Here is a 57,671-nt window from a genome sequence, read left to right on the forward strand (position 1 = left end):
CCAGGAGTTCGGCTCCGACTTCGACACGCTCGCGCAGCTGCTTCGTCGGCATTAGCCGCGCGAGCAACGGTGCGGGTTCGACAGCCGTCAACACGCGCGTGCCCGAAGCCTGAATCGCCATCTGCTCATCGCTGAACAACAGGAAAATCAGATCGACGACCATGTCGGCCTGCTTCAATGCCTCTACCGCGTCGGGAATGGCCGCAAGCCCGGTCTTGCCGACAGCCCAAGCGCCGGTCTCAGGCATCGACGCGGGGAGACGCATATGATACATTTGGCAACCGAGCCTGCGGCCCGCAGCCAGAAACGCATCGGCGTAATCCAGGCGCTCATCGCCTTGGGACAATACGATGACTTTTTCGCCTTCATGCACGCCGCTGAGCGACAGCTGCACCAGGCACATTTCCGTCAAGACATTCACGTCCATGGTCTTATCTCCCTTCAGCGCTCTGCTATCCGTTTGTGATCGGTGTTAGCGAGTTATTTGTGCGGATTTGATCGCGGCGATCGCGTCAGCCTTGCTAACGACGTCGCCGTACTTGCTATCGATATCGAAAAGGTTGGCAGCGTGCGGTTCGGGATGACGATCCCCAACACAATCGCGAACGACAATCGTGCGGAAACCGTATTGAACTGCGTCGACGGCCGTGGCGCGAACACAGCCGCTAGTCGAGCAGCCTGCGATGACGACGGTGTCGACCTTTTGAGTATGAAGAAGCGATGCGAGGCTCGTGCCGAAGAAGGAACTCGCATATTGCTTGACGATGACTGGCTCGTCATTTTTGGGCTCAACACCCTTGCAGAACTCCGCCAGGACATTGCCTTCAACCATCGCCTTCATCACCGGGGCTTTTTTCACCCAAATGCCGCCGTCGGCGCAGTCCGGCGCGGTATACAGAATGCGCGTGTGGACGATAGGAATTCGGGCCTGACGCGCGGCGGCGAGAAGCTCCGGCGTATTAGCAACCGCTTCGACCACGCCCGGCGCAAAAAGCGGCGACTCTGTCCGCGTATAAGCCTTGAGAAAATCGACGACGAGCAGCGCAGGACGAACACCGAATCCAATACGCGCGCCCCAGACGCCTTGATAGTTTGCTGCTGCCGATTGCAGAGCCTCACCCATCAGTAAGCTCCAGATAGCAGCGCGCCGGCGCCCGGTACGACCGGCTCGATCTTGAGCGCCTTCAGCATGCAATAGGTTGTAGCAACGGCCGCGGTAATGACTGGCTTACCGGTAATCGCTTCCACCTTGGCGATGGCTGGAAGAGACGGCATCTGCACACACGCCGACAGCACGACGGCATCCACGCCGCTGAGGTCGAGCGTACGCACGATATCGGGCAATTTATCGGGGTTGTGGCGACCGACTTCGAGATTGTCGGGAATTTCCAGAGCGCGCCAATCCTGGACATCGAAGCCCTCGTCGCGAATATAATCTACGACAAGTTCGGTGAGGGATTTCATGTATGGCGCGACGATCGCGAGGCGCCTTGCCCGCATCGCCTTCAAGCCTGCGATGAGCGCGCCCGCACTTGTCACGACAGGAACGTCAGAACCGTTTTCAGAGGTACGGCCGCGCAGCCTCTGCTCGGAAACGCGATGATATCCTGAGCCCTGCGCCATGATCGCGACGAGGCAGGCGTAGCCCAGAACATCGACACGGGCGTCTGAAAGCTCGATGGCACAACGATCCGATTCCGAATCCATGGCCGTTAGTTCTTCCTTCTTTACCGTACGCATGCGCATACGGCTGGAATGGAAGGTGAAGCGTTCAGGGCGAATGCCCTGCCGCGCCAGGAGCATCGCCGGAATCTCCGTCTCCATCGTCGTGTTCGAACTCGGTACGATCTGACCGATGCGGTAATTCAAGGCTTGAGTTCCTTTGTTTCGATTTTTTAAGCGTTTTCTCGTTCTTCGGCTGTGGCGTTATCGAACGAGGAAATCTCCGAGCGCGTCAAAGAAGCCATCGAAGTCATCCCATGGGATCATGTGCCCGGCGTTCTCGACGCGGACAATTTCGAGATCCGGTTTGAGCGCCTTGAGCTCGTCGATGTCCTGCTGGGCGATCACCCCGCCGCGGCCTGCAACCATCAGCATTGCGGGCAGCGTGAGGCTCGGCACGCTCGGAAAGATATCGTCCTTATGGAAGTCTTCGAACGCCGTGACGATCGCGGGCTCGAAGCACGTATGAAGCCACTCGGCCCTGAGCGCACGCTGCGCATCCGTCCACGTCGGGCAGAAAGTGCGCATGGCCTCGGCATCCATGCCCTTCACGGCGAGACGAATGGAATCGACGTACCACTCAAGCTTGCTCGGATAAGGCCGTCTACCTGGACCCGACACCGGCGGATCGACCAAAACGGCACGTGAAAAAGCCAGTCCATCTGCAGCAATCGCGCACATCGCAACGCGGGCACCCATGGAATGACCGAGCAGTGCGGGCTGCTCTAACTTCAAAACCTTGGCGAGGTCGACGACATCCGCTGCCATCGCATCGAGACTGTAGTCGAGATCCGGTCCAGTCGACGACAGCCCGCGACCACGCGCATCTATGACGTAGACGTCATGAACTTTGGCCAAGCGCTCGGCAACGAACCCCCATGTGATCGCCGGGCTCGTGATGCCGGGAATGAGGATGACCGCGCGCCCGTTGCCGCCGTAACGCAAGTAATGCTGACGAATGCCGTTGGCGAAAACGTTCGCGCCATAGAGCGGGCCGGCCATCAGACAGCTGCCTCACTTTTCAAGGGCTCCGCATAAAGATCGTAGCCATAGACCCAGGCTGGGTCTTCCTGCGTCAACAGGAACGTGTTGGCGTTCGATACGGTCTGGACACGCGTCGCGCGGTCTCTACGATTGGCTTCATAAAGCTTGAACGCGGTCGAATGGCTTTCAATGCCCGTCTCGCCGAGACAACGGGCAAGCATCGCTCCGTCTTCGATCGCCATGGCGGCACCCTGCGCCATGTGCGGCTTCATCGGGTGGCACGCGTCGCCGAGCAAAACCAGCCGTCCGTTGCTCCAGAGCGGCAGCGGATTGCGATTAAAGAGCGGCCACTTCGTAACTTCGTCCGTCGCGTCGATGAGCGCTTCGATAACGGGATGATAGCCCTTGAAGGCATTCGCCATTTCTTCCCGGCTGCTTTGAACAAACGCATCCTGGAAGTTCCATGCATCGTGCGGCACGCCGGTCACGTAGTAGTATTCGCTGCGATCGCCAGTCGTGAAGTAAACCATCATATGACGGTCCGGCCCCCACCACTTCACGCATTCCTCGAAATCAAGGCTGTATTTTTTCAGCTTGTCCGCGGGGATGACAGCCCGGTGGCCAACCCATCCGCTGTAATTCGGCTTTTCGACGCCAAGCAGAATTTCGCGAACACGCGAGTTAATTCCATCGGCGCCAACGACGATATCCGCACGGGCGGAGGTGCCATCTTCGAATTCGAGATGAACATCACTGCCGCCGTCATCGATCTGCTTCAGACGTTTATCGAAATGCAGCGTACCTGACTGAAGCGCTGCAATCTGCAACTGATGAAGATCACCGCGATGAACGGTGCAGTAGGTCGCACCGTAACCCTCAAGCGGAATGCGCGACAGGTATTCACCGCTGATTCCATCGCGACTGAACCAGAATTTCGGTTTGCTGCTGATCTCGGCAAGTTTTTGATCGATGCCGATGCGCTGAAAAATCTTGAGGACGTTAGGCCCCATGTGAATGCCCGCGCCGAGGCGGGAAAAACCGGGGGCCTGCTCGTAGATCTGCACCTCAAAGCCGGCGTGCTGAAGCAGCGCAGCGGCTGCGGCGCCGCCGAGTCCGGCCCCGATAATCGCAATCGTCTTGTTGTGCTTTGGCATATCAATTCATTGCAGAGTAAGAGGATTTGCAAGCGCCGCCTGGACGCCTCAATCACGTCTTTTAAGTGTACACGCTATTACTGACAAGTGCTTTATGTGATCAACTATTAGCATTCGTGCACATAAACTCAGCAAATATGGCTTTAATTGACGCGTTTCCGGATGCGCCACATAATAAGATTGATGGCGTCTAGAGCGTATGCACTTGTTATTGCGCCGCTTGGATATTAGATGCTATCCGAGGCATTAAGGAGATTGAGAGACCTTGCGCATCGAAGCATGGCTCTCTGAGCGCAACGGAGACGCACGAATTTGTGCACGACCAAAGCTGGCACAGTCGAGCTTCACGTTAATAACAAGCAGGTCTCCGTCAGCGCGGACCCTCAAACACCGCTGCTCTACATCCTAAGGAACGACCTCGGGCTCAACGGCCCCAAGTACGGTTGCGGGCTCGGTGAGTGCGGCGCGTGCAGTGTCTTGATCGGCGGGCGAGCCGTACGATCTTGCACGATCGCACTCGGATCGGTTGGCGCGCGACAAATCGTTACGTTGGAAGGCCTCGGCGAGATTGATGCACTTCACCCGGTGCAGCAGGCTTTTATCGAACAGTCAGCCGCGCAGTGCGGGTATTGCCTCAACGGGATGATAATTGCGGCTGTTGCCCTTTTGGCGAGAAACGATGATCCGAGCGATCAGGACATCCGCACGGCTCTGAGACACAACCTATGCCGCTGCGGCACGCACGTCGAAATTCTTGCAGCAGTTCGGCGCGCCGCGTCCCTGGGCAAACAGTTGCCGAGATCGCCGAGCGAACAGCAGGGCATCAGCCCAACCACCGATAAAGACAAAAATGAGAGTGGCAATGCCAGCCAACATTGAAAGCACGTCGGCCGCCTACCTCGATCGAGCCGACATGTTGACCGTGGTTGCCGCTACGCAGCCGGACGGACCACTCGAACTTTTCATCGCCGTCGATGCAACGGGCCAGGTTACCGGGTTCAACGGTCACGTAGATCTAGGCACGGGGATCAGAACATCACTGGCGCAGATCATCGCGGAAGAACTCGACGTTCGGTTTGAGCACGTCACCATGGTGCTCGGCACCACGTCTGTTACTCCGGACCAGGGCGCGACGATCGCCAGCGAAACGATCCAGGTTTCAGCCAATCCGCTCCGGCGAGCGGCGGCAACCGCTAAACAATATCTTTTGCAGGCCGCCGCGCGGCATCTTGGCGTCGAACCGGGTGAGCTTGTTGCGGAAGACGGCGTCATCAGGACGACAGGACGCAACGAGAGCGTGACGTTCGGTGAACTCATCGCCGGACCTTCCATTCAATTGAAAATCGATACCAATGCGCCGCTTAAACCCGTCTCGCAGTATCGCATCGTCGGCGCGTCACAAGCACGGGTCGACATTCCAGAAAAGGCAACCGGGAAATGGACATATGTCCACGACGTCCGCGTCCCCGGAATGCTTCACGGCCGCGTCGTGCGCCCGCCTTATGCTGGCTTCGACCACGGAGAGCATGTCGGGCGGAGCTTGATTTCAGTCGATGAAAATTCGATCGCTCACATTTCGGGGATCGTCTCGGTTGTCGTCATCGATGATTTCGTCGGCATCGTCGCGACACGGGAAGAGAACGCGGCGCTGGCTGCCGCCCAGCTAACGACCGTATGGCACGCGCCGCCCAGCCAGCCGGATTTGAATTTTCCCGAGAACGCACTCCGCGAAAATCCCGGGAAGCCGCGCAAGTTGGCGGATCGAGGCAATGTAGATCAGGCCCTGGAAGGCGCGCCGGAACCGATAAATCGGACCTACGTCTGGCCCTATCAGATGCACGGTTCCATTGGCCCTTCCTGCGCCGTCGCCGATTGTCGCGATGATGCATTGATGGTCTGGTCTGGGACGCAAAACCCATTTCCGATGCGACGGGATCTGAGCATCCTGCTCGACATGCCCGAAGAGCGCATCACGGTCGAACGCCTTGAGGCCGCCGGTTGTTATGGTCGCAATTGCGCCGACGACGTGACCGCCGATGCGGCGCTCCTATCGCGTGCGGTCGGGAAGCCTGTTCGGGTGCAGCTAACACGCGAGCAAGAACACGCATGGGAGCCGAAAGGTGCCGCTCAGGTCATCGACGTCAGAGGTGGCCTTGATATCGATGGCGGTCCGGCGGCCTACGACTTCGAAACGCGCTATCCATCGAACCTGTCACCGACGCTGCCGCTGCTGCTGACAGGTAAAGTCGCGGCAGTCGCCGATACGTTGCAAATGGGTGATCGCACCGCGATCCCGCCATACGCTTACAGCAACCTGCGCGTCACCGTTCACGACATGCCGCCAATTGCTAGAGCATCGTGGTTTCGCGGCGTTTCAGCACTTCCGAATTCGTTTGCGCACGAATCCTTCATTGACGAACTCGCCACATCTGCTGGTGTCGATCCGATCGAATATCGGTTGCGCTATCTCACCGATCCTCGCGCAATCGACCTTGTTCGTGCCGTCGCGGAACGGGTAAAGTGGGCTCCACATTCCAAGCCGCAGATGCTGGGTGGAGAAGGCGATCTTCTTTACGGCCGCGGCTTTGCTTACGCCGTTTATGTCCACGGCAAATTTCCAGGTACCGCTGCAGCATGGGCGGCTTGGGTCGCGGATGTCGCCGTCAACCGCAAGACCGGAGAGATCGCGGTAACCCGTGTGACATGTGGGCAGGATTCCGGGATGATGATCAATCCCGCGGGCGTTCGTCACCAAATTCATGGCAACATCATACAATCAACGAGCCGCGTCTTGAAAGAGCAGGTCGAATTTTCCTCGACGGCGGTAAAAAGCAAGGAATGGGGCGGGTATCCGCTCATCACATTTCCTGAAGTGCCGGACATCGATGTGCTGATGATCCCGCGGCCAGATGAACCGCCGCTCGGCGTCGGTGAATTCGGCATCCGTTCCAAGCGCAGCGGCCATCTGTAATGCCGTATTCGACGCGACAGGCATTCGGTTTCGCGAACTGCCTCTCACGCCGGAGCGCGTTCTAGCGGCGCTTGGTGGGGCAAAACTTAAGCCGGAACCGCAACCCAAAAAGATCCGCAAATGGCTGGGTTGGGGACTTGGACTATCGAGTTTTCTTTCGGCGACCGCCGGTCTGCTCGCAGTCGGCTCGCCGTGGCGTCCGGCGATTGATCCTATTCCTCGCCCCGATTTGACGACATATAGCGCCGCAACCATCGAACGAGGTCGCCTCGCTGCCTCGGCGGGCGCGTGCAACGTATGTCACGTCGGGCCGAATGGCGAATTATTTGCCGGCGGCCGAAGGCTCGATACACCTTTCGGCGCGATCTACGCGACCAACATCACGCCGGATGAGAAAAACGGCATCGGAAGCTGGTCTTATCCGGCATTCGAGCGGGCAATGCGCGACGGCGTCAGTCGTGACGGCCATCATCTCTATCCGGCCCATCCCTACACATCATTCGCGAGCAGCAGCGAAGCGGACCTGCAGGCCCTCTACGCCTACTTGATGACGCGAGCGCCGGTGCAGAACCGCGCTCCCGAAACAAAGCTCCGCTTCCCATTCAACGTGCGCATGATGATGGCCGGGTGGAACGCGCTATTTCTTAATCCGAAGCCATTTCCCTACGACGCCGCGCAATCGGCGGAATGGAATCGCGGGGCGTATCTCGTCGAAACGCTCGGACATTGCTCGGCCTGCCATTCGCCAAGAAATATGCTTGGGGCCGAAGCGAGCGGAAAAGCGCATTTATCAGGTGGCTTTGCCGACGGTTGGGAAGCCCCGGCCCTCAACGCTGAATCGCGCTCCCCTGTTCGCTGGACGCAAGCCGCTTTCTACGACTATTTGCGCACCGGTCACGCTCGCCATCACGGCAGCGCCGCCGGTCCGATGGCGCACGTCGTCGCATCTCTTGCGCCGCTCCCCGACCAAGATATCCACGCAATGGCGCGTTATCTCGCGAACATGCAAAAGCCAGCCGACGATTTCGAGATCTCAGAGCAGATCGCAGCGGCATCAGATTCCAGCTCTGCGGCCGCAACCCATGCCACGCTCATTGTCCCGCGCGGGGAGCGTCTATTCAAGGGCGCCTGCGCATCCTGCCACACGCAGGAAGAGATGCTCTCCCCTTTGTACCTCAACAGCAATCTACACAGCGACAAACCGGACAATGTCCTGCAGGCGATATTGCATGGCATCGACGCGCCCGAGGTTCTTGCGCAAAAGGTTGGACGAGAGGGCACGGAAATCATGTCCATGCCATCCTTCAAAACAGTGCTCGATGACGAGCAACTTGCTGATCTATTGGCTTATTTGCGTGCGCGTTTTGCGCCTTCGCAAGCCGCATGGAGCGATTTGAACCACGCTGTCCGCACCGCGAGAGCTGTAACGACGCACTAGAGCCAAGCGCATCGCGGCAAGCATCTCCGGCGCTGCAGCACGACGGGTCCTCAGTTTAGCGTCTACGCTTTTTCTATTCGCTGCGGCGTGCTCATGGTCGCATCTAACGGATTCGTAAGATCTCAAGAAATTGCAATATTTAGGTGCACTGATGCATTTTATTTATGCAGATATCTATATTGCACGAAGTTTTGGCGTCGGATATAGAACTAAATAAATAGCGTACACTCTTTAAATCAGCCATCTAGCAAACAGAGAGATGGAAAGCTTGTTGGATCGCAAACCAGGTTGCGCATCGCATGTCTCGCCGGATGTTTCCGAATGCGGCTGACGATGAAAAATTTTCCCTCCAGCACGCCCAAGCCCATCCCAAATGCACATCGCGGCGCTTTCGAGCCGCGCTGAGCCGAAATCCCACATCTGACTAAACGGGAGCTTTTGTCATGACATCCTCGCCCCTTTCCGATCTATCTCCCGACCGTGAGATCATGACGGAGACGATCAGGTCTTCTTACGACTTCATCGTCTGCGGAGGTGGATCGGCTGGATGTGTCGTTGCACGACGTCTCGCTGAGAATCCGAACGTCAACGTTCTCTTGATCGAAGCGGGCGGCAGCGATCGGGTGCCGTCTGTGATCGATTCCACTCAATGGATGTGGAACATCGGCACCGAGCGCGATTGGGGGTTCAAAGCGCAGTCCTCGCCGACTGTCAATGGACGCACGCCACTACTTCCCATGGGCAAATTGTTGGGCGGTGGCTCGTCCATCAACGGCTCCGTTTGGGCACGCGGCCACAAGAACGACTTCGAGTTCTGGGCAGAGGAGGCGGGCGATCAAGCTTGGAATTATGAATCCATTCTCGCCATTTATCGCCGGATCGAAAAATGGAATGGCCCGGCAGACCCGAAGCGTCGCGGAACGGATGGCCTCCTCAACATTTTACGCCCCGAAGATCCTATTCCGTTGATCGCTGACCTCATCAAAGGGGCCGAAGCGATCGGCATCCCGTTCGTCGAGGATATCAACGGTGCAGCGATGGAGGGCGACGGCGGTTGCAGCCTGCCGAACGTTCTCGTGCAGAACGGCAATCAACGCGTATCGATGTCGGCAACGTATCTGCATCCATACATGGATCGCCCTAACCTCCACATCCTGTTGTGCGCGGAAATTACTGGTTTGGCGTTTTCAGGAAAGCGCGTCACTGGCGTCAACTTCGTTCGCCGTGGACAGAGCTTCACCGTTTCAGCGGATAAGGAAGTCATTCTATCTCTCGGCGCGATCAACACGCCGAAAATCCTGATGCTCTCCGGCATTGGCGACGAAGCCGAACTGAAACGACACAATATCGCCGTCCGTCAGCACCTGCCGGGCGTCGGCAAGAATTTCCAAGATCATATTCTCCTGGCGGGTTGCTGCTGGGAATACATCGTCCCCGAGCCCCCACGGAATAACGCCGCCGAATTCGTCTTCTACGCAAAGTCGCACCCGGGTCTGAAGACCCCTGACCTAATGCCGGTTCTGGAAGAGACACCGTTCGGAAGCGAAGTTACAGCGAAAGAATTTCACCTCCCTGTTGGGCCGGCATCGGCGTGGACGCTCGCCCCTGGCTTGGCACGCCCCGACAGCCGCGGCGAGGTGAAGCTTGCGAGTTCCAATCCATTCGACGCCCCACTGATCTTCGCGAACTTCCTGAGCACAGACACCGATATGAAGGCGATGGTTCGCTGCGTCGAGATGTGCCGCGATATCGGCAATTCGGAATTCTGCGCGCCGTACCGCAAGCGCGAATGCATGCCCGGCGATCTTAAGGGCGCCGACATGGAGAATTTCATCCGTAACGCTGCGGGCACCTACTTCCACGAAAGCTGCACGGCAAAGATGGGACGCGATGCCATGTCGGTCGTCGACGGCAATCTCAAAGTCTACGGCCTCGAAGGCCTGCGAATTGCGGATGCGTCGATCATGCCCGCGATCTCGACCGGAAATACCATGGCGCCGACGGTCATCATCGGCGAGCGCGCGGGAGAGATCATTGCCGCCGCGTACAATTTCTCCAACTCCACATCTGCCGCCGCAGCCTGAGGCGCATTCAAAGGAACGCCGCCATGAACATCAATGTCACGATACCGGCCACGACGCCCACGACGCAAAAATTCTTTGCGCGCAAACATAAGCTTTATATCGACGGTGCGTGGGAAGACGGCGTCTCCGGCGAGATGATCGATATTGTCGATCCGGGAACGGGAAGCGTCATCAGTAGCGTTGCTGCCGCTGTCGCTGCTGATGTCGACAAAGCAGTAGCCGCAGCGCGTAAGGCTTTCGAAGCGGGCCCGTGGGCAAAGATGCCGAGCCTCGAACGCGGCAAACTCATCAGCAAACTCGCGCGCAGGCTTGAAGAGCTCGGCGATGAACTCGCGGAAATCGAGGCTATCGACTGCGGCAAACCGCTTGCGTACGCGAAGTATGTCGACGTGGGGCTGACCGCCAATATCTATCACTATATGGCGGGTTGGGCAGGAAAGGCCTCGGGCGAGACCGTGTCGCTTTCGGCACCTGGTGAATATCACGCCTTCACTCAGCGGGAGCCCGTTGGCGTCGTCGCCGCCATAACGCCGTGGAACTTTCCACTGGTGCTGACCGCGTACAAACTCGCGCCCCTACTTGCCGTTGGCTGCACATGTGTCGTGAAGCCGTCGGAGTTGACGCCTCTGAGCACATTGCGGTTCGCCGAGATCGCTGAAGAAGTCGGCTTCCCGCCTGGGGTCATCAATGTCGTGACGGGATACGGTTCGCCTGCCGGCTCCGCTCTTGTCGAGCACGAAGGCGTCGACAAGGTTGCCTTCACCGGCTCCGTGACGACGGGTAGAAAAATCGCGCAAGCGGCAACGGGGAATCTTAAGCGTGTAACGCTGGAACTCGGCGGCAAGTCGCCCATGGTCGTCTTTCCGGATGCGGATCTCGATAAGGCTATACCGGGTTTGGCGAGTGCGATCTTCTTTCATCAAGGTCAAGTCTGCACCGCCGGCACCCGCCTCTATGTTCACAAGTCGATTCATGACCGTGTGCTCGAAGGCATCGCCGAAGAAAGCAAAAAGCTGAAAATCGGCCACGGGCTCGAGGCCGATACGACGATGGGGCCGCTGATTTCCTCCGCTCAGCTCCAAAAGGTGATGGGCTTCCTCGATCAAGGCAAGCAGGACGGCGCCGAAGTCGTCACCGGAGGTGAGCGTGTCGGTAGTGTCGGCTTCTTTATGCAGCCCACCATTCTCGCCAACACGACCGACAGCATGTCCGTCGTGCGCGAAGAGATCTTCGGACCGGTTCTTTGCGCTCAATCGTTCGACGATGAGGAACTCGATGCAATCGCCGCGAAGGCCAACAATTCGATCTTCGGCCTCGCAGCTAGCATTTGGACGCGGGACATCTCGGTCGCTCATAAAATGGCGAAGCGCATCAAGGCCGGCAGCGTCTGGATCAATGCGCACAATTTCTACGATCCCGCACTTCCGTTTGGAGGCTTCAAACAATCGGGTTGGGGTCGCGAAGAAGGCTCCGAGGCCATTCGTACATTCACTGAAGTGAAGTCTGTCTGCGCGGTGCTCTAAAGCGCACGCACAGTTCGAAACGAAAACGACCCGCCTGGGAACACGACCTGGGCGGGGACGATGGGGCACGCCTGAGATCTTCTCAAACTCAACAGGAGACACACGGAAAATGTCGTTCTTAGATGTCGTTCACCGCGCGCGCGGGAGCATGGCGGTCATCGCAATGGTCGCGGCCTGCTTCGCTGGAAGTAAAATAGCCTGTGCAGATCCTGAATCCACGGACCCGATCGTTTTTGGTCAGCAGGATTGGACGGGTAGCACGGTCACGAGCAACATCGCAAAGAAGCTGCTCGAGAAGATGGGCTACAACGTCAAGATCGTCCCCGTCGATGCGACCGCTGTTTTTACAGGTCTTCAAACGGGCGACGTAACATTTGTTACCGAAATTTGGATGTCCTCCGAGGCTGAAATGGCCGCGGCGTCGCTCAAGACTGGAAAAACCGTCGAGATCGGACCGACGGGTCTCGTCGGCTGGGATCGATATTGGTACCCCGACTACGTCAAAGAGAAATGCCCGGGCCTGCCGGATTGGAAGGCGCTCAACGCCTGTGCGAAGCTCTTCGCGACGGCCGAAACCGGAGGTAAGGGGCGCTTGCTGCTGAACCCGGAGGATTGGGGTGGCGACGACGATACGCGCATCAAGACGCTCGGTCTAAATTATCAAATCGTCCGCGCAGGTTCGGAAGCGGCTCTGCTCGCACAGGTGAAAGCAGCCTACCAGCGCAAGCAGCCGATTCTTGCTTGGCTTTACACGCCTCACTGGGCTCCGCTCGCATTCAAGGGCGAGTTTGTCAATCTGCCGCCTTACAACGAAGACTGCCCGAAGAACGGCTTCGGCTGCGAAAAGAAATCAGCCGAAATCATCAAGTTCGCTTCGGCCGATGCCGAGAAGAAATGGCCGAAAGCATACGCATTGATGAAGGCGTTCACGATGACCAACGACGAATATGGCCAGCTCACGGGCGAGATCGCCAACGAGGGCAAGCCTCTTGACTTCGTCGTCGATGGTTGGATCGCGGCGAATAAGGACCGGTGGTCGAAGTGGACGCAGTGACCATTCTTTCGGGGGACGGAATGGCCACGGATACGCGCGCAAATTTGCGCGCGTATCTTTCTTACGTATCCGGCATCATCACCGCCGGAGCGTTCGCTGCCATACCGGCATCCTGGCTTTTTCCATCTCTCGCGATCTGGCCCGACGCTTGGAACTTCCCTTTCGACCGAGTGATAAATTCGTTCTTCGATTTGCTAACGACGCCAATTCTTTTTGGCATCTCCGTTCAAACCATATTTCGCTGCACGGTTCCCGTCCTCAATGCGCCGATTTTGTTGCTGCAATCAATTTTGCAAACCGGCATAAGCAGCGGATATGGCGATCACGCCGCTGAGATCCTTCCGCCGCTGTCTTGGCTCGGCGTATCTCTTGCAACAACTGTCGCCTGTCATCACGCGCGCGGGCTGGGGCTTGCCGCTCTAGCGGCAACGACGTGTGGGTTCCTGCTTCTGTTCGGCCTCTGGGACAGCATCATGGTAACGCTGAGCCAGATGATCGTCGCTGTCCCGCTTGGCATCACCATCGGATTTCTCGGTGGTCTTTATCTCTATCGGCGTCCATCACGGCGCCCGACTATCCTGTTTCTGCTCGATCAGGCTCAGACGATCCCAATTTTTTCCTATCTTGTGCCCCTAATCATATTCTTCGGGCTCGGCGGCGCTCCGGCCGTCATCGCAATCGTCATCTTCGGAGCGCCTCCGATGGTTCGCAGCACGGCGCTCGGATTGGCGGAAGCTGAAGTGCGCGTCGGAGAACTTGGCAGGTCGCTCGGTTGCAGCCGATCGCAATTTCTCTGGAACGTGCTTGTCCCAACCGCATGGCCGAGACTTCAACTTGGCGTGAATCAGGTTGTCATGCTGTCGTTCTCGACGGTCATCCTCGCCGCTTTGATTGGAGCGGCCGGCATCGGCAATGATGTGCTTCTTGCGCTCCAACGTCTCGCGCTCGGCGCGGGACTCGTGGCAGGAGCCGGCATTACACTCATCGCCATCCTCATCGACCGCTACCTCCAGGCCATAAGCACCCATACCCATCGGCAAGATCGAATGCCTCGACGTTCGTTCTGGATCGTCATGGCCGCGTGCGTTCTTGGGCCGACATTGATTTCGTTCTTCTACCCACCGTTGGCACACTTCCCCGAAAGCTGGACCATCTCGACAGCACGCCATGTTGACAACGTCGTAGACGCCGTCATTGGAGCTATTTATGGCCCGCTCGATGCGCTCAAGACATTCCTGTTGCTTAATATCCTGCTTCCGATCCGCGGAGCCCTGCTTGCTCTGCCTTGGAGCTTCGTCACTCTCCTTGTTATTGCGGCCGCGTGGCGCACGGGTGGCTGGCGACAAGCAATCTTTCTTGGCTCCCTGACGATCTTCCTCGCGGTCAGCGGACTATGGGACCGCGCGGTTCAGACATTCTACCTCTGCGCGACTGGCGTTCTGCTGTCTATTCTCATAGGCGCACCGCTGGCTATCCTCGCGGGACGCTCCGAGCGCGTGGCGAGAGTTATTTTGCCCGCCGTCGACACCATGCAAACCATGCCCGCCTTCATCTACCTGATCCCGGCGGTCATGCTGTTCGGCTCTGGCGACGTCCCCTCCATATTCGCGATCGTCTGCTTCGCGATCTGTCCGATCATCCGCTACACGGAAGCGGCCATTCGCAATGTTCCCGTCGAGTTACGCGAGGTCGGGCGCCAGATCGGTTGCAGTCCTTGGCAGCTCCTTTGGTCCATCGAGTTGCCGGCTGCGACACCGCAATTTCTTCTGGGCGTCAGCCAGTCGATGCTGATGGCACTGGCGACCGTGGTGGTGACCGCCCTCATCGGCACAACGGATCTCGGACATGAAACGATACTGGCTATCTCGCATGCCAATCCCGGCCAAGCGCTGACTGCGGGTTTCGCAATCGCCGCGATCGGCGTGGTGGCTGACCGCCTGGTTGGTGGATTTGCGAGGAGCCGGCTGGGCTCAAAGGACATTTGACAATGGGTATTATGGAGCGGGAGCATCTCGCCACGAATGGAGCAATGAAAAAATCTAAGAGGGCGAAGGCGCGAGCAGCGGCAAAAATCAAGCGTGTCCCAGCGCTCAGCATTCGCAATGTCTGGAAAATTTTCGGCTCGAATCTTCCGGGCTTCGTTCGCAAATATCCAACGCCGCCGTCGGCCGAGGCTATGATGGAGGCGGGCCTCTTCCCAGCTGTTCGCGATGTCAGCTTCGACATCGAGGTTGGCGAGACGTTCGTCATTATGGGACTTTCCGGATCGGGAAAATCTACGCTGCTCCGCGCGATATGCCAGTTGGCGCCGCCCACCTATGGCAGTGTCGCGTTTCGGGGCGAGAACCTCGTGACGGCATCCGAGGACCGATTGAGCGAACTGCGCCGGCACCAGATGGGTATGGTGTTCCAGAACTATGCCCTACTCCCGCATAAAACGGTCTTGGAAAATGTCGCCTTCCCTCTCGAGATCCAGGGTGCAGCGCAGGCGTACACGGCCAAACGCACTCGAGAACTCGTCCAGCTCGTCGGCCTCAACGGCAAGGAAAGAGCTCGTCCTGCCGAGCTGTCCGGCGGCCAGCAGCAGCGCGTCGGCATTGCGCGCAGTCTGGCCGTCGATCCCGAGTTGTGGCTTCTTGATGAACCGTTCTCCGCCCTTGATCCCCTGATCCGTCACGAACTTCAGGACGAGGTTCTGCGGCTTCAAAAGCTCATGAAAAAAACTGTGGTCTTTATTACTCACGACTTCGACGAAGCGATCCGCCTTGCCAATCGTGTTGCCATCATGCGCGATGGGCAGGTCATGCAGATCGGAACGCCCGAGGAGATCGTTCTCAATCCGAGCAACGAGTACGTGGCGAACTTCACGGGCAACGTAAATCGAGGCAGCGTCATCACCGTTCGGTCTATCATGTCGCCGCTCCGCTCGCCTGCCGCCGGAGGCCCGAAGATCCCCGGAGCCATGCTGGCAGCAAGGGCCGCGGGTGTTGTACTTGAGGCGGGCCGCGATGGCGTTGTCGTTGATGAAGCAAACAAGCCAATCGGCACAGTCAGTATGACGGAGATCATCAAGGTCCTGGCGTCTCTCAACGGCAAGCGTCCAATTGCCAAACCTGGCATCGAAGTGGGAAGCTCATGAGGTCCGGCAACGAGTCGATCCCTTGAACAAGGTCGAACCCCACAATCTAGCTCCGCCAATTCGCCATCTCGCCGCTGCGGAGGACGTGCTACCGAGCGTTCTGGCTTGGCATCGAATGGAGTTCAAATTCGCGCTCGTTACCCTGGTGAATGTCGTCGGCAGCTCGCCGCGCCCGATCGGTTCGGTCGTAGCGGTCTCTTCCGAAGGTCATTCGGCGGGCCGAACATCTAAGACTTGTGGAGAGACGGCGAGAGGCTAGTATCGAGCACGCCCGCCGCTAGTTGCCAAACGCGGGTGGAGTGAGAAAAACGATCAGGGAGGTATCAGTCTATGAAGCGGAATGTACTTCTTGCAATAGCGTTATGCTGCACGATGTTCGCGCTCGCAAGCGCTCCAGTTTCCCACGCAAACGCGGCATCGCTTGCCACCAGCGTTGGGACGCTCAAGTCCTTTCAGACAAGTGTCGTGGAACAAACACGCTATCGTTGTTGGTGGCGGAACGGCCGTAGGCACTGCCGCTGGGTCGGGCGGCCGTGGCGTGGTCCGCGCCATTGCTGGTGGCGAAATGGCCGCCGGATTTGCCGCTGGTAATATGAAATTTCTGACAAGGCGCCGGAGATCGTTCCTCTGGCGCCTCGCCTGATTCATTGGCTTTGTCCGTACACAAACTTAAATGTGCGCGATCGCTCAAGCCTCTGCAGCGATTATCGCCGCAATGCCTTAGCAATTGCGAAACAGACTGACGTCGACCGGCCTGTCGAGACATCCCCGCAAAGTCCGCTTCATCCAATTGCAGACATCTGAGTCCGGAGAAGGTCTACGGCTAAACTCGTCACCTTTGATACTTCAGGCTCGTCGGAATGGCGCGACCCCGTTGCAGTACGAGTAGTTCGTCCGATCGACGCACAGCGCGACGCGCGTCAGACCGCCCACGTTCTGACCCGTACTTGCTATACTTCACTACTCTGCCGCCGCGAGTGGTCCGCTATAGGGGGCACGATTGGCGCGATCGGGATAAATTCCCCTCAAACGCGCCCCAACGTAGCGCTGGATGAGCCACACAGGCTCTTCGAGATGGCTCAAGCGGCCCTGCACCACTGCACGCGAACGCAGTCCACGCTGCACGCCGATATTCACGAGCATGTCTTCCTTATGGAAGTCGCTCAACATCTTGGTCTCTTCGGTGAGCGTCTCAGCGTAATTGGGGGCGCTCATCGCTTCTTTGGTGACGAGAGTCATCGTCTGCAATTTACACTTTTCTGCCGAAACAGGGAGTAACCGATACCAAAGGACGCGATCGTGCGTCGTGAGAGTCATGAAGCAGGGAAAACCAACGTAAAGACCCCATTCGACCTGATTGTCGATGCTGAGACCAGGGACAGCCGTAAATCCGGGCAGCTCCTCACCTTTACCGAGTGCTTCCTCCATTTCTTCCCGGATGCGATCCTTGAAAGGAAGATGTGCACGGATGAAATGTGGATGCTCGGGCTCGGTCCAAGTATTTTGTCCCGGCATCGTGCGATTGAGAGTTTCAGCGTGCGCGCCGATGTGATGGTAAGATTCCATCCAGTTCTCGATCATCACTTTCCAATTGAAGTCGCAGTCCCAGTCGAGGGTGATCTCGACTTCCATGTCCTCGGTCTTCCACGGCTCGAGCATCCTTGCGAGGTCTTTGTACTGCTCGGCAAGCGGCGAAGCCTTGCCGTCGAAGTTCACGAAGACGAAGCCCTTCCAGACTTCGGTCCTGAAGCTCCTAAGCTGCCAATCGTCTTTATTGAAGCCCTCCACGCGTTGCATGTGCGGGCATCCTTTGAGATGCCCATCGAGATCGAAAGCCCAAAGATGATAAGGGCACGTCAGGCGCTTCGCCGTGCCGCTTCGCGGAAATTGAAAACCCTCGGGAATGATGTCCATCGACCGATGCGGGCAGACACGCGAAAGCACATGAATGTTGTTGTCTGCGTCACGCGTCACCACCAACGGCTCGCCCAATAGATCGATCGCAAGAAAGCTACCAGGTGCCTTCAATTCAGAGACATGAGCCACGCAGAGCCAATCAGTCTCGAGCACGCACTTGGCTTCGTAAGCGAAATAATCCTCATCCGTATAGGCCTCGGGAGGAAACGTGACGGCCTGCGACAGCGGCCGCGATGCGGCATCCCGAATTTTTGCGGAGATCGCTTCGATCTTTTGAGCCACCCGCTCTCCTGGCGTCAGCTCGACGACATTCGACATTGTCATGCGATTTGATCCTTTCCTGGAAGTGGTATTCGCCTATCGCATCGCTGCACCGCCATCGACGGCGATACACTGGCCGGTCATGAAGTTTGATCCAGATCCGGCGACGAACAGAATTGCCTCGGCGACCTCTTCGGGACGCCCGATGCGACGAAGCGGATTATTGAGTTCGAGCGCTTGCTCCGCCGGCTTCATCGCATCGAAGGCGAGAAGCGGTGTATCGATCGGGCCTGGAGCGACGGCATTGACGAGAATGCGCGGCGCGAGTTCCCGCGCCCATGCCCGCGTCATCGACAACACCGCACCTTTTGTAGCGCAGTATGCTGACGAACCTTCTCGCCCGAGGTAAGCAAGCTCGGAAGCAAGATTCACAATACGGGCACCATCGCTGAGATACGGAAGCGCCGCCTGCACCACTTGCGCCGTGCCGCGGACGTTCACCGCATACATCCGATCGAACGCCGCCCAGTCGAGGCCCGCGAGTGTCGATTGAATTTCAATGCCGGCTGAGTTTACGACGATATCGATACCGCCGAGCCGCATCACCGCAGCTTTGACTGCTTCATCAACGGCAGCCTTGTCGGAGACATCGACTGCCAATGTTTCGCAGTCACTCTCTTCGATCGACCTTATGTCGAAGCCCACTACTTGCGCACCCGCCGCGAGGAATGCCGACGCAGTTGCGCGGCCTATGCCGCTCGACGATCCGGTGATGATTGCCCTTTTGCCCTGTAACCCCATCTCGCCAGTCGCGCCTGTGTTTTCCGCGACGTCAGTTTGCTGGCTTCGGATCGGTGCCGGAACTCATTGCTTTACAATCCCACCCATAAATAGAATTTATGTACTGTCAGGACAGTTTTTCTCTCGGGAGAGGCGTCGGCGGTGCGAAAACAGAGCGCCCAGATCGGAGCTTCGCTGTTTAGGCGGATAGATCTAAATTTATTGAAGATATTCAGAGAGATATGCCGATCTCAAGGCATTGGCGCAGCAGCCAAGAGACTGCATCTGCAGCAGCCGACCGTCAGTCTCGCGCTGCGCCGCCTTGAAGAGCACGTCGGCGAGAAATTATGCCTTAGGACAGCCCGTGGCATCGAGCTGACCGCAGCCGGTCACGTCCTGTCTGGGCTCTGCGATCGCGTCTTTGACGCTGTGCAGTCGCTTCCCAACGAATTCGCCAGAAGCTCTGGCGACGTGCAGGGTCTGCTCGTCATCCGTACCGTCTCCGGAGTGGTTTCAGCGGAGCTCGACGCGACGCTCGACACCATGCGCCGCCGGCATCCCGGGATTCGATTGAAGATCGACGTCGCGCCATGTCCGATCGTCATCGATGCGCTCGCAAAAAGCCGCGCCGAGGTTTGCATCTCCTTCGACGCGGCGCCCCGGGCTGAATTTCTCTACGAGCCACTTGTGCGCGAATACCAGCAACTTTACTGCGCGAGTTCCAGTCCTCTCTACGGCTCGCGCGTAACCCGACCTGAAGTGCTCGCCGAAGAACGCTTCATATTGACAGGCTCGGATGAACCGATGGAAGTGCGGAATTTCCGATTGCGCTTTGGATTGGGATTGAGGCCCGCAGGCGAAGCTGACAATCTCGATGAAGCAAAACGCATGATCCGCGCCGGTGTCGGAATAGGCTTTTTGCCGACGATCCTCGTCGCCGGGGACGAACATCATCGCCTCTGGCCACTTCTGCCATCCCAGATACTACCCAACTACTGTCTTTACCTCATAACGCATCCCGAGGCTCAGCAGACGGTGCCCACGCAATTGTTCCTGCGCGAGATTCGGCGCCGGATTTCCGCTCGCGGAATTCCCGTTTGAGGTCCAAAAGACGAAAGCTTGGCAATTGCTACAACAGAGGCGACGGTGCCAGGGATTTAGGGCCGCGGCATAGGGTATTTGCACTTGAATGTAATGAAAGTTGTTTGATTACAGCGCGTTGGTCGGATATATTTTCCGTTGGTAAAAAATCCGGTTCGCGGCGAGCACGATACGCCGCCTCCGAGTCGAATTCTATTTGGAGCTCATCACGTCGCCCATGTCCATATCATTGCGGCGCGTTGAGCCTCGCGGGGGCTCACGAAAGTACAAAAAGCATCGAAGGCAGCGGTTGAACCGCTGCGCGGGAGCACGTGGAGAGGAAATTACGCTCGCATGGCCACAAATCCAAGTCGCTCGGAGGAACGTCCATTGACGGTCGAGCTACAGATCGGAAAGAGACTGCGGCAGGCTCGCAGGGCTAACAATATGAGCCTCAAAGAACTGGCCGAAGAGGTCGGATGTTCCGAGAGCCTCCTTTCTAAAATCGAAAATGAAAAAGCTCGGCCATCTCTGCAGATGCTGCACAAGATCGTCGAAAAGCTGGGACTGACCATCGGCGGACTATTTGCACAAAGATCCGCGCCCGACGACATCGTGACGCGAAAGGGAGAGCGTTCGATCATCCGCATGGATTCGGCAACCGGCGGTGCCGTTCGCCTCGAATGCATCGTGCCCGAGGACGGCGGCGAGTTCATCTATGGATCGATCCACGTCGTGGAGCCCGCTGGCGGCAGCAAAGGAACGATCACCCACCAAGGCGAAGAAGTCGGATACGTCCTCGCGGGGACACTCGAGTTGACCGTCGACAACAAGGTCTACAATCTTTCGGAAGGTGACTCGTTCTTCTTCAAATCGAACCTTCCTCATAGCTACAAGAACAACGGTACCGAGCAGGCCCGCATTCTCTGGGTCAACAGCCCTCCGACGTTTTAGAGCCTTGCCGGCAACGTCTGTTGCCGTGATCTCAACAAACCTTCAATGCATCGCAGCGCCGCCATCGACGCTGATGCACTGCCCCGTCATGAACGATGCCCCGTCGCTGAGCAGAAAATGTACCGCTTTGGCCACCTCTTCTGGCCGACCGATGCGACCAAGAGGATTTGCCAGTTCCAGTGCTTGTTTTTCTGGGCTCAGGCGAGAAAATTCGAGCAACGGCGTATCGATCGGACCGGGCGCTACGGCGTTGACAAGAATATTCGGCGCCAGTTCGCGCGCCCATGACCGAGTTAGCGCAATCACTGCCGCTTTCGTCGCGCAATAGCCCGCGGCGCCGGCCCGTCCAAGATAAGCAAGTTCGGAAGCGATATTCACGATGCGTGCAGTCTCGGCGAATGATTTCAGGGCTTCGCGCGCGACAAGCGCAGGACCCCGAACGTTCACCGCAACCATATCGTCAAAGGCGGAAGCGTCGAACACCTCGAGACGCGCCGGGCGGCCGATGCCTGCAGAATTGACAATGGCATCAAGCTCGCCGACGCGATGAGCGGCCTCGGCCATCGCCGTGACCACTTGGCTCTCGTCTCGAACGTCAACAGCGAGCACTGGAAAGGGAGCCTCCAGGCTCTGCCTGTCGAAGCCGATAACCTGAGCTCCGGCGTTCATCAACTCCACCGCCGTTGCGTAGCCGATGCCGCTGGCGGCTCCCGTCACGACGACTCGAAGATATTCACGAAAGAGCATGGGGTTGCATGGCCTTTGGGACCTTCGACTTCAAAAGTCGAGGCCGCTCAATCGACGTTGTCCGTGACATCGGCGAGCCGGACAACAGGCGGCAGCGGGTCGTCTTCGACGGCGTTCTTCTGTTCCTGCGCGTGAATGAAGCTTTCAAGTCGGTCGTGCGCCGCCCGTAGCGCCGGAGCGCTCAAGTCACGACCGCCGGGGAGGGCTGGAACATCAAGAAGCTCGACAACCTCGCCCGGGTTGGCCTTGAGTACGAGAACGCGGTCCGCAAGGAGAAGGGCTTCGTCAAGATCGTGGGTGATGAAGACGATGGTGACGTCGATTTTGCGCCAGATATCGATCAGATAGGCCTGCATCTTAGCGCGTGTGCGCGCGTCCAGAGCCGAGAACGGCTCGTCCATCAGGAGAACGCGCGGTTGGATTGCCAATGCCCGGGCGATCGCCACGCGCTGCTTCATGCCGCCAGACAACTGATGTGGATAGGATTGCGCATAGGCTTTGAGACCCACGAGATCGAGCCATTGCGTGGCTTCACGTTCGGCGCCTTCCCGCTCCTTGTCGGCCATGCGGAGCCCAAACATCACGTTCCCAAGGACCGTCAGCCACGGAAAGAGTGTGTATCCTTGAAACACCATGGCGCGGTCGGGACCGGGCCCATGCACCGGCTCGCCGACGACCCTGATCTCGCCGCCGTTGGCCTTCTCGAGTCCTGCGATCGTGCGGATGAGTGTGGACTTACCGCAGCCCGAGGGTCCGACCACACACAGGAATTCACGGCGATGCGTAACGAAGCTGACGCGGTTCAGGATAACGCGCTCGCCACCGTCGGCGGGAAACGTCTTCACGAGGTCTTTCACCTCGAGCATTGGCGCACGCGCCTTTAGACGCTCAAGCCGGGCCGAAACATTCTTGTCGACCAGATGAAGCGGAGCCGGATTCATGCGTTCGTCCTTCGCCACGGAAACAGCCATCGGCCGAGCTTGGCGAGCAGCAAATCGCTACCGAAGCCGACGACGCCTAAGACCAAGATCGCCGCATAAACATTATCGAAATGCTGGTAGCGCGCCTGCTGAGTGATGAAGAAGGTGATGCCCGACGAAGTGCCGACGAGTTCGGCGACGATGAGATAGGTCCACGCCCACCCGAGAAGAATGCGCAAGTCGAGATAGAGATCCGGCAGCACGGCCGGCACAACAACGGAGCGAAGAAGACGCAGCCGTCGGGCTCCGAGTGTCTGGGCCGCTTCGAGCAAGGCGTAGTCGACGCGGCGCGTCGTACCCGCGATGATCAGCACTTGCTGAAAAAACGTTCCGATCACGACGATCGCGATTTTCGGCCCATCGTAAATGCCGAGAATGGCAACCGCTAACGCACCGAAGGCTGGCGCTGGCAGGTAGCGAAAGAATTCCACAAAGGGTTCGGTAAGCCGCCCGATCGTGGCATAGGAGCCGCATAGGATTCCGAGCGGAACGCCAACAACCGACGAAATAAGAAAGGCCCAAAATATAATCTGTACCGAATGCCAGAAGGCAACCAGCAATGATTGGCTTTCGCCGTTGGCTGGAAAAATGGCATTCCAAAGCGCTTTGGCGACCTCGTCCGGCGCCGGCAGATAGACAGGGTTAGCCGGATGGCCTTCGGGAGGAGCCTGACCGGCCTTCACCGCCGCAGCAACTTCATCGGCAAAGACATCTTTCGGCGCTCTCATTCCGACTTCGAAGTAGGAAACGCTCCCCGGGTTCGAAATCTCGATAAGCGGATGCCAAATGAACGGCACATAGGAGATGAGAGACCAGAGAACGACCGGGATCACAAACGACAGCACGCCCAAGATCGTTCGCGCGCGAGGTGTCGGCGGGCAGCCGACCGCAAACCAAGAAGCTGCGGCCAGCCGCCTCGCCGACGAAGGCACCCAAGACTGAAAAGTAGCGTCAGCCATTGGTTGTTATTTTGCCTGTGCGATAGAGGGATCGATATAGGACTTGATGTCCTGCTTATCTTTGTAGACGCCGTATTTGACGTTGAATTCGTCCGCGTTGCTCGAGGAGCCATAGAGCGAATCCAAGCCTGGGCCCTCGTTGAAGACCTTCGCGCCTTCCGCGACCGTCAGAAGTTTCGTGCCGTTCAGAAACTTCTTGTAGGCCTCCGGTGCCACCGCGACGCGCGCCGACATGATCTTGAGTGCATCGGGCTGTGTTTTCGGATCATTGACGTAGGCGACGACGCGGTCCCAGACCTTCAGAACCTTAGCCCAATCAGCTTTGCGCGACGCCCAGCTCTCAGGCTTGACGGTCACGACATCGTAGATGAGGCCGGGAGCATCGGCAGATGTGTAGATCGGATGGGCTCCGGGGACGCCGTGCATTGCGGCTCCCGAAATCGGCTCCCAGGCGCCAATGGCGGAAATGTCTGCAGAGCCCAGAACCTGCGGCGTCTCGTTCGTCTTGGTATTGACGATCTCGACGTCCTTGTCGCTCAAGCCCGCCTTTTTGAGACCGTACGAGATGAGAAGGTGTTCGACGAGACCCGTTTCGAGGCCGACCTTCTTGCCTTTCAAATCGGCGACGGATTTGATGCCGGGCTTGCCGACAATCATGTCATTGCCGGCAGAATAATCCGTCACCATGAACATGATGCCTTTGGCGCCGTTGGCACCCATGCCGAGCGTATCGCCATTGGTGAGATTGATGGCGTCGAGCTTTCCGGCCGTGTAAGCGTCCATGGCCGCGGAATAGTCAAACCACTCGAACTGGATATTGACACCAGCTTCTTTAAACCAGCCCTTCTCGATAGCGACCTGCCATGCGACATAGCCCGGCCAATCGGCATAGCTGATGCGAAGCGGCGGCTCGTCAGCGACCGCCGACATGTGGGACGTGGCCAATGCAGATGAGGCCAGCAGCGCCAACGCGGCGCCGCGAAGCAGACCCCCTAACTTGCTCATGGTAATCTCCTCTTGACTGTTCAACGACTGACAAAGGCGCTGCAGAAAGATTGAATTGTTCAGCCAACGCCGAGCTGAATGGATGAGCACCTGAAGGCGCCAGCGACCGGGCTGACAAACTCGGTGAAAGCCATGTCATCAGGTGAAGGAGTGTTCTCTCTCTCGCGGGAAGGCCGGCGATCTCGTTCATGGCCGCCACCTTGATTTTGCCGTCTCTGAAACTTCGGGTTCCACTTGCTCGAGCCCATGCCGCGACACGCTTGAAGAGTTACTGTCTCGCTGCCAGTTTTCGATGATCCGCTCGTAGATCGACACCGCCTGCGGAATCTTATCGACGAAGCAGAACTCGTCGGTCTGATGGGCTTGCGCGGTCTCCCCTGGACCAAGAATGAGAACCGGTGGATTCCCCAGCGCAGGCGCGAGGACGCTCGCATCGGTGAAAAACGGAACTCCGGAAGGGATTGCCAGATCGTCGGCGTTGAGCATGCTGCTCACGGACCGAAGCCAGGGATTGCCGGCGTCGGTCCACACACTCTCGAGATCCACGACCAATTCGAGCTTGTCGAGCTCGGGAGCGAGATAGCTCGTGAAATGCGCCTGGACGTCGTGATGGCGCATGCCTGGAATCGTACGGACATCAATCCAAATTTCGGAATGATCCGGCACCGAATTGACATTCGAGCCGCTGTTCATACGGCCGACGTTGAGCGTCGGCTTGCCAAGCCCTTCATGCGCCTTTCTGTTGAAATCGAAGTCCTGCAACTTCGCGACCAGCTTGATGCTGCGAAAAATTGCATTGACCCCGAGCTCCGGCATCGAGCCGTGGGCCGTCTGGCCAAAACTGGTTGCAACGAGCCATAGGGCGCCCTTGTGCCCGGACCGCGGCGCGTTGCCGGTCGGCTCACCGACGACAATCGCGCCGATAGGCCCGAGGTCGACCTGAGTCAAAAGATGCGACGCGCCCTCACATCCCGTCTCTTCTCCCGATGTGAGGACCAGAACAATTCCGGGACCCTCATCCGCGGCATCGCTGGCGTTGATCGCGGCAGCCACCATCGCCGCGACGCCAGACTTCATATCGCTGGCGCCTCGGCCGAAAAGGCGCTCCCCGACGATATTGCCGCCGAATGGATCGAATTTCCAAGGTGCGCCCCCGAGCGGAACCGTATCCAAATGCCCCGTAAAGCAAATTGGCATTCGACCGCCATTTGCGCCGAGATGTTTTCCGCGCCTTGCTATTAAATTGGCGCGGCGATCTCCAAATCCATGGCATTCGACGTTAAAGCCGCGATCAATCAAAATCTTTTTGAGAAATGTCGCCGCAATCCATTCGTTCCCGGGTGGGTTGACCGTATCAAACCGAATGAGATCTCTGGTGAGCTTGATCGCGTCGACCACTAAAATCCCCTAACTGGAACTAGATTCCAGAAGTCCACAAACTGAGACGTATTTGGCGAATTCGATCCGCCAGATGACTCCCTCATAACCGATGATTTAACGAGGAATTATCTTGTGTCAAGTTACTTGAATATGATGCAATTTACAGCGATGATGTGCCCAAACTTCAAGCATTCAGCGCCAAAAATGCGCGACTTAACGCGCCAATGGCTGTCCAGCTCGGAAAAAATGAAAATATCTGTTCAATAAACTTGAACATAATTGGCGGGAAAACGACGACGCGCCGGTAAAATTTGAATAAGCGTCAATACGCCAAAGAATTTCAGAATCGGAATTAAGCGACGCATTTTAGTGATTAGGCCATTTCCCTTTCGGGCGACATCCCGCGGCACCAGCCGCAAAGAATCGGCCTCACGTTCCAATGAATGGCAATCGGCCCGATTGGCCGAATTTATTTGCTGGTCTTACGGCGCAACCGCACAATCACCTCGACGCGCGCGATTTCCATCCCCTCGGGAATTTCATCAATGCCGTTGATCGCGATGCTGCTGTCGGGAATGTCAATAATCTGGTTATCGTCTTCGAGAAGAAAATGGTGATGCTCGCTGACGTTCGTGTCGAACCATGTCCGCGATCCATCGACCGCCAATTCGCGCAGCAATCCAGCCTGTGTGAACTGATTGAGAGAGTTGTAGACGGTCGCGAGCGACACCATCATGTCGGAATTCTTGGCTTCCTCGTGGAGCATTTCCGCCGTCACATGACGGTGGCCTTGCGCATAGAGTAGGCGGCCCAACACGACGCGCTGCCGCGTCGGCCGCAAGCCAACCTCCCGCAACATCCCGCTGACATCGCGGGTCGCACAAAAGGCCGGGCGAAGCTTGCAGCTTATCGTAACTTGTCCGTCTTTGCGATCACGGCGCGGCACCGTATTGATCAGTTCGGGCATCGTAGCCTCCATTTTTCTACGGTTTTTCGCGATCGCCTTTGGCGAGTCTCGGCCGTAAGCTTCACAGCACATTCTCCATCGGCGAAGCCATCTGCGCGATCTCCTTGAGCGGTATCGAGACGTCGGCGAGCTTGTCCAGAGGCAACGTCAAATTCCTGCCGACGATGCCGCGACCCTGAACGAAATCCTTTGTCGCATTGATGCAATCCATCGCGACGACGCGGCCGCCGCGAAGATAGATGACAGAAAACGAGCGCTTCGCGCGATCTCCCCGGATGACAACTGCGTCATGCGGCTTCGATAAGCCAACGGTCTGAAGTCTCAGATCGAACTGGTTCGACCAGAACCACGGAACAGCCTCGTAGCTCGCGGCCATTCCGACGATGGCGCGAGCCGCGACGTTGGCTTGGTCGTTCGCATTCTGGACAGACTCGATCCGCATCACCGCGCCGCCCGAATGAACGTTGGCGCATTCGGTGCAATCGCCAACCGCATAAATGCCGGGCAAGCTCGTCTCACATGAGGAATTGACCAGGACACCGCTGCGGCCCTTGGCGCCAGCGCGCATAAGCGGCGCCACAACTGCGTCGATGCCGACAGCAACGAGGATGAGATCGCCCGCGACCAGCTCGCCACCGGAGAGTTCCACGCCCGTAGCGCGGCCACCATCACCGGTGATGCGAAACACGCTCGACGATAAGCGCAGATCAACTCCCCGGGCGCGATGCTCGGCTTCGAAAAAGCGTGATACATCTTCGCCAGCGACACGCGCGAGAATGTGATCTGCGGCTTCGATCAGAACGACATCCTTTCCGAGGCCTTTGAGCGTCGCAGCTGCTTCTAGGCCGAGATAGCCGCCACCGACAACAATGACACGTCTTGCAACATCGAGTTCATCCCTGAGCTTATCGACGTCGGCTCGGGACCGGATTGTGTGGAGGTTAGCAAGATTATTCCCTGCGCAGGAAAGTCTCCGGGGATCGCCGCCAGCCGCCCAGACAAGATTCTGGTAGCCAAAAAGTGCTCCGTCTTTGCCGTTGACCACTTTCTCCTCGGTATCGACGAGCACGGCCTCGACGCCAAGATGAAGCGCTATGTCCTGCTTCTTCCAAAATTCAGACGGACGAATAAGAAGGCCCTCGAAGGGGCGATCGCCCGATAAGTAGTCCTTGGATAGGGCAGGGCGCTCGTAAGGAAGCTCCAGCTCCTTCCCGATCAAGCCGATCGTACCGGCGTAACCGTGTTGCCTAAGCGAGATTGCCGTTTGCGCCCCAGCTTGCCCCGCTCCAACGATCAACACGTCATAGTGCTGGATTTTCATGCGCCCCCTTTCGGAGACGGCGCTTCTGGCGAAGACGCGACCATATCCAAGTATGTCCTACGATGAATGAAATTCTCGGCGTCTGTGTCGGGGAGAGCCTTGATCCTGAGTTTGACGAACCAGCCCTCGCCCTCTGGCGAACTCGCGATCAATCCAGGCAACTTGTCCAAAATGGTGTTGAGCTCGACGACTTCGCCGTCGACGAGAGCCTGGTACTTTTCGATTGCGTTCGCCGTCTCGATCGTAGCGAGGACATCGCCCTTCTTTACTCGGGTGCCAAGATCGTGAGTTTCAAAGGACAGAATCTCGCCCAAAGCTTTCGCCGCGTAATCGCTGATACCCGTGCACGCGATGTTGCCGTCAAATCGCAGCCATTGATGTGTCCGCGTGAAATAGATCATTTCAGGAAGCGCCTACGAGCTCCTTGCCCAACCATACAGTATCAACCTCTGATCCAGGCCGGCGTCGTTGGGCGGCGAACCGGCCGCCCCGCAATAACGCCACCGGTTCCAGCCCCACGCAGATCCGATCGTTTATGCTCTGCGTTCCGGCTGGCATGGTCGAATGCTCGGAGCGAATCTTCAAGCCGGTCGGCATCCATATCCCGCACTATGAAAACGATCCGGGATCGACGATCGTTGCTCGGCCACTCGTCCATGTGGACCGGTGGATGAACAAGGTGCTGCGCGCTTTGAAAAAGCGTTGGCCCGGGTAGCCCATCAACGGCGAGCAAACCCTTGACACGCAGGACCTGAGCGCCATGGCGATGCAGCAGCATCGTCATCCAGACGCCAAAGGCCGTCCAATCGAGCGGTTCCTCGAGTGTCAGGCTCCGCGAAACGATATTCTCATGGCGATGGGCAGACCGGTTGGTCAGCATGAGAGCCCCCACTTCTTCCGAGTTTGGCTTGCCAGCATCGCACGCCAATTCGGAGAAAAGACTGACGAGCGGAGCATCGAGCAGGTTCGCCTGTTCGATGCTGGCACATGGGTTCAATGTGCGAACGGCGCGCTTTGTATCATCCAGCACGCGAGAGTCGACGAGATCAGATTTCGAGATCACGACAACATCGGCGCTCGTCACTTGCGCCGCCGCTTCGCCATATCTCTTGAGCGTGTCCAATCCGAGGACGGCGTCCACGACGGTGACGACGCGCGGTTTTGTCAGCCGTTCCTGTGCCAGCGGATTGGCCCGCAAGGTCATAAGAAGAGGGACGGGCTCTGCTATGCCCGTGGTTTCGATAACGATACGCCGGAAAGGCGGAATGGCGCCCTTATCGCGTGCTTCGAAAAGTTCGCGAAGCGAGGTCTCGATATCTTCTCGAATCGTACAGCAGATGCAGCCTCCGGGCATCACCACCGTGCTCTCGGAGCTGAACGAGATCAGATCGTGATCGAGGCCGACCTTGCCGTATTCGTTGACGATCACCGCCGTGTCGCGAAAAGTTTCATCGCGAAGAATGCCGGCGAGCAGTGTCGTCTTGCCGCTACCTAGAAAGCCCGTCAGAAGGTAGACCGCCACCCGGTCATTCATGTGGCTCTCCCCGCGGCCGGACAGCATTCAATCTCGCGATCAAGTCCGCATCGAGCGGATCGCAAGGCGTGTCGGAAAGTCGATCGGCATCCGCCCAAATGCCGCCCAGCGTATACATGTTCGCGCTGTGACCGGCGGCATTCGACATCACATAGGAATTGCCGCCCCAATCGGCGATGGACAATCCGTATTGCTGAAGCACTGCGTTGAGCAGCGCGACACGGCGCCCGCGTTCCTCTCGAACGGTAACGGGATTACCTGTCCGGGAGAACGCAGCTTGCCCCGCCGCGTCAGTCCAGTTTCGGCTCGCTCCCAGCGCTGCGCAAAGACTGCACAATGGATCAACCTCCGGGCGCGTAGTTCTCGGCAAGTTCCGGGAGGCGGCCCTTGTAGAAGGGCAGCTCGTCCACCCGCGGGTTGTACTTGCCCTCGGCGATAAGCCCCTTGACGTAGAGCGCGACTTCTTCGCCCGTCGCGATCCAGACGTCGCCCTTTTCAAGCATCTTTTCCATCATCTGCTTGACCATCATCAGGCGCGCGACCTGACCGGAGCAGAACGGATGGAAGCAGTTGAGCCAGATGCCGCCGTGCTCGTACATGGCGTAGAACTCCGCCATATAAACTTCCATGGCGTACTGCGGAGAAGCGATCGGCATCATGAAGTCGAGGTCGTGGTTGTGGACGAACTGCGGCCAGTCATCCAACTGCCAGCGCGATGGTAATTCAACGAGCTCACCGCCGCTCTGGCGGATGAGATAGGGATTGTCGTCGCCCATCAGCGACGTATCCCAAAGAAACCCTTCCTTCGCGAGAATCTCAGTTGAGTGCTTCGAATAGCGATACCAGGGGGCGCGATATCCAACCGGCCGCTTGCCGGCGATCTTGGTGATCGCGTCCGCACCCTTCTTTGTCCAGAAATACTCCTGCTCACGCGTCAGCAAGTTCGGGTATTCGTGAAGATAGCCGTGAAGAGCTACCTCGTGACCGTTCTTGACCATCAGTTCGATGGCTTCGGGGTATTGTTCTGCGCACCAGCCCGGAACGAAGAACGTATGCTTCACGCCGAGGTCTTTGCACAAGTCGATGATCCGCGGCACGCCGATTTGCGGACCATAACGCAGCATGGATGTCGTCGATAAACGCGTATCCGCGTCATTGGGATGCGCGAGATGAATGATGCTATCTGCATCCATATCCCACGTGAACACGACCGCACAGCGGGCACCATTCGGCCACGTGACGGTATTCTTGATCATCTGTCGCTTCCCCTATTGCAATGGACGCCTGAAGACTTCAATGCACCGCGACCGCGTCGAGCTGAACGCGTTGTCCCGGAAATGGCAGATTTTTTACGCGAATGATCGTGACCACGGGCCCGGCATCGGGAACGTAATCCTTGATCGCATTGGTGATGGTCTGAAGATCCGCATCGGGCGATGTGCTCTCTTCATCGGGAACGTAGAAGAGAGTGAGCTTCACGAGATTCTCGTATCCCAATCCCGCGGCTCTGAGCGTGACGTTGAGACGGTCCAGCGATGCTTCCGACTGCGCCACCAGCGACGCTCCGCCTGGCGCGCCAATACCGCCGACATAGAGGTCTTTCCCGACCACCTGAGCGACAGGATGCTCATCGAAGCGCATCCACGTCATCGCGCCCGGCGGAACGACTGCCTTTTTCGGGCGCTTTACCGAAATGCCGTCGATCTCCAACATCAAGCCTTCATAAAGAAGATCGACGCCAAAAGCTGTGATGGCCGGAAGAGTGCCGGGTATTGTCTCCCGAATGATGCTGAGAATCGTATCAAGTGTCGCCCTGCCCTCTTCAGGCGATGATCCAGCCTGATAGCAGATCCTCAGCGTCACCAAGTCCTCCCAACCGTGCCCCCCGTTCGCCAAGACATGGCGAATGAATTCGAGAGTAATTCTCGCTTGCTCGGCCACGTCACCGATGGCAACGGCTTTGCCGGTCATGTCGGCCGCGAGCTGACCGCCGAGATAGATGGTGTCCCCCACCCGCCAGCCCTGCGAAAACGGCGTGGGAATGCTCCAATCCCAGGTGTGCTTGGGCATTAGCCTCTGCCGATCACGGGCCGTCGTAGCGACGCCGTCGACGCCGATCAGTTGCGCTGGCGTTGGGACACCGACGACCCTGACGGCCGTCGCCGCTGGCCCCGGATCGGCAAGATACCGCAAGCGTACCTCGGTCATCTTCTCCCAGAAGGCCGTGACGTCCTGCCCACCAGCGCCCTGATAGACGTAGTACGTCCGCAGGTTCACGAGATCGCTCATCCCGCTGTCAAACCCGTCGAGGGCAGCGATCATTCCCTCGAATGCCGCTGCAGTCTGCAGCGCGATATCGCCGACCGCCGCGGACTGGCAGCCGAGATAAATTTTCCCATCGATTGCAATCGAAGTCGGAAACCCAAAAGGACCGAGGGGACCGATGATGCGCCGGGTATCGCCGCTCGCATCGCGCATCGAAAGAAGATTCGTAGGGGCGTTCATGGTGCTCTCGAGTCCGTGACATCAAGCCGGCTATCGGCTCTTGGGGCGGATAGTTTGTTGGTATCGCTTTAGGCGGCTAAGCCGATCTCCTTGCGGAAGCCAGAAGCAGCAGCCTTTGCGGATTGGGCAGTCGCGGCTCCGTTCGGGAAACCGGCGCAATAGGCATCGATTGCGCGATCGCCCAACGGTACCCACTTCTTCAGCCAGCCTTCGATGGCTTCGCGGTTGGCCTCGACCTCGAGACTTTGCTTGACGAGTGCAGCCGTCCAGCGGCGTGATCTCAGGCCGTCCCGTAGCTGGTTGTCGCAGAGAAGCGCCGTGAGCGTATCGGCCTCGCTCCGCGCAGCATCCTTCAATACTTGAGTAAAGCCGAAATCGATGGCCCGAAGGGCGACGATATCGAGGGCGACAAAATTTTCACCCCAGTCGAACGTCGCGAGGACATTCTCGAAAAGCTCGCGGAAGCCTTGCCACTCCGCGGCATCTTCCCAGATCTTCCTCTCGTTGGCGCCGAAGCCTTTGTCAGGATAAGCATTGGCGAGCTCGCGCGTGCGATAGGCCGTGCGGGAAAGCCAGCGGAAACAATCCGCTTCCTGGAAAACGGCGCAGTTGGTGATCGTGCTCGCCGGCGCCATTTGCACGAGATACGCCGACGCCATCTGCGCCGCACTGAGAAGGTAGCGCCCCGGCGTATACATGGTCGCGAGCTTATCTACCCAGCCGGCAGAAAGACTTTTGTCATGACCGTTCTGGTCATGCGCATTCAACAAGCCATCGACGTACTGTTCCTGCGCGTCCTGCATCGTGCAATAGGCGCGATACGTGACCTCGTCGGGATCACGAAACGAGTCCCAGTCCGGATGCTGCAGTGGACTGCCGAAAACGTGCTTCTTGTACCACTCGTTCATCCGGAGGTTTGGAGACTGCTCGTAGGGCGCCTCCGGGTTACGGTTACGGTAGTGAAGTTTGTAGCTTACGACCTCGTATTCGCTGGGTCGCTTGCGGCTGCCCATTAGGGCGCTCCACGTCTTCAATCCCGGTCTGTGGTGCGTTTCAGCAGACATACCCTCGAACCCTTATCAATGGCGTTTGTTTGAGACGAAGCGCACCTGATCGGAGTCCGTGCGGATGAAGCCCGCGAACCCCGGCATGTTGCGCTCGAGTTCACCGATGGAGAACTTACGTCCGAGAATCTCGGACATGGTCTTGAACGTGATGATGCATTCGCCCCTTGCCTCGATGCGAACGTACGCCGATGTCTCTTCGGTCCGCTTCTCGCGGCCCGGATTGTCGATTTCGACGGCTTCTTTTACCGCGTCCGACATCTCGCCCCTGGAGATGATCGGGCCGACGAAATCATTTGCGTTCGCGTCTCCGGCATTCATGCTCAAAGATCCTTTTCTGCTTCAGTGTTCGAGCGAGCGCACCTCGAAACCTGCGACTAAGCCACGACTTCGAGATCGACGAGAATGTCGCCGTTCTCTATCTTGACGGGATAGACCTTGAGTTTGCATCCAGTCGGATTGACACCCTCGCCAGATCCGATGTCGAACTGCCAGAGGTGCATCGAGCACGTGAGAATGTTTCCCTCAAGCGCACCCTCGACCAGCGGATATTCCTGATGCGGGCAGATTCCATCGAAGGCCCGCAGAACGCCACCGTCTCCGTTCACGATCAGCACCTGCTTGCCGCCGACGGGAAATGCCTGCATTTCGCCTTCCCAGACGTCATCAACAGAACACACACGCTGAAAAGCCATCATCACGAACCGTTAGCTGGAATGAATGATGTCGAGCGCTTCCATTTTAACGAAGCCGGCGTCGCTGACTTTCATCTTTCCGTCGAGGACGGTCGTGTCGCCATGCCGGAGAACCTTAAGCGTCGCTCCCTCCGGCAGCGGCTTCACGACAATTCCGACGAGCGTATCCTTGGCTTTCGTCGCGACCTGCTCGATCGTCGATTGCGGATCGACCAGCAGGAGCTTCATGCCGTAGTCGCCCTGAAAATTGATCACGAGAGGAAACTGATCTGACATTGTCTCGCTACTTCGTCCTCTGAGCCGTTCGAATTATTCGCATCATCGGGCCGTCGCCGCTTACTCTGCGGCGGCGCGATTCCGGTAGCCGTTCGCCCACGCGTAGTTGTCGCCACAGACGCCACGATCGCCGACCGGCATGTTCATGTATTCGAATGCGCCTTCCGGTCCGGCCGGCATCAGACCCGCGACGAAGCGATCAATGAAGCTCAAATGGCCTTTGTAACGCTCGGGCTCGAGTTCGAAGATCCATTTGTCGACGGGCGAACCGAAGTGATAGCGCCGTCCATCGAGATCCAGATGCTCGGCTTTGACCTTCCAGTTCTTGCCGGGGATGCCGGTCAGCTCCAAGCCGGTCATGTTGCAGAACATCGGCAGGAACTGCGGTTCCGTACGATCGGTTCGGCCGCTCAAGACGTTTTCGATGATGACGCCCCACGTTTGACCGAAGGTATCGTTCCAGCCCGGATATTTCTGCTCCAGCCAATCGCGTTCGCGCGGCGAGACTCCCGCGACGGCATCCCACCATTGCGTCGCGCGATAGAGATAGATGCCAATTTGCTGAGCGTGGTGATAGGTGTTGATGTCCGGAAGGAAGTGGTCGTCCCAGTACCAGGGCTTGTCCAAGCCGAGCGCATTCAGATTGCGCAGGAATTGCGTGCACACGAAGTTCTCGACGAACTCCTTGAAGGAATGCTCGCGACGCTCGAGCGGCGTGTAATAGTCGATCGACACGCCGGATAGCGCCGAGAATTGCTTCCAAACCCGCCAGAAGGAAATGTCGATGAGACGTTGCGCTTCTTCCTTGCGGCCTGCTTTCAACATGATCTCGATGAGAGGCTCGCCGATCTGCGAGTGGCGCGCCTCGTCGGACTGCACGGTCTGCAGCATCGCCGAAAAACTGTAATCGCCGTATTTTTTCGCGTCCGCCGACAGCGCGATGAACTGCAGGTTCGTGAAGCCCTGCTCGAACGAAAAGTTCGTCATGATCGCAGAGCTCACCGCATCCCGAGTGTGCTCGACGTCATCGAAGCAATGCCGTTCGCTGATGACCACCCAGTTGTCGGTATTGGGTGCCTTGTGCGCCCAATCGAACGCGCGGTGCTCGCCGATGAATTCGTATCCGAAAAACATCTGAATCTGCGAATGGCGGGTCTCATCGAGACTTCCGAACGTCGCCATGTTGCGCATGCCCGGCGCTTTTCCGAAGCGGGTCATTCGCGCAAACGCCGAAACCGACCCATACTCGACGAACGGAATTGAGCCGAAATGGAATTGAAGCATCGATTTCCAGCCGGGCTCGGCTTTGCGGTAGAATTCGCTGCGCGAAGTTGCAGACTTCACCGAATAGGCGCCGACTTCTTTCTCGCGCTGCGTTTGCACGTAGTCGCGATAAGTCACTTTGTAGGGTTCGTCGAATTCCTCCCAGAACTCCATTCCAATGCCATAGCCATCGCTGAATTGGGGAGGAAACATCTGTTCGGTGGAGATGTATTTGGGCGTCCAGTTCGTCTGCCGCGCAAGATCATACCAATCGCGCGTCGCCAGCATTCCCATAAGCCGTCTCCATCGTTGCGCTACGACCTAGGTGCGTCTTACGAAGCACCTTTGGCCGACAACCGACATGCAGTTGCTTCAAGTCGTGAGAGCCGCGACGCTTCGGGCAATTTCTCGCAACCGAAGCGAACTAAACTGGGCTTCCAACCTCTCTGCGACTGCTGATCTTGTTCAACTCGGCGGTCTCATTTCGAGCGATCGCCTTTGCTTGAGATCATACTCACCCGCACCCGATTGCTTAGTCAAGTATCTTGAATGAAATTACAAGAAAATTCAATTTTCGCTGATTTGTTGGTCAAAGTGCATCGGTTTTGCACACGAATATGCACACTTTTTCGTCCTGAACATGAAACAAACTTGAATTTAGTTCAATGGCGGCGCCGCTTGGCGCCGCCGAAGTTCCATCAGCGCTTCGCCTCTCGATGGAGAACGCGCTCGATGCCTTTAGCGCAATCACGCGCGAATGCATTGACCGCCGCCTGCGCAGCTTCCGCTGTCGTTCCCGGAGTGGGTTCGAAATCTCCACGGTAGAGAAAGATCGCCGTGTTGGGGTCCTTCTCGCGCACTTTGACAGTACCGACGTAGCCCACGTCATAAGCTGACGAAAAACCTTTGCTGTCGGTAATGAGATACGACAGCTGCCGGTCGGCGTCATCAAACGACAGCATCTTTTCCCAGAGGATCGAACCATCCTTATTGGTCAAAACGCGGACCCGGCCTCCGTCCTCAAGCGTACTGGTCACGCAGCCGCTGCTAATTGCGGGCAGCAGGTTAAAACCACCCGCCAATGTCCACACTTTCTCTGCCGAAAAAGGAATAGTCACGCTGACTTCCACGTCCATGATCGCACCCTCCATTGCCGATAATTCAAGATACTTGAATTTAAAGTATCTCTATTGCCCATAATTCCTGTCAAGGAGATGCGAGACCGCAGGAGCCTGGGCGGGGCGCCAAGGGTTCAGAAGCCGTCGCGTGGTTCTTAATTGGGCCTTGGCCCAAGGGGGTATGCGGCGGCCAAATCGGAAAAGCCCAGACAAAGCAAGGACTGTGCGACCGTGGCCCATTGGCGGAGAACGGCTATTGCGAGAGTTCTGAACTCGGAGCTTGGGGATGAACTTTTGAATGGCGAGATCTTCACGACACTGCGTGAGGCTCAGGTCCTGATCGAGAACTGGCGGCAACACTATAATGCTGTCAGACCGCACTCGTCCCTGAACTATCGACCGCCGGCGCCAGAAGCGATCTTGCCGCCAGCACCCGGTCTGCCCTACGCTCCGGCCAGCCCAAATGCTGGCCAATGACGGCCGGGTTCTAACTTAGACCGTGCCGTCGCGATGAAGGGGCAGACCACGTGCGTACATATGGCTGCCTGAGACAGAGATCGTGCCGACGAAGGCATCGCGAACTGACGTTGATCGACCTATCGCCGTCGTCGATGCCGTTAACACGGTGTCACCCGTGACGCATTTCGTTCACGTCGATCACTTGAACCGTCCGATCAAGATGACCTATCGCAATCATTTCTTCCGCTCCTTCAAATCTTTAAGCGGCACAGTCTTTTCGTAGGCCTTCAAAAAGGCATCGGCGCCGGCCTTTGCACGCCGCCGGATCTCTTGGGGGGAAATCTTGGTTTCAATTCCAAAAAGGGCTCGGAGTTCCGTGTCCCTGCCCGTGAGAGCCATGAACTGCCCTGCCGCCACGAAAGGATCTGCAAGCTCGAGCTTGCCGTCGCGCGCCATTTCTCGAAGATATTGCGAGATCGTTTCCTGCGCACGCAACGCGCCCGCTTCGAAGATGGTGCGTCCCAAATCAGGAAAGCGAGATATTTCAGCAACCGCCAAACGATATAGACCTATAAACTTGGGTCGAACCAATAAACTGAGGTATGCTCGGCAAATGATACAAGCGTCTCGCGAAGCTCCGCGCGCGGGCTTGCGCTGATCAAAGGCGCCATGAATTCATCTACGGCATCGTCAATGATGGCGCGAGACGTGTGCAGCCTCGGCGATCGCGTCCATGCTGGTTCCGTCGTAGCCGCGAATGACAAATAGCTCCGCCGCGGCCGCAATGACCGCGGAACGCTTCCCCCTTCGTACCTTCACTTTGTTGGGCATCTTTGCGCTTTTTGCCGTAACCGAACGCAACAGACATTTTAGACTATATTGTAAAGTATAAAAATTGTGAGGCGACCGACGCTCGTCGGCGGGGCGACCGCGGCCGGCGACGATGGCAAGAGAAGCGCGGAAAATTTGCCGGTGTCCGGCTACACGATCATGCGTTGTGACACACGCAGTGTGCGAGCTGTCACCGATATCGGCTTTACTTGCTGTAGGCGCTAGGACAAGCCGACGTTCGCGACCGGCTGCTGAGGAGGAGTCCGAGAAACCCGACTATCCGAAGGATCTCCCGCGAGCGGCTGAGCGATAGCGTTATCCTCCTTTGTCGGCACGACCGCTTGTCTTCGTTGTCGAAATCCTCTCGGCTTCATCGCTTGCCGCGCAAAAAAGGCAGGTCTGCCGCTTTATCCGCTTCCGTCGGGGAGTGTGGGGGACAGAAGCGAACGGCAGACCTGCGCAGAAGATCATGCCGAAGACAGGACTGACAGTTGGCATGTATGCGTCTACGCCGTTGAATGTAGCCGATAGGCCCTCGGGCGAGATGAACCCGGAGCATCGAAGTGTATCGCAGTGTGTCGGTGCGACGTTTGACTGGGAATATTCCCACGTGACGTCAAAGTCTCCCCTCCAAGCGCGGCGGAATCCGGACGGAGTTATATTCCCAAGTCGCGATGAGGCGCTTATGGGATCATCCCAGCAATACTTTGTTACATTCGTTTACGATGGAGACATCAGCGCGATCTCGGCGCAGATTAGCTTTCATCGCGTTGGGCCCGGTTGAGCCGATGTAAGGCTGCGTAGAGATCGTTCTGCAACGATTGATCCCTTCATCCCATTCATCACTGCAAGAAGCTAGAGACTCGCGCGACGGGTGCAGCCCCTGCACGCTTGGTCGAGATCGACTTCGGCATTCTCACTCCAAGACACAAAGGTCCATAACATGACCATCTCGGGTATCAGCGGATATTCGACTTCCGATATCCTCGCACTCTTCAAGCAGCTTCGCGAAAAGAATTCCGTCGACGCCACGCAATCGGATGCCGTTGATCAGAGTTCATCCGACAGTACGCAGTCGACATCGACAGATCAGACTGCAGCGGCGATCGACGTTTCGAGCTCAATTCGAAACAGCGTCATATCGATGATGATGGGCGCCGGGATCGGCATGGGGCCGCCACCACCCCCGCCCCCGTCGGACAGCGGCAATTCGGGCGGAAGTCTCGATAGCGAGTTGAGCACGCTTCTCAGTTCGGTGGAGTCGGGTGATACCGACAGCGCCCAGTCTGCGGCGACAGCTCTTGAGAAGATGCTCGAAAGCGCCGGCATATCGGTTTCCGACGACTCCGACAGTAGTTCGACGTCGTCGTCAACCTCGACCGATGCATCTCAATCCACCGACAGCGACAGCATGCTGGCCGAGTTCAAGTCGCTGCTGGCTTCGGTCAGCTCCGGCGATATGGACAGCGCAAAGAGTACGGTCGATTCAATGATGTCGGCGATGAATAGCAACTCGGAAATTTCCGGCTCAAGACCGGATGGCCCACCGCCCGGCGGCATGGGTGGGCCTGGAGGTCCTGGCGGCCCTCCGCCCGGGCAGTCCGGCAGTGATACCGTCGCCAGTTCTCTGCAATCGGCGCTAGATACGCTCAAGAGCATGACCTCGTCGGACGATGATACGTCCTCATCCGATTCCTCTTCCGACACATCCTCAAGCACGACGGCTTTTATCGACAGCCTGAAAAACCTTTTTGAAACGATGGAGTTGGGTGGGGACGTCGACGGGCAACTGAGAGCCGTGATCGCCGCTTATTCGGCAAATTCTAGTCAGGCAAGTTGAGTTCCGAGTGGCGCGCGATGGGAGCGAGTTACAATCCGATGAGTTGTCGAAGATAAGGTCCCCAGCCCATCGCGCGTTTAGCTGCTGTGCCGGTACGGTCGACCGAGATGACGAGTGAAGCCGTCAACAACTCCGGCTTTTCGTCGATCGTGAAAACGATACCGCCGCCTTCTCGCTCGCCGTCCTTGAAAATGAAATCCGAGGTGTTGTCGGTGTCGGGATTGGGCCGTTGTTTGTAGGGCCCGCGTTCCCGATAAATTCGCTTGCTTAGATCGTCGGGAAAGTAGATCTGCCCTGTAACGAGCGTCAGTCGGTCAAGGAATACCTTGACATGAATATGCGGCGTCCGGCCCGGATACCAACCCGGATAGATCGTGCGAAACAGAACGCGGCCTCTTGTATCTGTCAGCTGCGTTCCGCGCAGATAGATTTCGTCCTTCGTCGAGATCTTGTGATCATCGCCTTGATGGGCATAACCCGAATAGACACCGCGCGCATCCGCATGCCAGACATCGACGCGCGCACCGGTCAACGGCTTGCATGTCGTGGCATCGTTCACCGTAAGCAGCAAGTTCGTGTCCAAGCCCGGCCTGCCCTCGCGGATATCGGAGCGAACAAGCTTGCGATCAAAATAGTACGGCCCTTCAACCGCTTGAGGGAAAAGCGTGCATTGGCCCAGAGGCTCGACCGGCGGTTTGTCGTTCGCGCACGCTATTGAAGATTTTTCGGTGAGGCCGATCGCTGCGGTACCGAGCATCAGTGCGCGCATCGTCTGCCGACGCGAATACGTAGGAGTCATTGAGATTTTCCGGTAGGCGATCGCAAATTCGTTCGGATCATTTCAATCGCTGCTCGACAGCATTCACACCGGCGATCCGGTCAGAACTATCACGAAGAGAAGGAATGCGAGTGTAAGGAGCAATCCAATCTCATAAAAGCGAGTCATAATGTTATCCTCCAAAGTGCTGGACGCGGAGAGATAGGAAACTCCGCGCCCAGCGTCTCCGCTCAAAGCGGGTCAGGATGGGGACCTTCGGGTCCCTTTCCATCGCCCATGCCTGGTGGCGGAAGCTGGCCGAAAGGCGGTACGGCACCGCCGCGTGGGGGTGCCATTATGCGCTGTTCGATCGCGCTCACTTTGGTGAGCTGTTCAGGCGTGAGCTTTGTCCGCAGAGTTCTCGATTGCCTTCTTGAGGGCATCGGCATCGTGCGCGCGGGCTGCTACGTCATCTGCGATCTTTTCGGCGAACGCGAAAGGCTTTGGTTGAGCATCTGCCGCCGGAATGGGCTCCTTTTTCTCAGGATGCGGCGGCTTGGCGACGGACAGCAACGCATCGGTAAAATCGCGCCAGGCATCAAGCTGTTCGGCGCGAATGCCGATCTCGGTCTCTGCTTCGGAAAGCAGCGAAGCCAATGGCGGCGGACCGTGCGGCGGCGGGGGCGGCGGCATGTGGCCGAACATCCCGCATCCCGGCTTGTCACCCATCCCATGGAAACCCGGTGCCATCGGCATTTGCTTCGGCGGCGGCATATTATCGGCCGGCTCGGCAGCGGCGCTCGAATAAATGGCGGCGGCGCAAATGAGCGGCGTCGCGATGGCCGCCGTCATTGCTATGATCGATAACCTATTTCTAGACACGACATTCTCCTCAACTACAGGTCAGCAAACGCTTCGAGAGCCTTCGCGACCGACAGAGAAACCGTGCCTAGCAGGACAAAAGGGAAATTGAATTTCGACGGGGCTTCGAACTGTAACGGTCCGTTACAGAAATGCGGTTGTTGTAAGGCCCGCTCGGCAATAAGGATTGGCCATTCCTCAGCACCGAAGGCGATAATTTGTCAACATCTCCCCATATTCTCATTGTCGATGACGATAAGCAGATACGCACGAGCCTCTCCCGCTTTCTCGTATCCAACGGCATGCGCGTCACCGAGGCTGGAAACGATATTGCGATGTGGAAGTCGCTGGAGGTCGGAAAATTCGACCTTATCGTTCTCGATATCATGATGCCCGGAGAAGACGGTTTATCTCTCTGCAGGCGATTGCGGGCGACACGTCCTATCCCGATCGTATTACTGACAGCCATGTCGAGCGAGACGGATCGCATCATCGGTCTTGAAATCGGTGCGGACGATTACGTGACGAAGCCGTTCAGTCCGCGCGAACTGCTGGCGCGTATCCGCGCGGTTTTGCGCAGAACCCAGAACGCGCTTTCGAACGAAGAGCCCGTAACGCAGAGCATCTACGTGTTCGATGGCTGGCATCTCGATACGGTGCGAAGAGTTCTCAGAAATCCCGATAGCGTTCTGGTCGATCTGACAGCGGGCGAATTCGATCTGCTGCTCGCGTTCGTCGAACGGCCGCAGCAGGTCTTGACACGCAATCAACTGCTCGACCTGACGCGCGGACGATCAAGCACACCCTTCGATCGGACAGTCGATGTCCAGCTCAGCAGGTTGCGGCGAAAGATCGAGCCCAATCCGCAGCAACCGACACTCATCAAGACCGTGCGCAGCGGCGGCTATATTTTCACCGCTCCTGTCACCGGCGAAGCGGCTCGCGATTGAGGGTGTTGCAAGCAATGCGAATGTTTCGGCTCGGTCTTGGCTCGCGGATCGCACTTACCATGCTTGCCGCCCTGCTCCTCGTGCAGGGGCTCAACGCAGCGACATTCTTCTTTTTGCCGCGTCCCACACAGACGGTTTACAGCGCGCATTGGCTGATCGCAAAAACGAGCGAGATCGCTAAAAAAATATTCAGTGCCGACGCGTCACAACGCAAAGCCGTGGCGAAGACGCTCGACGATGGACGCCAGCTTTTTATTTCTTGGAACGAGAAACGTCTGGGGCCGCCGAACTTTGACCGAAACGAGCCAGGCTTTTTAATCCGATTGGAGCGCTCCCTTCGTGACCGCTTGGGAGATGCCGTAAAGACTATATCGGTCGAGGCGCGTGGCGGCCCCGGTTTTCAGCGAGATGACGAAAAGACACAATTCGTGCCGCCAGGATTCGAGCAGCATTTGTCGACGGGCGCGTTGGCTGACAATGAGCCCGACATTCCCATATTCGGCGACTTCAGCATTTCTATAGAGGGGCTCGATGGAAGCTGGCTGCGCGTCGAGCCGCAGCGACCGCCAAGACTGGGGCGATTTTTCAGCCCTCCCATCATTACCGCCGCGGGCACTATTCTTTTGATCTCTTTCCTGTCGATCTGGACGGCCAAGCGAACGCTATCACCGATCGAAGATCTCGTGGCAGCGGCGAAGCGGCTCGGAATCGATCGAAACGCCGGCCCGATCGATACAAAAAATCTAGGCGACTTCGTTGTCATCGGCCGCGCGCTCAACGAGATGCAACGGCGAATTCGAAATTTTGTCGACGAACGGACGCATATGCTTGCGGCCATCTCGCATGATCTGCGGACATCCCTGACCAGGCTTCGATTGACGATCGAGGAACTGGCAGACGGTTCAAGCAAGGATACCCTCGTCAAGGACGTCGAGGAGATGGAGCAGATGCTTTCGGCGACGCTCGCCTTCGCTGGCGACGATCTCAAACACGAAAAGGCGGAACGTGTGGACCTCGGGGCGTTGCTCATTACAATTTGCGATGGCTTTTCGGATGCGGGGAAAAATGTCGATTACCAGGGCCCCGATCATCTTCTCACCGTGTGCCAGCCGATCGCAACCAAGCGAGCTTTCGTGAACATAATCGACAATGCGGTGAAATACGGAAATTCTGCGCTCGTTCGGCTTCAACTGAATGGGGCTGACGTCGTCGTCACCGTGCAGGACGAAGGGCCGGGGATTCCGGAAGATCAGATCGAGGCGGCGTTTCAGCCTTTCCGCCGGCTCGAGCAATCTCGCAACAGGGAAACGGGCGGCGTGGGGCTCGGCTTGGCGATCGCCAGAGATATCATTTCCGCGCAGGGCGGCTCGATCAGGCTCAATTCGCCTTCCACGGGTGGGCTATTGGCGACCCTGCAGCTGCCTCGCAGTCTATAGGTCGATGCCGCCTATCGTGTCTTTTTGGCGTTTGTGCGCGCTATCTCTTTTTCGAGATCCGCCAAGTCGATAAATCTGTCGGCCTGCCGCCGCAGCTCGTCGGCAACCATGGGAGGCTTGGTCTCGAGAGTCGAAATCACGCTGACGCGTTTGCCCATTTGTTGTAACGCCTCGACAAGATAGCGCAGGCTGCCGTCCCCCGAGACGATTACGATGTGATCGAGATTTTTCGCAAGGCTCAGGGCATCGACCGCCAGTTCGATATTCATGTTTCCTTTGATCTTGCGATGACCGTTGCCATCGGAGAATTCCTTGGCGGTTTTGGTGACCGTCGTGAAGCCGTTGAAGTCGAGCCAATCGACCAGCGGCCGCACCGCGCAGTAATCCTGATCGTTGGAGAGCGCGGTGTAGTACAGGGCTCTGATCAGCTGCCCGTTCTGTTTGCAAAGAGCCAAAAGGCGTTTGAAGTCGATCTCAAATCCCAGGCCCTGGCCCATGGCATAGAGGTTAGGTCCGTCAATAAAAAATGCGACACGCTCTGAATAAGATGACACGCTTCACCTTTCTTGTTCCCGTCACGCCGCTTCGACGTGCGTGTCATTCGAAGCAAGGCCCCGTTGCAATGATCGGGATTGAGTCGGTTGGTTGTATCGGATGATAATTCGCCGGACGGCGAGATAGATTTCCGGGCCATTAGGAAATGTAACAAACCATTTCTGAGCTGATCTCATTTTACTGCCGGCGGCCGCTTACTGCTCCGTGGGGGATCCGGGAGCGGTCGGCGGCGGCCTGCATTGCGTCCGCCGTCGTGATCCGATCAACAACCAGCGGAACTTTATTTGCCGTCGGGCTTGACGGCGACACCCCATGGCAGGCGGCCGACCGGCACGGATTTTTCCGCCTTTAACGTTGCGACGTCGATGACAGTGACGTCGTTCGTCATGCCGTTGGCGACATAGAGCTTGGTACCATCCGGCTTCAGCGCGAGATGCCAAGGTCTTTGGCCGACGAGAATATAGCTTTTGACTTTTTCGCTCGCGGTATCCACCACCGCGACTCGGTTAGATGGACCGAGCGCGATGAACGCCGTTTTTCCATCGAGCGTGAAACGAATTCCGATGGGCTGCATCAACTCCGGCCGCACGCCCGGAACATCAAATGTAAGCTTCTTTTTGATCTCGAATGTCTTGGCATCGATAATCGCGACGGTGCCCCCGACTTCGGCGGAAACCCAGACCTCCTTGCCGTCTCGGGTGAACGTCGCCTCGCGCGGGCGCGTGTCAACGAGAATGTTGGCGACGACCTGGTTGGCTTTGGCATCGATGAAATGCGCCATGCTCGTCTGCTCGGAGGTATTGACCACGAGGCTATCGTCCGGAGAAACGGCCATTCCTTCCGGTTCGACGCCGACCGGCACTTCGGTGATGGCCTGCCCGGTTGTACGGTCCATCACCGTTACCAAGCCGTCGTCTTCATTGGCGACATAGATGCGATCGCCTTTGTGATTGACGTCGAGCAGTTCCGGGTCGGGCCCGGAGGCGGCGAAGGATTTGGTAACTTCGAGCTTGTCGGTATCGATGACATCGAGACGGTTGTCGTCGCCGATGCAGACAATGAGTTCCTTGTAATCCGGCGTCAGCACGATTCCGCGCGGTCGCTTGCCGGTCGGAATACTTTTGATGACTTTCAGGCTGTCGCTGTCGATCACCGTGACGGTATTGTCGCGCTCGTTCGAGACGAAGATCTTATCGGCGAAGGCGCAGGGCGCCAACGCGACCATCAAGAAGGCAATCGTCGCGTGCGTGAAGAGTTTCGGCATGGTCGTATGTCCTTGCTATGCGTCGATTGCTTCAGCCTGGGCTCTTGCATTCGGTCTCGGGCGCATCGACGCCAAGCGTGTCCGTCAAATAGTTCTGGTGGAGGAAGCCTTCCTGCGGTGACATCGAGACGAGCGAGCGAGGGCCGGTCAGAATAATCGGTTGACGGAGTTGCCGGTCCCACGTTCGAAACGACATGCCTTGGCCCTTGAAACCGGCTACCTGGAAATTTTTCGACATCAGATATGCGCGCCAGCCCGCAACGTCCGTCTTTTGAGAACGGGTGACCGCTTCGCCAAATGCTCGCACTGCGAGCCATGACATGTAATCGCGTTCTGTCATCGCGCGCTTCGTCATGGCGGCAAATCGATTTTGCAGCTGGACGCCGCCGTATTGCTCGTACGAAGGATGCCAGGCGACGGCGACAAGGCCGTGAGTCCCCGCGACCGGCTTCGGGACGGATGTCCGCCAGAGCAAATATTCACCGAAGGTTTCTTCATTGTCGGCGACAAAGACCATGTCGTGGACGGGCGGCGACTGAGTCAACATCGGAATCTGCGCCTGGATCTGCTCGTGGCCCGTCTCTGACCGCCGGTTACCCGGATCGAAAACGATCGTGCGTTCCTCGGCAATGGCGCTACCGAACTTCTTCGCGGCCCGTTTCATGGCGGCTGCGTATTCAAGATCCTCTTTGGCGCTGCCTCTGAGCAAGAACCAGCGGTTCCAGCGCTTCCAGGCCATGTATTGTGCCAGCGCGTCCGCGCGCATGTTCCAACTCGGCGCAACATGAAAGACGTTATGGCGGCAATCCTTGCCGCGTAGATCGTCGTTGCTCGCGCGCGCATTTATGATGACGGCGTCGCGCGCTTCGGGAAGATCGGCGACGCGCAGAAGGTCGGCCGGCTCCAAGTCAGCGACGATCAGTTGCGTCTTTTGCAGAAGCTCCTTCGCATCGACGGCGATATCGCCGCCGCGTGCCGTGACCTTTTCGTCGAGATGATATGACTGATTGAGAAATCGGCCCGTGGCGAGATTGTCTTTGATGCCGAGACGCGCACCCTGGATACCCTGATCGGTCACGACCGGCTCAAGCAAAGAGATCGGTATGGGTTCAGGATAATCGCGACCGAGATAACCGATCTCGACGCTGAGAGCCGGAGGCGCGGCGGGAGTGGCGTTCGCAGCCGTGATCAAAGCAAACGGCAACACGAACGCGAGACGTCGGATACGCATCTTCACAGGATGTCACTGCGTCGTTTTCGTTTCGATACTCGAAGCTCCGGGCACCGAACTCATGAGGAATTTCAACGAACCGGATGCAGCTTCATTGCCCGCCTCGTTTGCGATGTCGAGGGCGGTTTTTCCCGCGGAAGACTTCATTTTTGCATCGGCGCCGGCGCGCAGGAGAAGCCCGATCATGGGCGCGTTGTTTTGGCCCGCTGCGATCATTAGAGCCGTGACGCCGTCCTTCGATTGCGCGTTCACATTTGCTCCGCGCTTGATCAATTCTTCGGCAAGTGCAAGCGGTGTCGGGCCCCGTGCCAACTGGCTGACCCGCTGCTGCGGCTGAAGTTGCGTCGCACACACCATGAGGGGTGTCAGCTTCTCGGGCCCTCCCGCAGCGTCGATCTTCGCGCCGGCGTCGATCAGCGCCTTGGCGGCGAAGAAATTGCCGTTCGAGAGCGCAATTTCGAGGGCCGTATAGCCCTTTTCCGTGCCTCTCTCGATATCGGCGCCGCGCTTTGCGAGAAGGTCGATAGAAGGCACATGATTGACGTTGATGGCGTGCTGCATGGCCGTCATGCCATCGCTATCCTCGGCATCGACTTTCGCTCCGGCGTCAAGCAGGATCTGCATGAGATCGGTGCGCCGAATGCTCGCCGCGGCGCCGAGCGGCAGCGCGCCCAGCTGATCGGGCTTGTTTACGTCGGCACCTTTCTCGATCAGGAATTTGACGCGATCGGCATCGGCGCCGACGATGGCGTTCATAAGCTCGGCGTTTACGTCGACGCCGTCCTTTAACCAGGCCTCCAGCCGCTCGCGCGTCACGATCTGGTCAGGCGCAGCGTCGGCACTTTTTTCCCTCGTCTTTTGGACAGTGAGGTAGCGCTGCTCATAGGCTTCGCCCTGCGCCTGCTGGAGAACGCCGTGGGACGGCAAAGTGCCTTCGACGACGCAGTTGGAGCATTGGACCAACGGCACGCCATAATCGCTCAGGATCTTGGCGATTTCGTCTTTGGCATCTTCCATTGCCATGTCGATCTTCAGCTTCAAGACGACGTCGGTGTTCTGCACGCCCCAGCCGAGCGAGAATTCGAGCGGCGTGTTGTCGATCATCATGTTGACGGGCTGAATGACGAGCGGATCACCCTTCTTCTTCAGCCATCCGGCAAATGGACCCCAAACGGCGGCGACGTCGATGGTGCCGTCGACGACGCGCTGAACCTGCCGCCACGGCTGCTTTTCGGGCTCGAGATCGGCATCGACGCTGACGATCTGGAGATCGACATTTTCCTTGATGCCATGATCGGCGAGCACCTGCCGCATCGCCGACTGCTGGAATACGCCGATCTTGAGCTGATGCAGGATCGGGTCGTCCATGCTCTTGATGTCGATGCCCTTATCCGATCGATAGGCGAGGACATAGGTGGAGCGATAGACCGGGATGGTCGTCAGCAGATCCGGATAGTCGGTCGGCATGCCGAGAAGAACCTGACACTCGTGGTTGTCGAACGTCTCGCGCGTCAGCCCCCGCTCGATATATGGCCGCCAGAAGAACGTAATATCGATGCCGAGTTTGCGGCCGACGGCGGCGGCGATCTTGTTTTCGAATCCTTCGCCCTTGTTGTCCGAGAGCGGCATATTGCCGGGATCGGCGCAGGCAACGAGTCGGGTCAACTGGAGCTTCTTGGCTTCTTCCTTGGCGGCGGAAAGCTCGGCCGAGGTCAGCTGATCGAACGGCTTCGATTTCAGATAGCTCAGATCCCGCGCGTACGTCGGCGAATCCGTGAGGGAGAGGAGTCCGAGCAAGAAGAGAAGTTTGGCGCCACGCATCATTGGACCTCTGACGGTCTTGTTGGCCGCGCCGCCATCAAACGTGCGCAGCGAGAAGCAAATTACGGTTCTTGGAAAGGAATTGGCGTCCGGGCCGTTGCCGGTCCGGACGCCGTTATCGTGTGTGCGGCAACATCATGCCTTACGGATAGACGCGGAAGGTCGTCAGCACGCCGCCCTGCGGGATCTTGTCGAGGCCGGCGGCTTTCGCCATCGCGGTCGCGCCGATCGCGCCGAACTTGTCGTCCATGTCGAGGCCCGCTGTGACCGGGATGCCGATCCAGCCGCCGAGGCCGGCGAAGACCGAGACGTATTCCTTGTCTCCAACCTTCCAGGCGATCGGGTTGCCGATGATGCCGGATGCCAGCTTGCGTTCCCACAGGACCTTGCCGGTGTTGCGGTCAACGGCGCGGAACTGGCCACCGTTCGAGCCGTAGAACATCAGGCCGCCGGCCGTATTGAGCGTTCCCGACCAGTTCGGATACGGATCCGGAATTTCCCAATCAGCCTTGCCGGTCAAAATGTCGAACTTCTTGACCTTGCCAGTCACGCCGGGCTTTTCCGGATACATGTAAACGTTGGCGAAGACGTACACAGTGCCCTGCTGGGTGTGCGTGCGGTCCTGCGGTTCGTCTTCCATGCACCAGTTGTTGGTCGGGACGTAGAACTTGGTCGGGTCAGCGGGATCGACCGATGCCGGCTGCTGATCCTTGCCGCCCATCGCCGACGGGCAAGCCTGGACGTTGCGGTGACGCTCGAACGGCGAGTGCTCGTAGACCTTGATCGGACGGCCGGTCTTGAGATCGACCTTCTCGGCCCAGTTCACGGTCACGAACTTGTTGGCGCGCAGCAGCGTGCCGTCATCGCGGTTCAAGACGTAGTTGAAGCCGTTACGGTCGAAGTGGACGAGGATGTCCTGCTTCTTGCCGTCGACGTCGACGTCATCGACGAGAATGTTCTCGTTGACGCCGTCGTAGTCCCACTGATCGAACGGTGTCATCTGATAGGCCCAGGCGACGGTGCCGTCTTCGACGTGGCGGGCGAAGATGGTCATCGACCACTTGTTGTCCCACTTGCCGTTGTTGCATTCGTCGTGGGTCGCGGCACCGCAGCGATAGGACGGGCTCCAGTGACCGGGGTTGCCCGTCGACCAGTAGACCAGCTTGCGCTTGGGATCATAGCTGCCCCATGCCCAGTATGAACCGCCACCGATTTTCCATTCGCCACCATTCGTAGACGGATAGCTCGAAACGCCGATGTCATGTCCGAAGGTGCCGTACTCCGGATGGTTCTTGTTCGTCTCGGGCGTCAGGCAGACGTCCTTGTCGGGGCCATTCGAGTGGCATTTCCACACGACTTTGCCGGTCTTGATGTCGTATGCGGTCAGGCGCCCGCGAGCGGCGAATTCGTCACCACCAAAACCGGCGATCACGAGGTTCTCCGCAATGAGCGTCGGACCGGTGATCGTCTCACCGCGCTCGGGATAAGCGTGCTTGACGACCCACACTTCCTTACCCGTGCTCGCGTCGAGGGCAATCACGAAGCCGTCGAGCGTATGATAGATGACCTTGCCATCGGCGTAGTTGACACCGCGATGAACTGTATCGCAGCAGGCGCGGGGAACGGCCGTCTCATCGCGGTCGGTCTTCTTGACATAGTTCCAGACCTGAACCGGATTATCCGGATCCGATAAGTCGAGAGCCTGCAAGATATTGCACTGTGCCATGTTCGGGCAGCCCGATGAGAAATACATCATCGGCTTGCCGTTATGGATGACGACGATCGGCTGGCCTTCGTGCCCGCGCAGCGCGCCGGTCGATTGAGCCCAAGCCATCTGCAGCTTATCGACGTTGCCGGTGTTGATGTCGGACAACGGCGAATGCCGCGTCAGAGCAAGGTCGCGGCCGGGAGCCGGCCAAAGATTAGGGTTCTTCGCTTCTTCCGCGATTTGGTCCGAACCGCTTTCGGCAAAGCTTGGCACAACGGCAGCGCTGCACAGGAGTGCCACCGCAAGCCCGCCCGCCCACAGGAACGATTTCCTGAAGCTCATGGGTTTTCCTCTCCATCCGTTCCGATACATGCGCCTGCCTTGGCCACCGACGGCGTGAACGCCGGTTCGCGTTGAGATCGCGGCCACGCGAGCAAAAGCGAGTTGCGCTGCATCATTGGCGTCATGCGAGTTCTCTTAAGCTTGTTGAACCGCTGCGGAGCTTCGCCTGACAAAAGTGCGGAGGATGGTAAGAAAACTCGGAGGACGGAGTTTTCGTACCACCCAACCGCAAGCGTGGCAGCGAGACACTAGGTGTCAGTTACCCAGCGCTCTACGGGATGATTTCCCGATGTTTTTTGTCTGCCTTCCCATTACCGCGGGCAGCGAAACCGCACATTTCTCAGGTCTTGCGCATTTCGAGAGCCATACGGATCAAATCAGCCGTGCGCTCGACGGCGAGCTTGCTTTTCATGAGGCTGCAAGCGTTGGCGACCGTCTTGTAGGCGACCCCCAGCGTGGACGCGATGGCGGAAAGACTCTTGCCTTCTCCCAACAGGCGCAGGATTTCGATCTCGCGCATCGTGAGACGCTCGAGCAAATCGCCGCCGCCGGAGAACTGCTTCATCGCCAGATCGGTGGCGATTTCGCGCTCGACATATCTTTTGCCTTCGGCGACGCGCAGCACGGCCGCGATCAGTTCCTCGGCGGACGCAGCCTTGGAGATATAACCCCGTGCGCCCGCCTGCAGCGCTCTCGCCGCATAGATCGCTTCTGCGTGCATACTGAGCATCAAGACTTTGGCGTTCGGATTTTCGATCAGGAATCGCTTCAAGAGCTCTAGCCCACTCGATCCTGCAAGGCTGATATCGAGCACGACGACATCGGGACTTTGCTGACGGAAGACGGTCAGCGCCTGGTAGCTTGTCGCAGCTTCGTAAATATCGGCGCCGGGAATCGCGGAGAGCAGCCGGCGGACGCCTTCCCGCACCAGAACATGATCGTCGACGAGTAGGATCTTCATAGTGCGAGCGTGCCTGCCTTTGATGGTTCGAACAATTCGTGCGCTACGTCGGGTCTGCGAAAGCGCGCTTCGACTGCCGTGCCTTTGCCGTCAGTACGGTTGCCGACACTGAAGACACCGCGCTTCGACGTCACGCGCTCTCGCATTCCGGTCAATCCGTGGCCGGCGCGGTTTGATTTGAGACCACCGCCGTCATCGACGACACGGACAGTCAATCCGACGGCGTCTACGATCACGCTTGCCTCTATCAAAGTCGTATTTCCGTGCCGCACGGCATTGCTGATGCTTTCTTGGATAATGCGGTAGACGACAGCGTCGAGATCGGCACCGACACCGCCTTCGGGGATCGCCGTGATGATTTTCAAATCGGGCTTTCGGGCCGTCCAAAACTCGACCAAGCGTTGTACGGCGGCCTCGAGTCCGAGATCTTCGACCGTTCCGGTTCGCAATCGTCCGAGGATCTGCAGAACTCGCCTCTGGCTGAGGCTGATCGCCTCTCGGATCGATTCCAACCGTTCGGCGACATCCCGGCGCGCTTCTTCACCCAGTGCATTTTGCACGGCGGCAGCATCGAGCCCGACTGAAAACAGCAGCGGGCCTATTTCGTCGTGAAGATCGCGGGCAAGCTCGGCGCGCTCCTCTTCCTGGACGGAAGACAGCTGCTCTTCGAGCAACGTGTTGGACGCTTCCGCCTTTTCGAGTTGGGCCGCCATATGATTGAACACGCTCGTGACGGCGCGAATATCGCGCGGACCTTTCTCTTCCAGGCGGGTGCTGAAATCGCGGTCGGCAGCCAGAGATAGTGCGCGCGTCAATTGCTCCAGCGGCCTCAATTCGCGGCCGACGGTCCAATAAATGAGTGCGCTGACAAGGCTCGCCAATATTCCTATGAGCAAGAGGCTATTGCCGAGATCTTCCCAGACCTCCTGTACTTCGTTGCGCGGATCGGTCTCGAGGAGAAGGCCCGTATAACCTCGAATGCTTGGGGGCAGCGGCACGCGCGCCGACTCTGTCGGCCCTGCCAGCAGATTGTAGAACCAGTCCGGGGCGGGATCATCCGGGGTCTCCAGATGAGATTGCACGACGCTATCGCCGCTCGTATCGATGATCGATACCATGAGATGGCGTCCGCCGTTAAACTGCTCGATGATACCGATGAGCGAATGATAGGGATTGGGCGAACCATCGAGCGCGGTTACGCCGTCTTTCAGCACCTGCTCGCCGACGACAAAGGCCGAATGCAGTTCGGTTTGAATTTTGGCAGCGGCGCGCCAATACGTCGTCAAAGCGCCAACAACGAGGCTCAGCGCGAGAACGAGCGCGACGTTCAGCAGCAGGCGTTGGCGCAGTGACATGGCGTTGCGTTTCACCTCAAGGTTTTATCACCAATCCCCACGGCAAGCGGCCGACGGGGATTGATTTCTCTGCCTTCAGCGTTGCGACATCGATCACCGTCACGTCATTTGAAAGTCCGTTGGCGGTAAAGAGTTTCGAGCGGTCGGCATTGAAGTCCATGTGCCAGGGGCGCTGCCCGACCAGAATGAAATTCGTCGTTTGATACGTCGCGGTATCGATGACCGCCACGCGGTTGGCGCGGCCCAACGCTACGAAAGCGCGTTTGCCATCGGCGCTGAACTGCACACCCATCGGCTGAACCAGTTCGGCGCGCACGCCCGGGATCTCGAAGGTCAGCCTTTTTTTGACTTTGCGAGCGGTTGCGTCGATGACGGAAACCGTGCCGCCGACCTCGGCGGTGACCCAGACTTCCTTGCCGTCGGGCGTATAGCGGGCGACGCGCGGCCGGGTATCGACGAGGACGTTGGCGACGACCTTCATCGACTTGATGTCGATGAAATGCGCCATGCTGGTCGATTCAGAGGTTGCTACGACAATCGCGTCATCCGGCGAAACCGCCATGCCTTCCGGTTCGACGCCGATCTGAATTTCGCCGCGCACCGATCCGTCGGCGGCGTTGATGACCGTCACCATGCCGTCGTCCTCGTTGGCGATGTAAATGAACTTTCCGGCATGGTCGATATCGAGGAGTTCCGGGTCGGGGCCTGACGTTTCATGCGTGCTTGTGATCTCGAAAGTCGTCGTATCCATCACGTCGAGACGGTTGTCGTCTCCAGCGCAGATGAAGAGGGTTTTGTGATCCGGTGACAGGACCATGCCTCTGGGTCGCTTGCCGACGGGCACCGTCTTGATGACTTTCAGGGCATCAATGTCGAGGATGGTGATGGTGTTGTCTTTTTCATTGCTGACGAACGCAATGCCGGCGGCGGCTGGGCCGCAAAACAGCAGGAGGGCGAAAAGAGAGGCAAGGATCGAGCCTGTTGTCTTGTTTTTCATGGATCTGTCGCTCGTCAGTTTCTTTGCACACACTTCGATTCCGGTTCGTCGTAGCCGAGCGTATCGGTGAGATACTTCGGATGCAGAAAGCCGTCCTGCGGGGAGATCGACACCAGCGCGCGGGGACCAGCGAGCAATATCGGCTGTCGCAATTGACGGTCCCAACGGCGGAAATTCATGCCTTGGGATTTAAACCCCGCGACCTCGAACTTGTCCGACATCAGATAATCGCGCAGCGTTTTAGGATCGGCCGAATTCGTCCGCGTCACGGCCTCGCCGAAGGCTCGCACCGCGAGCCACGCAGAATAGTCACGCTCCGTCATGACGCGCCCAACCTTCCGTTCGAAGCGGTTCTGCATCTGGGTCGCGGCGCTTTCCTCGTAGGAGCGATGCCAGGAAACGGCGACTAGGCCGTGCGTGCCCGCGACAGGCCGGGGCTCGAACGTGTTGAACAGAAGGTAGTCGCCGAAGCTCTCTTCGACGTCGGCGACAACGATGACGTCGTAATTGCCAAGATTTTGCGTGAGCACCGGCATTTGCGACTGGATTTGCTGGTGACCGGTATCCGTTCGCCGCGAACCCGCCACGTAAGCATACGTCTTCTCACCGACGATTTTGGCGCCGAACCGCTTAGCGGCGCGGCGGACCGCGTCGGCGTAATCCTTGTCTTTCGGCCTCTCGCCGGAAATCAGCGCCCACTTCTGCCATCGCTTCCAGACCAGGAACTGGCCCAGCGCATCGGCGCGCATCGCCCAATCCGGCGGAATATGAAAGACGTTCTTTCGACATTCCTCATTGCGAAGCCGCACGTCGCTCGAACGAATATTGAAAATTATGGCCGTGCGCGCCTCGGGAAGATCCGCGACCGCAAGGAGATCGGCGGGCTCCAAGTCCGCAACGATCAGCGAAACGCCGGATTTCAAAAGCTCCAGCGCCTTGGGCCGGATATCTTCGCTTTCCGGGATAATGTCTTCGATGAGCGAATATTTCTGACCGATCAATCGACCGGTCATATTGTCTTCCATCAAGCCGACGCGTGCGCCCTGGATGCCCTTATCGTTGTAGATCTTATCGACGAGCGAGAGCGGCTCGGCTTCTTCGTACGATTTGCCAAGGTAGCCAATTTTGACGTCCAAGACCGCTTGAGCGGCGTCCCCGGCCGGAGCATCTTCGCTCCTGCCGGGGCTTGCCAAAAACGTCATCAAGACTGCGAGCACGAGCGCGATCCCATTGCAAGAATGCGACCAGATCAAGCGGGCGCGCCCCGTGCCTCTTTCGCGCCTCGTCACCAGTTCCTCTTGCTGCCTTTGTAGAGCGAGTGGACGAACGCGATGATCTTCCAAAGTTCATCGTCGTCTTTGATCAATTCGCCGAACGGCGGCATCGGGCCGACGACGCCTTCCTGGCCTTTGCGGCTGAGGCCATAGGTCTTCTGCAGCGATTGGCTGCCGTGCGAGACGAGACGGAACAGAATGTCGTCGTCGCTACCGTAGACCCAGGTTTCGTTCGTCAGCGGCGGGCACATGCCGCCGCCGCCACCGCCACCGTGGCAGCCGTTGCAGCTATAGGAGAAAAACAGCTTTTTGCCCGCTTCGATCATCTCGGGATTATCGGTGTAGGGATTTTTCATCGTCCCCAGCGGATTGGCCTTGTCGACATCGAGCGGCGGCTTGTGGGTTATTTCGGTCGGCTTCTTTGCCTTGAATTCCGCGTAGGCTTTGGCCGCGGCTGCCTTTGCAGCTGCCTCGGGGTCGTCGTCATCGTCGGCGCGCACGATGTGTGTCGAGGCGACCAACGCCGCCGCTCCAAACATGAGCGCGGCGGCGAGCACAAAAAACCAATTCCGATTTCTCACGAGCCGATCCTTCCGTTGCGTATTGAACTGAGCCAAAATTCCAAGCGTCTAGCTGCGGTTGACCGCTGACGAGTTCCCATTTACCGCGTTCAGCATTGCCGAAAATTCCCAAAATTGTTCACGGCGGCGCGGCTCAGTTGCTTCCGGCCTGCGAGAGAAGATTGAGCAAGCTGACAACCGAAGAATTCCCGTTTGCGCGGGCAAGATCGGCCGCCGTCTGGCCCTGAGGCGATTTGAATTTCTGATCGGCGCCCGATTGCACGAGAAGGCCGACAATCGGTGCATTGTTGTGCGCCGCGGCGAGCAGAAGCGCGCTCACACCGGAACCGGAGACGTCGTTGACGCGGGCGCCCTTGGCGATCATCTCTCGTGCGACTTCGAGCAGTCCGGGATCGCCTGGATTGACCTTTTCGATGCGCGAGGTTCCGGCGCTCAACGTCAGTTCGCGATCTTCCGAGCCGGCGACAAGCATCAGCGGTGTCAGCTTGGCCTGCCCATCAGCCGTTTCCACGTCCGCTCCGGCATCGATGAGCGCGATGGCCGCCTTGTATTTGCTTTCCAGAATTGCCAGCGCCAGTGGTGTGACGCCTGTCGGCGTCCGCGCTTCGAGATTGGCTCCGTGGGAAGCAAGAGCCTGCACGGCTACGGGCGAATCCCTGAGTATCGCGTGCTGCAGAGGTGTATAACCGTCCCTGTCCTTGACATTGACATCCGCTTTTCGTGCAGCAAGGACGTCGATGACCTTGGCGTTCTCATTTCTTGCCGCGACGTGAAGCGGCGCATAGCCCTCAGTGTCCAGTTTGTTGATGTCGGCGCCTTTATCGATAAGAAAGGAGATGCGCTCGATGTCGTTCGCTAGAACCGCGTTGGACAGTTCCTGATTGATGTCGGCGCCGTTCTTGAGCCAGTCTTCCAACCGTGCGCGGTCGACTTTCTGATCCGGCGCGATCGCGGCATGCGGTACGCTCTCGTCATCGACGGGCTTCGTATACGTTCCGTGCGAGGGCAGATCGCCGGCCACGAAGCAGCGGCTGCATTGGACCAGCGGCACGCCATAATCGCGCAGGATCTTCTCGATCTCGGCCTTCTTGGCTTCAAGCGCCAGATCGAATTTGTATTTCAAGATCCAATCGATCTTTCTGAGACCGATCGCGAGATCGAATTCGAGCGGGACGTCGTCCTCGTCGAGATTCACGGGTTGGACGACGAGAGGCGCACCCTTCATCGTCTTGAGCCATCCTGCGAACGGGCCCCAGACCGCCGCGACGTCGAGCTTGCCGTCGATGACGTCCTGGACCTGTCGCCAAGGCTGGGCCGCGGGGTCGAGATCGGCATTATGGCTCACGACGTGAAGCGAGACGTTGTCGCGAATGCCGCGCTCCGCGAGCGCCATGCGGATACCGGACGTTTGATACGTTCCGATCGAGAGCTTCTTGAGCTGCGGGTCGTCGAGATTTTTGATCTTCAGACCGCGGTCGCTGCGATAAGCGAGAACGTATGTGGTGCGATAGATCGGCTCGGTTTCAAGCACGCGTTCGAAGCCGGTCGGAAGATCCAGAAGAACGTCGCAGTC

Annotated in this window: 52 protein-coding genes and 2 pseudogenes (2 of these 54 only partly in view); 14 read left to right on the forward strand and 40 right to left on the reverse strand. The window is 58.0% G+C overall.

Annotated elements, in window-relative coordinates; all coding sequences use genetic code 11:
• The 5 genes in view from QM780_RS10460 to QM780_RS10480 are tightly spaced (at most 57 nt apart) and all read right to left on the reverse strand, a layout consistent with a single transcriptional unit that may run on beyond the window.
• Positions 1-427, reverse strand: the beginning of a protein-coding gene (locus tag QM780_RS10460; RefSeq protein ID WP_415070423.1) for a leucyl aminopeptidase. 602 nt of this gene lie to the left of the window's left edge; only the first 427 of its 1,029 coding nucleotides appear in the window; its start codon is at positions 425-427; the stop codon falls past the left edge of the window.
• Between the two features lie 45 nt (positions 428-472).
• Positions 473-1,111, reverse strand: a complete 639-nt coding sequence (locus tag QM780_RS10465) for an N-carbamoylsarcosine amidohydrolase (protein ID WP_415072007.1) — start codon at positions 1,109-1,111, stop codon at positions 473-475.
• An 11-nt stretch (positions 1,112-1,122) separates the two neighbouring features.
• The gene (locus tag QM780_RS10470; protein ID WP_415070424.1) at positions 1,123-1,869 is read right to left on the reverse strand and encodes an Asp/Glu racemase; all 747 of its coding nucleotides are present in this window, start codon (positions 1,867-1,869) and stop codon (positions 1,123-1,125) included.
• Positions 1,870-1,926: 57 nt separating this feature from the next.
• Positions 1,927-2,727 carry an alpha/beta fold hydrolase gene (locus QM780_RS10475; protein WP_415072008.1) on the reverse strand — a complete coding sequence of 267 codons (801 nt, stop codon included), beginning with the start codon at positions 2,725-2,727 and terminating at the stop codon, positions 1,927-1,929.
• Positions 2,724-3,860 (reverse strand): FAD-dependent monooxygenase, encoded by a 1,137-nt coding sequence (locus QM780_RS10480; protein WP_415070425.1) that lies wholly within the window; start codon positions 3,858-3,860, stop codon positions 2,724-2,726. The genes QM780_RS10475 and QM780_RS10480 overlap by 4 nt, the downstream gene beginning before the upstream one ends.
• A gap of 312 nt (positions 3,861-4,172) precedes the next feature.
• On the opposite strand from QM780_RS10480, the gene QM780_RS10485 reads away from it, so the two are divergent.
• The 8 genes and pseudogenes from QM780_RS10485 to QM780_RS10520 all read left to right on the forward strand — a co-directional run bounded on the left by QM780_RS10485 (position 4,173) and on the right by QM780_RS10520 (position 16,328).
• Positions 4,173-4,739 carry a (2Fe-2S)-binding protein gene (locus QM780_RS10485; RefSeq protein ID WP_415070426.1) on the forward strand — a complete coding sequence of 189 codons (567 nt, stop codon included), beginning with the start codon at positions 4,173-4,175 and terminating at the stop codon, positions 4,737-4,739.
• A pseudogene (locus QM780_RS10490) lies at positions 4,723-8,269 on the forward strand (molybdopterin cofactor-binding domain-containing protein). The gene QM780_RS10485 and the pseudogene QM780_RS10490 overlap by 17 nt, the downstream one beginning before the upstream one ends.
• 443 nt (positions 8,270-8,712) lie before the next feature.
• Positions 8,713-10,353 (forward strand): GMC family oxidoreductase, encoded by a 1,641-nt coding sequence (locus tag QM780_RS10495; RefSeq protein ID WP_415070427.1) that lies wholly within the window; start codon positions 8,713-8,715, stop codon positions 10,351-10,353.
• 23 nt (positions 10,354-10,376) lie between these two features.
• The gene (locus QM780_RS10500; RefSeq protein WP_415070428.1) at positions 10,377-11,876 is read left to right on the forward strand and encodes an aldehyde dehydrogenase family protein; all 1,500 of its coding nucleotides are present in this window, start codon (positions 10,377-10,379) and stop codon (positions 11,874-11,876) included.
• A gap of 109 nt (positions 11,877-11,985) precedes the next feature.
• Positions 11,986-12,930, forward strand: coding sequence for an ABC transporter substrate-binding protein (locus QM780_RS10505; RefSeq protein WP_415070429.1), 945 nt, complete (start codon positions 11,986-11,988; stop codon positions 12,928-12,930).
• Between the two features lie 20 nt (positions 12,931-12,950).
• Positions 12,951-14,915 (forward strand): ABC transporter permease subunit, encoded by a 1,965-nt coding sequence (locus QM780_RS10510; protein WP_415070430.1) that lies wholly within the window; start codon positions 12,951-12,953, stop codon positions 14,913-14,915.
• A gap of 194 nt (positions 14,916-15,109) precedes the next feature.
• Positions 15,110-16,069 carry an ATP-binding cassette domain-containing protein gene (locus QM780_RS10515; RefSeq protein WP_415072009.1) on the forward strand — a complete coding sequence of 320 codons (960 nt, stop codon included), beginning with the start codon at positions 15,110-15,112 and terminating at the stop codon, positions 16,067-16,069.
• A gap of 115 nt (positions 16,070-16,184) precedes the next feature.
• Positions 16,185-16,328, forward strand: coding sequence for an XdhC family protein (locus QM780_RS10520; RefSeq protein ID WP_415072010.1), 144 nt, complete (start codon positions 16,185-16,187; stop codon positions 16,326-16,328).
• Between the two features lie 701 nt (positions 16,329-17,029).
• Here QM780_RS10520 and QM780_RS10525 read toward each other — a convergent pair.
• Both QM780_RS10525 and QM780_RS10530 read right to left on the reverse strand, forming a co-directional pair.
• On the reverse strand, positions 17,030-18,310 hold the full coding sequence (locus tag QM780_RS10525) for an aromatic ring-hydroxylating oxygenase subunit alpha (RefSeq protein WP_415070431.1): 1,281 nt from the start codon (positions 18,308-18,310) through the stop codon (positions 17,030-17,032).
• A 33-nt stretch (positions 18,311-18,343) separates the two neighbouring features.
• The gene (locus QM780_RS10530; protein WP_415070432.1) at positions 18,344-19,048 is read right to left on the reverse strand and encodes an SDR family NAD(P)-dependent oxidoreductase; all 705 of its coding nucleotides are present in this window, start codon (positions 19,046-19,048) and stop codon (positions 18,344-18,346) included.
• A 201-nt stretch (positions 19,049-19,249) separates the two neighbouring features.
• Between QM780_RS10530 and QM780_RS10535 the strand changes: the two genes are divergently transcribed.
• Together QM780_RS10535 and QM780_RS10540 are read left to right on the forward strand one after the other, a co-directional pair.
• Positions 19,250-20,128 (forward strand): LysR family transcriptional regulator, encoded by an 879-nt coding sequence (locus QM780_RS10535; RefSeq protein WP_415070433.1) that lies wholly within the window; start codon positions 19,250-19,252, stop codon positions 20,126-20,128.
• Between the two features lie 333 nt (positions 20,129-20,461).
• The gene (locus QM780_RS10540) at positions 20,462-21,061 is read left to right on the forward strand and encodes a cupin domain-containing protein (protein WP_415070434.1); all 600 of its coding nucleotides are present in this window, start codon (positions 20,462-20,464) and stop codon (positions 21,059-21,061) included.
• A gap of 42 nt (positions 21,062-21,103) precedes the next feature.
• Here QM780_RS10540 and QM780_RS10545 read toward each other — a convergent pair whose 3' ends face one another.
• From QM780_RS10545 to QM780_RS10630, 18 genes are all read right to left on the reverse strand, one after another.
• A complete protein-coding gene (locus tag QM780_RS10545; RefSeq protein ID WP_415070435.1) occupies positions 21,104-21,808 on the reverse strand; it encodes an SDR family NAD(P)-dependent oxidoreductase in 705 nt (234 codons plus the stop codon).
• A gap of 47 nt (positions 21,809-21,855) precedes the next feature.
• On the reverse strand, positions 21,856-22,749 hold the full coding sequence (locus QM780_RS10550) for an ABC transporter ATP-binding protein (protein WP_415072011.1): 894 nt from the start codon (positions 22,747-22,749) through the stop codon (positions 21,856-21,858).
• Positions 22,746-23,747, reverse strand: coding sequence for an ABC transporter permease (locus tag QM780_RS10555; RefSeq protein WP_415070436.1), 1,002 nt, complete (start codon positions 23,745-23,747; stop codon positions 22,746-22,748). The genes QM780_RS10550 and QM780_RS10555 overlap by 4 nt, the downstream gene beginning before the upstream one ends.
• A gap of 6 nt (positions 23,748-23,753) precedes the next feature.
• Positions 23,754-24,752, reverse strand: coding sequence for an ABC transporter substrate-binding protein (locus tag QM780_RS10560; protein WP_415070437.1), 999 nt, complete (start codon positions 24,750-24,752; stop codon positions 23,754-23,756).
• A gap of 186 nt (positions 24,753-24,938) precedes the next feature.
• A complete protein-coding gene (locus QM780_RS10565) occupies positions 24,939-25,949 on the reverse strand; it encodes a M20 family metallopeptidase (protein ID WP_415070438.1) in 1,011 nt (336 codons plus the stop codon).
• A 652-nt stretch (positions 25,950-26,601) separates the two neighbouring features.
• The gene (irrA, locus tag QM780_RS10570; RefSeq protein ID WP_415070439.1) at positions 26,602-27,099 is read right to left on the reverse strand and encodes an iron response transcriptional regulator IrrA; all 498 of its coding nucleotides are present in this window, start codon (positions 27,097-27,099) and stop codon (positions 26,602-26,604) included.
• Between the two features lie 61 nt (positions 27,100-27,160).
• Positions 27,161-28,420 (reverse strand): NAD(P)/FAD-dependent oxidoreductase, encoded by a 1,260-nt coding sequence (locus QM780_RS10575; RefSeq protein WP_415070440.1) that lies wholly within the window; start codon positions 28,418-28,420, stop codon positions 27,161-27,163.
• Complete coding sequence (locus QM780_RS10580; protein ID WP_415070441.1) at positions 28,417-28,821, reverse strand: glycine cleavage system protein H; 405 nt, start codon at positions 28,819-28,821, stop codon at positions 28,417-28,419. Before QM780_RS10580 ends, QM780_RS10575 begins: the two co-directional genes overlap by 4 nt.
• A 41-nt stretch (positions 28,822-28,862) precedes the next feature.
• On the reverse strand, positions 28,863-29,954 hold the full coding sequence (locus QM780_RS10585; protein WP_415070442.1) for a CobW family GTP-binding protein: 1,092 nt from the start codon (positions 29,952-29,954) through the stop codon (positions 28,863-28,865).
• Positions 29,947-30,291, reverse strand: coding sequence for a hypothetical protein (locus QM780_RS10590; RefSeq protein WP_415070443.1), 345 nt, complete (start codon positions 30,289-30,291; stop codon positions 29,947-29,949). Before QM780_RS10590 ends, QM780_RS10585 begins: the two co-directional genes overlap by 8 nt.
• 4 nt (positions 30,292-30,295) lie before the next feature.
• Entirely contained in the window at positions 30,296-31,210 is a 915-nt protein-coding gene (locus tag QM780_RS10595) for a polysaccharide deacetylase family protein (RefSeq protein ID WP_415070444.1), read from the reverse strand.
• Positions 31,211-31,247: 37 nt separating this feature from the next.
• Positions 31,248-32,459, reverse strand: a complete 1,212-nt coding sequence (locus QM780_RS10600; RefSeq protein WP_415070445.1) for a Rid family hydrolase — start codon at positions 32,457-32,459, stop codon at positions 31,248-31,250.
• A gap of 68 nt (positions 32,460-32,527) precedes the next feature.
• The gene (locus QM780_RS10605; protein WP_415070446.1) at positions 32,528-33,472 is read right to left on the reverse strand and encodes a toluene monooxygenase; all 945 of its coding nucleotides are present in this window, start codon (positions 33,470-33,472) and stop codon (positions 32,528-32,530) included.
• A gap of 66 nt (positions 33,473-33,538) precedes the next feature.
• On the reverse strand, positions 33,539-33,844 hold the full coding sequence (locus tag QM780_RS10610; protein WP_415070447.1) for an MmoB/DmpM family protein: 306 nt from the start codon (positions 33,842-33,844) through the stop codon (positions 33,539-33,541).
• Positions 33,845-33,900: 56 nt separating this feature from the next.
• Positions 33,901-34,221: a Rieske 2Fe-2S domain-containing protein gene (locus tag QM780_RS10615; protein WP_415070448.1), complete on the reverse strand. Its 321-nt coding sequence runs from the start codon at positions 34,219-34,221 to the stop codon at positions 33,901-33,903.
• A gap of 9 nt (positions 34,222-34,230) precedes the next feature.
• Positions 34,231-34,494, reverse strand: a complete 264-nt coding sequence (locus QM780_RS10620; RefSeq protein ID WP_415070449.1) for a toluene-4-monooxygenase system B family protein — start codon at positions 34,492-34,494, stop codon at positions 34,231-34,233.
• 60 nt (positions 34,495-34,554) lie between these two features.
• The gene (locus QM780_RS10625) at positions 34,555-36,051 is read right to left on the reverse strand and encodes a toluene monooxygenase (RefSeq protein WP_415070450.1); all 1,497 of its coding nucleotides are present in this window, start codon (positions 36,049-36,051) and stop codon (positions 34,555-34,557) included.
• A 404-nt stretch (positions 36,052-36,455) separates the two neighbouring features.
• On the reverse strand, positions 36,456-36,893 hold the full coding sequence (locus QM780_RS10630; protein ID WP_415070451.1) for an SRPBCC family protein: 438 nt from the start codon (positions 36,891-36,893) through the stop codon (positions 36,456-36,458).
• Between the two features lie 227 nt (positions 36,894-37,120).
• Here QM780_RS10630 and QM780_RS10635 point away from each other — a divergent pair.
• Positions 37,121-37,352, forward strand: a pseudogene (locus QM780_RS10635) (integrase core domain-containing protein); the annotation flags it as partial.
• Between the two features lie 216 nt (positions 37,353-37,568).
• Here QM780_RS10635 and QM780_RS10640 read toward each other — a convergent pair.
• The gene (locus QM780_RS10640) at positions 37,569-38,009 is read right to left on the reverse strand and encodes a TetR/AcrR family transcriptional regulator C-terminal domain-containing protein (RefSeq protein WP_415072012.1); all 441 of its coding nucleotides are present in this window, start codon (positions 38,007-38,009) and stop codon (positions 37,569-37,571) included.
• A 15-nt stretch (positions 38,010-38,024) separates the two neighbouring features.
• Entirely contained in the window at positions 38,025-38,165 is a 141-nt protein-coding gene (locus QM780_RS10645; protein ID WP_415070452.1) for a helix-turn-helix domain-containing protein, read from the reverse strand.
• A gap of 943 nt (positions 38,166-39,108) precedes the next feature.
• Here QM780_RS10645 and QM780_RS10650 point away from each other — a divergent pair.
• Positions 39,109-40,005 carry a hypothetical protein gene (locus QM780_RS10650; RefSeq protein WP_415070453.1) on the forward strand — a complete coding sequence of 299 codons (897 nt, stop codon included), beginning with the start codon at positions 39,109-39,111 and terminating at the stop codon, positions 40,003-40,005.
• Between the two features lie 28 nt (positions 40,006-40,033).
• On the opposite strand, the gene QM780_RS10655 is transcribed toward QM780_RS10650, so the two are convergent.
• On the reverse strand, positions 40,034-40,804 hold the full coding sequence (locus QM780_RS10655; protein WP_415070454.1) for an intradiol ring-cleavage dioxygenase: 771 nt from the start codon (positions 40,802-40,804) through the stop codon (positions 40,034-40,036).
• 351 nt (positions 40,805-41,155) lie between these two features.
• Complete coding sequence (locus QM780_RS10660) at positions 41,156-41,644, reverse strand: hypothetical protein (RefSeq protein WP_415070455.1); 489 nt, start codon at positions 41,642-41,644, stop codon at positions 41,156-41,158.
• Between the two features lie 197 nt (positions 41,645-41,841).
• Here QM780_RS10660 and QM780_RS10665 point away from each other — a divergent pair, with 197 nt between their 5' ends.
• A complete protein-coding gene (locus QM780_RS10665; RefSeq protein WP_415070456.1) occupies positions 41,842-42,573 on the forward strand; it encodes a response regulator in 732 nt (243 codons plus the stop codon).
• Positions 42,574-42,593: 20 nt separating this feature from the next.
• Positions 42,594-44,009 carry an ATP-binding protein gene (locus tag QM780_RS10670; RefSeq protein WP_415070457.1) on the forward strand — a complete coding sequence of 472 codons (1,416 nt, stop codon included), beginning with the start codon at positions 42,594-42,596 and terminating at the stop codon, positions 44,007-44,009.
• Positions 44,010-44,020: 11 nt separating this feature from the next.
• Here the strand turns inward: QM780_RS10670 and QM780_RS10675 are convergent, their stop codons facing one another.
• From QM780_RS10675 to QM780_RS10725, 11 genes are all read right to left on the reverse strand, one after another.
• Entirely contained in the window at positions 44,021-44,563 is a 543-nt protein-coding gene (locus tag QM780_RS10675; RefSeq protein WP_415070458.1) for an NYN domain-containing protein, read from the reverse strand.
• Between the two features lie 281 nt (positions 44,564-44,844).
• A complete protein-coding gene (locus tag QM780_RS10680; RefSeq protein WP_415070459.1) occupies positions 44,845-45,828 on the reverse strand; it encodes a PQQ-dependent catabolism-associated beta-propeller protein in 984 nt (327 codons plus the stop codon).
• Between the two features lie 31 nt (positions 45,829-45,859).
• Positions 45,860-47,059 carry an ABC transporter substrate-binding protein gene (locus tag QM780_RS10685; RefSeq protein WP_415070460.1) on the reverse strand — a complete coding sequence of 400 codons (1,200 nt, stop codon included), beginning with the start codon at positions 47,057-47,059 and terminating at the stop codon, positions 45,860-45,862.
• Between the two features lie 12 nt (positions 47,060-47,071).
• Positions 47,072-48,880, reverse strand: a complete 1,809-nt coding sequence (locus tag QM780_RS10690; RefSeq protein ID WP_415070461.1) for a quinoprotein dehydrogenase-associated putative ABC transporter substrate-binding protein — start codon at positions 48,878-48,880, stop codon at positions 47,072-47,074.
• Between the two features lie 142 nt (positions 48,881-49,022).
• On the reverse strand, positions 49,023-50,930 hold the full coding sequence (locus QM780_RS10695; protein ID WP_415070462.1) for a PQQ-dependent dehydrogenase, methanol/ethanol family: 1,908 nt from the start codon (positions 50,928-50,930) through the stop codon (positions 49,023-49,025).
• A 340-nt stretch (positions 50,931-51,270) separates the two neighbouring features.
• On the reverse strand, positions 51,271-51,891 hold the full coding sequence (locus QM780_RS10700; protein WP_415070463.1) for a response regulator: 621 nt from the start codon (positions 51,889-51,891) through the stop codon (positions 51,271-51,273).
• Positions 51,888-53,246, reverse strand: a complete 1,359-nt coding sequence (locus QM780_RS10705) for a histidine kinase (RefSeq protein WP_415070464.1) — start codon at positions 53,244-53,246, stop codon at positions 51,888-51,890. The genes QM780_RS10700 and QM780_RS10705 overlap by 4 nt, the downstream gene beginning before the upstream one ends.
• Positions 53,247-53,262: 16 nt before the next feature.
• Positions 53,263-54,243, reverse strand: coding sequence for a PQQ-dependent catabolism-associated beta-propeller protein (locus tag QM780_RS10710; RefSeq protein WP_415070465.1), 981 nt, complete (start codon positions 54,241-54,243; stop codon positions 53,263-53,265).
• A gap of 14 nt (positions 54,244-54,257) precedes the next feature.
• Positions 54,258-55,460, reverse strand: a complete 1,203-nt coding sequence (locus QM780_RS10715) for an ABC transporter substrate-binding protein (protein WP_415070466.1) — start codon at positions 55,458-55,460, stop codon at positions 54,258-54,260.
• 68 nt (positions 55,461-55,528) lie between these two features.
• Positions 55,529-56,098, reverse strand: a complete 570-nt coding sequence (locus QM780_RS10720; protein WP_415070467.1) for a c-type cytochrome — start codon at positions 56,096-56,098, stop codon at positions 55,529-55,531.
• Between the two features lie 133 nt (positions 56,099-56,231).
• Positions 56,232-57,671, reverse strand: the 3' portion of a protein-coding gene (locus tag QM780_RS10725; protein ID WP_415070468.1) for a quinoprotein dehydrogenase-associated putative ABC transporter substrate-binding protein. It continues 399 nt past the right edge of the window; only the last 1,440 of its 1,839 coding nucleotides appear in the window; its start codon lies beyond the right edge, outside the window; it ends in the stop codon at positions 56,232-56,234.

The sequence above is a fragment of the Hyphomicrobium sp. genome (assembly GCF_047600905.1).
In the GTDB taxonomy this organism is placed as follows: domain Bacteria; phylum Pseudomonadota; class Alphaproteobacteria; order Rhizobiales; family Hyphomicrobiaceae; genus Hyphomicrobium_B.

Bases quoted from the DNA above. Each gene is read 5' to 3' on its own strand.
- QM780_RS10480 (WP_415070425.1), bottom strand. From the start codon at position 3,860: ATGCCAAAGCACAACAAGACGATTGCGATTATCGGGGCCGGACTCGGC.
- QM780_RS10575 (WP_415070440.1), bottom strand. From the start codon at position 28,420: ATGAAAATCCAGCACTATGACGTGTTGATCGTTGGAGCGGGGCAAGCT.
- QM780_RS10655 (WP_415070454.1), bottom strand. From the start codon at position 40,804: ATGACTCCTACGTATTCGCGTCGGCAGACGATGCGCGCACTGATGCTC.
- QM780_RS10650 (WP_415070453.1), top strand. From the start codon at position 39,109: ATGACCATCTCGGGTATCAGCGGATATTCGACTTCCGATATCCTCGCA.
- QM780_RS10700 (WP_415070463.1), bottom strand. From the start codon at position 51,891: ATGAAGATCCTACTCGTCGACGATCATGTTCTGGTGCGGGAAGGCGTC.
- QM780_RS10580 (WP_415070441.1), bottom strand. From the start codon at position 28,821: ATGATCTATTTCACGCGGACACATCAATGGCTGCGATTTGACGGCAAC.
- QM780_RS10710 (WP_415070465.1), bottom strand. From the start codon at position 54,243: ATGAAAAACAAGACAACAGGCTCGATCCTTGCCTCTCTTTTCGCCCTC.
- QM780_RS10495 (WP_415070427.1), top strand. From the start codon at position 8,713: ATGACATCCTCGCCCCTTTCCGATCTATCTCCCGACCGTGAGATCATG.
- QM780_RS10525 (WP_415070431.1), bottom strand. From the start codon at position 18,310: ATGACAATGTCGAATGTCGTCGAGCTGACGCCAGGAGAGCGGGTGGCT.
- QM780_RS10530 (WP_415070432.1), bottom strand. From the start codon at position 19,048: ATGGGGTTACAGGGCAAAAGGGCAATCATCACCGGATCGTCGAGCGGC.
- QM780_RS10595 (WP_415070444.1), bottom strand. From the start codon at position 31,210: ATGATCAAGAATACCGTCACGTGGCCGAATGGTGCCCGCTGTGCGGTC.
- QM780_RS10540 (WP_415070434.1), top strand. From the start codon at position 20,462: ATGGCCACAAATCCAAGTCGCTCGGAGGAACGTCCATTGACGGTCGAG.
- QM780_RS10565 (WP_415070438.1), bottom strand. From the start codon at position 25,949: ATGCCAATTTGCTTTACGGGGCATTTGGATACGGTTCCGCTCGGGGGC.
- QM780_RS10560 (WP_415070437.1), bottom strand. From the start codon at position 24,752: ATGAGCAAGTTAGGGGGTCTGCTTCGCGGCGCCGCGTTGGCGCTGCTG.
- QM780_RS10645 (WP_415070452.1), bottom strand. From the start codon at position 38,165: ATGCCCAACAAAGTGAAGGTACGAAGGGGGAAGCGTTCCGCGGTCATT.
- QM780_RS10510 (WP_415070430.1), top strand. From the start codon at position 12,951: ATGGCCACGGATACGCGCGCAAATTTGCGCGCGTATCTTTCTTACGTA.
- QM780_RS10620 (WP_415070449.1), bottom strand. From the start codon at position 34,494: ATGTCAGATCAGTTTCCTCTCGTGATCAATTTTCAGGGCGACTACGGC.
- QM780_RS10500 (WP_415070428.1), top strand. From the start codon at position 10,377: ATGAACATCAATGTCACGATACCGGCCACGACGCCCACGACGCAAAAA.
- QM780_RS10705 (WP_415070464.1), bottom strand. From the start codon at position 53,246: ATGTCACTGCGCCAACGCCTGCTGCTGAACGTCGCGCTCGTTCTCGCG.
- QM780_RS10505 (WP_415070429.1), top strand. From the start codon at position 11,986: ATGTCGTTCTTAGATGTCGTTCACCGCGCGCGCGGGAGCATGGCGGTC.
- QM780_RS10630 (WP_415070451.1), bottom strand. From the start codon at position 36,893: ATGGACGTGGAAGTCAGCGTGACTATTCCTTTTTCGGCAGAGAAAGTG.
- QM780_RS10690 (WP_415070461.1), bottom strand. From the start codon at position 48,880: ATGCGTGGCGCCAAACTTCTCTTCTTGCTCGGACTCCTCTCCCTCACG.
- QM780_RS10670 (WP_415070457.1), top strand. From the start codon at position 42,594: ATGTTTCGGCTCGGTCTTGGCTCGCGGATCGCACTTACCATGCTTGCC.
- QM780_RS10550 (WP_415072011.1), bottom strand. From the start codon at position 22,749: ATGAATCCGGCTCCGCTTCATCTGGTCGACAAGAATGTTTCGGCCCGG.
- QM780_RS10680 (WP_415070459.1), bottom strand. From the start codon at position 45,828: ATGCCGAAACTCTTCACGCACGCGACGATTGCCTTCTTGATGGTCGCG.
- QM780_RS10625 (WP_415070450.1), bottom strand. From the start codon at position 36,051: ATGGGAATGCTGGCGACGCGCGATTGGTATGATCTTGCGCGGCAGACG.
- QM780_RS10515 (WP_415072009.1), top strand. From the start codon at position 15,110: ATGGAGGCGGGCCTCTTCCCAGCTGTTCGCGATGTCAGCTTCGACATC.
- QM780_RS10605 (WP_415070446.1), bottom strand. From the start codon at position 33,472: ATGGGCAGCCGCAAGCGACCCAGCGAATACGAGGTCGTAAGCTACAAA.
- QM780_RS10545 (WP_415070435.1), bottom strand. From the start codon at position 21,808: ATGCTCTTTCGTGAATATCTTCGAGTCGTCGTGACGGGAGCCGCCAGC.
- QM780_RS10615 (WP_415070448.1), bottom strand. From the start codon at position 34,221: ATGATGGCTTTTCAGCGTGTGTGTTCTGTTGATGACGTCTGGGAAGGC.
- QM780_RS10600 (WP_415070445.1), bottom strand. From the start codon at position 32,459: ATGAACGCCCCTACGAATCTTCTTTCGATGCGCGATGCGAGCGGCGAT.
- QM780_RS10610 (WP_415070447.1), bottom strand. From the start codon at position 33,844: ATGAATGCCGGAGACGCGAACGCAAATGATTTCGTCGGCCCGATCATC.
- QM780_RS10555 (WP_415070436.1), bottom strand. From the start codon at position 23,747: ATGGCTGACGCTACTTTTCAGTCTTGGGTGCCTTCGTCGGCGAGGCGG.
- QM780_RS10585 (WP_415070442.1), bottom strand. From the start codon at position 29,954: ATGAATGACCGGGTGGCGGTCTACCTTCTGACGGGCTTTCTAGGTAGC.
- QM780_RS10520 (WP_415072010.1), top strand. From the start codon at position 16,185: ATGGAGTTCAAATTCGCGCTCGTTACCCTGGTGAATGTCGTCGGCAGC.
- QM780_RS10695 (WP_415070462.1), bottom strand. From the start codon at position 50,930: ATGAGCTTCAGGAAATCGTTCCTGTGGGCGGGCGGGCTTGCGGTGGCA.
- QM780_RS10685 (WP_415070460.1), bottom strand. From the start codon at position 47,059: ATGCGTATCCGACGTCTCGCGTTCGTGTTGCCGTTTGCTTTGATCACG.
- irrA (WP_415070439.1), bottom strand. From the start codon at position 27,099: ATGCCCGAACTGATCAATACGGTGCCGCGCCGTGATCGCAAAGACGGA.